Annotated in this window: 56 protein-coding genes and 1 pseudogene (2 of these 57 only partly in view); 18 read left to right on the top strand and 39 right to left on the bottom strand. The window is 68.9% G+C overall.

Features of this window, described 5'->3' with window-relative positions; all coding sequences use genetic code 11:
- The 4 genes from GKO32_RS14055 to GKO32_RS14040 all read right to left on the bottom strand — a co-directional run.
- Nucleotides 1–524, bottom strand: the 5' portion of a protein-coding gene (locus GKO32_RS14055) for a potassium channel family protein (protein ID WP_154757307.1). Its footprint begins 478 nt before the window's first position; 524 of the gene's 1,002 nt are visible here — the first part of the coding sequence; it begins with the start codon at nucleotides 522–524; its stop codon lies beyond the left edge, outside the window.
- Nucleotides 525–649: 125 nt separating this feature from the next.
- Nucleotides 650–1,090, bottom strand: a complete 441-nt coding sequence (locus GKO32_RS14050) for a nitroreductase/quinone reductase family protein (protein ID WP_154757272.1) — start codon at nucleotides 1,088–1,090, stop codon at nucleotides 650–652.
- A 52-nt stretch (nucleotides 1,091–1,142) separates the two neighbouring features.
- The gene (locus GKO32_RS14045; RefSeq protein ID WP_154757271.1) at nucleotides 1,143–4,337 is read right to left on the bottom strand and encodes an ATP-dependent helicase; all 3,195 of its coding nucleotides are present in this window, start codon (nucleotides 4,335–4,337) and stop codon (nucleotides 1,143–1,145) included.
- The gene (locus GKO32_RS14040; RefSeq protein WP_376765957.1) at nucleotides 4,334–7,507 is read right to left on the bottom strand and encodes an ATP-dependent helicase; all 3,174 of its coding nucleotides are present in this window, start codon (nucleotides 7,505–7,507) and stop codon (nucleotides 4,334–4,336) included. Before GKO32_RS14040 ends, GKO32_RS14045 begins: the two co-directional genes overlap by 4 nt.
- 68 nt (nucleotides 7,508–7,575) lie before the next feature.
- Here GKO32_RS14040 and GKO32_RS14035 point away from each other — a divergent pair, with 68 nt between their 5' ends.
- From GKO32_RS14035 to GKO32_RS14025, 3 genes are all read left to right on the top strand, one after another.
- Nucleotides 7,576–7,863, top strand: coding sequence for an MGMT family protein (locus GKO32_RS14035; protein WP_312867900.1), 288 nt, complete (start codon nucleotides 7,576–7,578; stop codon nucleotides 7,861–7,863).
- Between the two features lie 48 nt (nucleotides 7,864–7,911).
- The gene (locus tag GKO32_RS14030) at nucleotides 7,912–8,679 is read left to right on the top strand and encodes a siderophore-interacting protein (protein ID WP_312867898.1); all 768 of its coding nucleotides are present in this window, start codon (nucleotides 7,912–7,914) and stop codon (nucleotides 8,677–8,679) included.
- A gap of 74 nt (nucleotides 8,680–8,753) precedes the next feature.
- On the top strand, nucleotides 8,754–8,966 hold the full coding sequence (locus tag GKO32_RS14025; RefSeq protein ID WP_154757269.1) for a hypothetical protein: 213 nt from the start codon (nucleotides 8,754–8,756) through the stop codon (nucleotides 8,964–8,966).
- A 44-nt stretch (nucleotides 8,967–9,010) separates the two neighbouring features.
- On the opposite strand, the gene GKO32_RS14020 is transcribed toward GKO32_RS14025, so the two are convergent.
- Together GKO32_RS14020 and GKO32_RS14015 are read right to left on the bottom strand one after the other, a co-directional pair.
- Nucleotides 9,011–9,820 (bottom strand): uroporphyrinogen-III synthase, encoded by an 810-nt coding sequence (locus GKO32_RS14020; protein WP_154757268.1) that lies wholly within the window; start codon nucleotides 9,818–9,820, stop codon nucleotides 9,011–9,013.
- Nucleotides 9,813–10,778 carry a helix-turn-helix transcriptional regulator gene (locus GKO32_RS14015; RefSeq protein WP_154757267.1) on the bottom strand — a complete coding sequence of 322 codons (966 nt, stop codon included), beginning with the start codon at nucleotides 10,776–10,778 and terminating at the stop codon, nucleotides 9,813–9,815. The genes GKO32_RS14020 and GKO32_RS14015 overlap by 8 nt, the downstream gene beginning before the upstream one ends.
- Before the next feature lie 63 nt (nucleotides 10,779–10,841).
- On the opposite strand from GKO32_RS14015, the gene GKO32_RS14010 reads away from it, so the two are divergent.
- Both GKO32_RS14010 and GKO32_RS14005 read left to right on the top strand, forming a co-directional pair.
- On the top strand, nucleotides 10,842–11,216 hold the full coding sequence (locus tag GKO32_RS14010) for a DUF3224 domain-containing protein (protein ID WP_154757266.1): 375 nt from the start codon (nucleotides 10,842–10,844) through the stop codon (nucleotides 11,214–11,216).
- A 6-nt stretch (nucleotides 11,217–11,222) separates the two neighbouring features.
- Nucleotides 11,223–12,329 (top strand): DNA glycosylase AlkZ-like family protein, encoded by a 1,107-nt coding sequence (locus GKO32_RS14005; protein WP_154757265.1) that lies wholly within the window; start codon nucleotides 11,223–11,225, stop codon nucleotides 12,327–12,329.
- Between the two features lie 29 nt (nucleotides 12,330–12,358).
- Here GKO32_RS14005 and GKO32_RS14000 read toward each other — a convergent pair whose 3' ends face one another.
- The 11 genes from GKO32_RS14000 to GKO32_RS13950 form a co-directional block, all read right to left on the bottom strand.
- Nucleotides 12,359–13,033, bottom strand: a complete 675-nt coding sequence (locus GKO32_RS14000; RefSeq protein ID WP_154757264.1) for a sirohydrochlorin chelatase — start codon at nucleotides 13,031–13,033, stop codon at nucleotides 12,359–12,361.
- Nucleotides 13,030–14,148: a uroporphyrinogen-III synthase gene (locus tag GKO32_RS13995; protein WP_154757263.1), complete on the bottom strand. Its 1,119-nt coding sequence runs from the start codon at nucleotides 14,146–14,148 to the stop codon at nucleotides 13,030–13,032. Before GKO32_RS13995 ends, GKO32_RS14000 begins: the two co-directional genes overlap by 4 nt.
- Nucleotides 14,145–14,483, bottom strand: coding sequence for a nitrite reductase small subunit NirD (gene nirD, locus GKO32_RS13990; protein ID WP_154757262.1), 339 nt, complete (start codon nucleotides 14,481–14,483; stop codon nucleotides 14,145–14,147). The genes GKO32_RS13995 and nirD overlap by 4 nt, the downstream gene beginning before the upstream one ends.
- A complete protein-coding gene (gene nirB, locus GKO32_RS13985; RefSeq protein WP_154757261.1) occupies nucleotides 14,480–17,002 on the bottom strand; it encodes a nitrite reductase large subunit NirB in 2,523 nt (840 codons plus the stop codon). The genes nirD and nirB overlap by 4 nt, the downstream gene beginning before the upstream one ends.
- A 25-nt stretch (nucleotides 17,003–17,027) precedes the next feature.
- Nucleotides 17,028–18,395 carry a nitrate/nitrite transporter gene (locus GKO32_RS13980; protein ID WP_154757260.1) on the bottom strand — a complete coding sequence of 456 codons (1,368 nt, stop codon included), beginning with the start codon at nucleotides 18,393–18,395 and terminating at the stop codon, nucleotides 17,028–17,030.
- Between the two features lie 14 nt (nucleotides 18,396–18,409).
- The gene (locus GKO32_RS13975) at nucleotides 18,410–19,855 is read right to left on the bottom strand and encodes an FAD-dependent oxidoreductase (RefSeq protein ID WP_154757259.1); all 1,446 of its coding nucleotides are present in this window, start codon (nucleotides 19,853–19,855) and stop codon (nucleotides 18,410–18,412) included.
- Nucleotides 19,852–21,858, bottom strand: a complete 2,007-nt coding sequence (locus GKO32_RS13970) for a molybdopterin oxidoreductase family protein (RefSeq protein ID WP_154757304.1) — start codon at nucleotides 21,856–21,858, stop codon at nucleotides 19,852–19,854. The genes GKO32_RS13975 and GKO32_RS13970 overlap by 4 nt, the downstream gene beginning before the upstream one ends.
- A 193-nt stretch (nucleotides 21,859–22,051) precedes the next feature.
- On the bottom strand, nucleotides 22,052–22,837 hold the full coding sequence (locus tag GKO32_RS13965; protein ID WP_312867897.1) for a TIGR02569 family protein: 786 nt from the start codon (nucleotides 22,835–22,837) through the stop codon (nucleotides 22,052–22,054).
- Nucleotides 22,838–23,097: 260 nt separating this feature from the next.
- Nucleotides 23,098–24,276 (bottom strand): adenylyltransferase/sulfurtransferase MoeZ, encoded by a 1,179-nt coding sequence (moeZ, locus tag GKO32_RS13960; protein ID WP_154757258.1) that lies wholly within the window; start codon nucleotides 24,274–24,276, stop codon nucleotides 23,098–23,100.
- 111 nt (nucleotides 24,277–24,387) lie between these two features.
- Nucleotides 24,388–25,452 carry a DUF3152 domain-containing protein gene (locus tag GKO32_RS13955; protein WP_312867896.1) on the bottom strand — a complete coding sequence of 355 codons (1,065 nt, stop codon included), beginning with the start codon at nucleotides 25,450–25,452 and terminating at the stop codon, nucleotides 24,388–24,390.
- Between the two features lie 81 nt (nucleotides 25,453–25,533).
- Complete coding sequence (locus GKO32_RS13950; protein ID WP_154757257.1) at nucleotides 25,534–26,535, bottom strand: alpha/beta fold hydrolase; 1,002 nt, start codon at nucleotides 26,533–26,535, stop codon at nucleotides 25,534–25,536.
- A gap of 85 nt (nucleotides 26,536–26,620) precedes the next feature.
- Here GKO32_RS13950 and GKO32_RS13945 point away from each other — a divergent pair, with 85 nt between their 5' ends.
- The gene (locus tag GKO32_RS13945; RefSeq protein ID WP_154757256.1) at nucleotides 26,621–27,247 is read left to right on the top strand and encodes a TetR/AcrR family transcriptional regulator; all 627 of its coding nucleotides are present in this window, start codon (nucleotides 26,621–26,623) and stop codon (nucleotides 27,245–27,247) included.
- Here the strand turns inward: GKO32_RS13945 and GKO32_RS13940 are convergent.
- Nucleotides 27,189–28,124 carry an alpha/beta fold hydrolase gene (locus tag GKO32_RS13940; RefSeq protein ID WP_154757255.1) on the bottom strand — a complete coding sequence of 312 codons (936 nt, stop codon included), beginning with the start codon at nucleotides 28,122–28,124 and terminating at the stop codon, nucleotides 27,189–27,191. The two genes, GKO32_RS13945 and GKO32_RS13940, sit on opposite strands and share 59 nt — an antisense overlap.
- Nucleotides 28,121–29,017 carry an AurF N-oxygenase family protein gene (locus tag GKO32_RS13935; RefSeq protein WP_154757301.1) on the bottom strand — a complete coding sequence of 299 codons (897 nt, stop codon included), beginning with the start codon at nucleotides 29,015–29,017 and terminating at the stop codon, nucleotides 28,121–28,123. Before GKO32_RS13935 ends, GKO32_RS13940 begins: the two co-directional genes overlap by 4 nt.
- Before the next feature lie 49 nt (nucleotides 29,018–29,066).
- On the opposite strand from GKO32_RS13935, the gene GKO32_RS13930 reads away from it, so the two are divergent.
- Nucleotides 29,067–29,813: a TetR/AcrR family transcriptional regulator gene (locus GKO32_RS13930; protein WP_376765958.1), complete on the top strand. Its 747-nt coding sequence runs from the start codon at nucleotides 29,067–29,069 to the stop codon at nucleotides 29,811–29,813.
- Nucleotides 29,803–30,117, top strand: a complete 315-nt coding sequence (locus GKO32_RS13925; RefSeq protein WP_154757254.1) for a DUF4873 domain-containing protein — start codon at nucleotides 29,803–29,805, stop codon at nucleotides 30,115–30,117. The genes GKO32_RS13930 and GKO32_RS13925 overlap by 11 nt, the downstream gene beginning before the upstream one ends.
- Nucleotides 30,118–30,165: 48 nt before the next feature.
- Here GKO32_RS13925 and GKO32_RS13920 read toward each other — a convergent pair whose 3' ends face one another.
- Nucleotides 30,166–30,396 carry a DUF3107 domain-containing protein gene (locus GKO32_RS13920; protein ID WP_312867894.1) on the bottom strand — a complete coding sequence of 77 codons (231 nt, stop codon included), beginning with the start codon at nucleotides 30,394–30,396 and terminating at the stop codon, nucleotides 30,166–30,168.
- A 241-nt stretch (nucleotides 30,397–30,637) separates the two neighbouring features.
- Nucleotides 30,638–31,285 carry a ferritin-like fold-containing protein gene (locus tag GKO32_RS13915; protein WP_312867893.1) on the bottom strand — a complete coding sequence of 216 codons (648 nt, stop codon included), beginning with the start codon at nucleotides 31,283–31,285 and terminating at the stop codon, nucleotides 30,638–30,640.
- Between the two features lie 320 nt (nucleotides 31,286–31,605).
- Here GKO32_RS13915 and GKO32_RS13910 point away from each other — a divergent pair, with 320 nt between their 5' ends.
- From GKO32_RS13910 to GKO32_RS13900, 3 genes are read left to right on the top strand one after another with little or no spacing between them, the layout of a single operon-like run.
- On the top strand, nucleotides 31,606–33,195 hold the full coding sequence (locus GKO32_RS13910; RefSeq protein WP_312867891.1) for a DEAD/DEAH box helicase: 1,590 nt from the start codon (nucleotides 31,606–31,608) through the stop codon (nucleotides 33,193–33,195).
- Nucleotides 33,196–33,232: 37 nt separating this feature from the next.
- A complete protein-coding gene (locus tag GKO32_RS13905; RefSeq protein WP_312867890.1) occupies nucleotides 33,233–34,726 on the top strand; it encodes an Rv3212 family protein in 1,494 nt (497 codons plus the stop codon).
- Nucleotides 34,723–35,583: an alpha/beta fold hydrolase gene (locus GKO32_RS13900; protein ID WP_154757252.1), complete on the top strand. Its 861-nt coding sequence runs from the start codon at nucleotides 34,723–34,725 to the stop codon at nucleotides 35,581–35,583. The genes GKO32_RS13905 and GKO32_RS13900 overlap by 4 nt, the downstream gene beginning before the upstream one ends.
- A gap of 3 nt (nucleotides 35,584–35,586) precedes the next feature.
- Here GKO32_RS13900 and GKO32_RS13895 read toward each other — a convergent pair whose 3' ends face one another.
- From GKO32_RS13895 to GKO32_RS13870, 6 genes are read right to left on the bottom strand one after another with little or no spacing between them, the layout of a single operon-like run.
- Nucleotides 35,587–35,904, bottom strand: a complete 318-nt coding sequence (locus GKO32_RS13895) for a hypothetical protein (protein WP_154757251.1) — start codon at nucleotides 35,902–35,904, stop codon at nucleotides 35,587–35,589.
- Complete coding sequence (locus GKO32_RS13890; RefSeq protein WP_312867904.1) at nucleotides 35,901–36,758, bottom strand: RecB family exonuclease; 858 nt, start codon at nucleotides 36,756–36,758, stop codon at nucleotides 35,901–35,903. Before GKO32_RS13890 ends, GKO32_RS13895 begins: the two co-directional genes overlap by 4 nt.
- Nucleotides 36,759–36,774: 16 nt before the next feature.
- A complete protein-coding gene (locus tag GKO32_RS13885; protein ID WP_154757249.1) occupies nucleotides 36,775–37,392 on the bottom strand; it encodes a MarC family protein in 618 nt (205 codons plus the stop codon).
- On the bottom strand, nucleotides 37,393–38,262 hold the full coding sequence (locus GKO32_RS13880) for a PHP domain-containing protein (protein ID WP_166459539.1): 870 nt from the start codon (nucleotides 38,260–38,262) through the stop codon (nucleotides 37,393–37,395).
- Between the two features lie 27 nt (nucleotides 38,263–38,289).
- Entirely contained in the window at nucleotides 38,290–38,850 is a 561-nt protein-coding gene (locus GKO32_RS13875) for a PH domain-containing protein (protein ID WP_312867889.1), read from the bottom strand.
- Nucleotides 38,851–38,854: 4 nt separating this feature from the next.
- Nucleotides 38,855–39,049, bottom strand: a complete 195-nt coding sequence (locus GKO32_RS13870; protein ID WP_166459538.1) for a hypothetical protein — start codon at nucleotides 39,047–39,049, stop codon at nucleotides 38,855–38,857.
- A 153-nt stretch (nucleotides 39,050–39,202) separates the two neighbouring features.
- Here GKO32_RS13870 and GKO32_RS13865 point away from each other — a divergent pair, with 153 nt between their 5' ends.
- Nucleotides 39,203–39,589 (top strand): NUDIX hydrolase, encoded by a 387-nt coding sequence (locus GKO32_RS13865; RefSeq protein WP_154757247.1) that lies wholly within the window; start codon nucleotides 39,203–39,205, stop codon nucleotides 39,587–39,589.
- 49 nt (nucleotides 39,590–39,638) lie between these two features.
- Here GKO32_RS13865 and GKO32_RS13860 read toward each other — a convergent pair whose 3' ends face one another.
- Nucleotides 39,639–40,742 carry a DUF2332 domain-containing protein gene (locus GKO32_RS13860; protein ID WP_312867888.1) on the bottom strand — a complete coding sequence of 368 codons (1,104 nt, stop codon included), beginning with the start codon at nucleotides 40,740–40,742 and terminating at the stop codon, nucleotides 39,639–39,641.
- Between the two features lie 380 nt (nucleotides 40,743–41,122).
- Here GKO32_RS13860 and corA point away from each other — a divergent pair, with 380 nt between their 5' ends.
- Both corA and GKO32_RS38995 read left to right on the top strand, forming a co-directional pair.
- Nucleotides 41,123–42,205, top strand: coding sequence for a magnesium/cobalt transporter CorA (gene corA / locus GKO32_RS13855; RefSeq protein WP_154757245.1), 1,083 nt, complete (start codon nucleotides 41,123–41,125; stop codon nucleotides 42,203–42,205).
- Nucleotides 42,206–42,349: 144 nt separating this feature from the next.
- Nucleotides 42,350–42,454, top strand: a pseudogene (locus GKO32_RS38995) (chromosome partitioning protein ParB); the annotation flags it as partial.
- Between the two features lie 55 nt (nucleotides 42,455–42,509).
- On the opposite strand, the gene GKO32_RS13845 reads toward GKO32_RS38995, so the two are convergent.
- On the bottom strand, nucleotides 42,510–44,009 hold the full coding sequence (locus GKO32_RS13845; protein ID WP_154757244.1) for an MFS transporter: 1,500 nt from the start codon (nucleotides 44,007–44,009) through the stop codon (nucleotides 42,510–42,512).
- A gap of 102 nt (nucleotides 44,010–44,111) precedes the next feature.
- Between GKO32_RS13845 and GKO32_RS13840 the strand changes: the two genes are divergently transcribed.
- A complete protein-coding gene (locus tag GKO32_RS13840; RefSeq protein WP_154757243.1) occupies nucleotides 44,112–44,771 on the top strand; it encodes a TetR/AcrR family transcriptional regulator in 660 nt (219 codons plus the stop codon).
- 3 nt (nucleotides 44,772–44,774) lie between these two features.
- Here the strand turns inward: GKO32_RS13840 and GKO32_RS13835 are convergent, their stop codons facing one another.
- From GKO32_RS13835 to GKO32_RS13800, 8 genes are all read right to left on the bottom strand, one after another.
- A complete protein-coding gene (locus tag GKO32_RS13835; RefSeq protein ID WP_312867887.1) occupies nucleotides 44,775–45,209 on the bottom strand; it encodes a type II toxin-antitoxin system VapC family toxin in 435 nt (144 codons plus the stop codon).
- Entirely contained in the window at nucleotides 45,206–45,502 is a 297-nt protein-coding gene (locus GKO32_RS13830) for a toxin-antitoxin system HicB family antitoxin (RefSeq protein ID WP_154757242.1), read from the bottom strand. The genes GKO32_RS13835 and GKO32_RS13830 overlap by 4 nt, the downstream gene beginning before the upstream one ends.
- 36 nt (nucleotides 45,503–45,538) lie before the next feature.
- Complete coding sequence (locus tag GKO32_RS13825; protein ID WP_154757241.1) at nucleotides 45,539–46,711, bottom strand: ABC transporter ATP-binding protein; 1,173 nt, start codon at nucleotides 46,709–46,711, stop codon at nucleotides 45,539–45,541.
- Between the two features lie 2 nt (nucleotides 46,712–46,713).
- Nucleotides 46,714–47,556, bottom strand: coding sequence for a carbohydrate ABC transporter permease (locus GKO32_RS13820; protein WP_154757240.1), 843 nt, complete (start codon nucleotides 47,554–47,556; stop codon nucleotides 46,714–46,716).
- Nucleotides 47,556–48,506: a carbohydrate ABC transporter permease gene (locus tag GKO32_RS13815; RefSeq protein ID WP_312867886.1), complete on the bottom strand. Its 951-nt coding sequence runs from the start codon at nucleotides 48,504–48,506 to the stop codon at nucleotides 47,556–47,558. The genes GKO32_RS13820 and GKO32_RS13815 overlap by 1 nt, the downstream gene beginning before the upstream one ends.
- Nucleotides 48,503–49,801 carry an ABC transporter substrate-binding protein gene (locus GKO32_RS13810; protein ID WP_154757293.1) on the bottom strand — a complete coding sequence of 433 codons (1,299 nt, stop codon included), beginning with the start codon at nucleotides 49,799–49,801 and terminating at the stop codon, nucleotides 48,503–48,505. Before GKO32_RS13810 ends, GKO32_RS13815 begins: the two co-directional genes overlap by 4 nt.
- A gap of 120 nt (nucleotides 49,802–49,921) precedes the next feature.
- On the bottom strand, nucleotides 49,922–50,458 hold the full coding sequence (locus tag GKO32_RS13805) for a YflT domain-containing protein (RefSeq protein WP_154757239.1): 537 nt from the start codon (nucleotides 50,456–50,458) through the stop codon (nucleotides 49,922–49,924).
- Between the two features lie 306 nt (nucleotides 50,459–50,764).
- Entirely contained in the window at nucleotides 50,765–51,616 is an 852-nt protein-coding gene (locus tag GKO32_RS13800) for an SPFH domain-containing protein (protein WP_154757238.1), read from the bottom strand.
- Nucleotides 51,617–51,805: 189 nt separating this feature from the next.
- On the opposite strand from GKO32_RS13800, the gene GKO32_RS13795 reads away from it, so the two are divergent.
- Genes GKO32_RS13795 through GKO32_RS13785 form a run of 3 tightly spaced genes read left to right on the top strand, consistent with a single transcriptional unit; the run spans nucleotide 51,806 to nucleotide 54,798 of the window.
- Complete coding sequence (locus GKO32_RS13795) at nucleotides 51,806–53,089, top strand: magnesium transporter MgtE N-terminal domain-containing protein (RefSeq protein WP_154757292.1); 1,284 nt, start codon at nucleotides 51,806–51,808, stop codon at nucleotides 53,087–53,089.
- Nucleotides 53,082–53,600: a DUF1003 domain-containing protein gene (locus GKO32_RS13790; protein WP_154757237.1), complete on the top strand. Its 519-nt coding sequence runs from the start codon at nucleotides 53,082–53,084 to the stop codon at nucleotides 53,598–53,600. The genes GKO32_RS13795 and GKO32_RS13790 overlap by 8 nt, the downstream gene beginning before the upstream one ends.
- 52 nt (nucleotides 53,601–53,652) lie before the next feature.
- Nucleotides 53,653–54,798, top strand: a complete 1,146-nt coding sequence (locus tag GKO32_RS13785) for an Mrp/NBP35 family ATP-binding protein (protein ID WP_154757236.1) — start codon at nucleotides 53,653–53,655, stop codon at nucleotides 54,796–54,798.
- A 183-nt stretch (nucleotides 54,799–54,981) separates the two neighbouring features.
- On the opposite strand, the gene tatB is transcribed toward GKO32_RS13785, so the two are convergent.
- Both tatB and GKO32_RS13775 read right to left on the bottom strand, forming a co-directional pair.
- Nucleotides 54,982–55,386: a Sec-independent protein translocase protein TatB gene (gene tatB, locus GKO32_RS13780; RefSeq protein ID WP_312867885.1), complete on the bottom strand. Its 405-nt coding sequence runs from the start codon at nucleotides 55,384–55,386 to the stop codon at nucleotides 54,982–54,984.
- 43 nt (nucleotides 55,387–55,429) lie between these two features.
- On the bottom strand, nucleotides 55,430–56,013 hold the final stretch of the coding sequence (locus GKO32_RS13775; RefSeq protein ID WP_154757234.1) for a S1C family serine protease. It continues 931 nt past the right edge of the window; the window shows 584 of its 1,515 coding nt (coding positions 932–1,515); its start codon lies beyond the right edge, outside the window; it ends in the stop codon at nucleotides 55,430–55,432.

Here is a 56,013-nt window from a genome sequence, read left to right as displayed (position 1 = left end):
CGGGTCGCCGACCCGTGCACGGTGACCAGGCCGAGTGCGGTCGCCGCGTCCAGCGCCTGCTGGTCGGTGTCGACCACGACGATGCGGTTCGGTTCGAGGTTCTCGTCGCCGAGCAGCGTCTTGACCGACGCCCGCCCCTTCGTGCCGAAACCGACGACCACCACGTGGTCTCGCACCTTGGACCTCCACTTCCGGATGCGTAACGCCTGCCGCGATCGTTCCGTCAGTACTTCCAATGTCGTCCCGACCAGCACGATCAAAAACAGCACGCGCAACGGCGTGATGATCAGGACGTTGACCAGCCGCGCGGTCGCGCTGACCGGAGTGATGTCGCCGTACCCCGTGGTCGACAGCGAGACCGTCGAGTAGTAGAAGGCGTCCAACAGCGACAGCCCGTCCCCGTTGACGTCGCGGTAGCCGTCACGGTCGGCGTACACGATCAGCACGGTCGCGACGAGGGCGAGCAACGCGCCGAGTACCCGTTTGCCGATCGACCGCAGCGGGCTGATCGACGGCTCCGGCATCCGGATGACACCGACGAGGTCCGCTGGATCCAGGTCACGCACGCGGCGGATCGTAAACCACGGTGTGGCCGTCCGCGGGGTTCAGCGGCCCGTTTATCTGTGCCGTTGGCCTGAACGTTCCTAGGTCACCAGGTGATCACGACGACCGGGATCTCGCGCTCTGTCTGGTCTTGGTGGGCGACGACCTGCGGGTGGGTCTGGCCGAGCCGGGCGAGGATCTGTTGGCGCTCGGCACCGGTCGCGGTGGTGGCGGTGGCTTCCAACCGCTCGACCTGCCCGTCGGCGCCGACGCGTTCCACCACCACGGCCGGGTTCTTGGCCAGGTTCAGGTACCACGCGGGATGCTTCGGCGCGCCGATCGCCGAGGCCCACAGCACGACCCGGCTGTCGTCGTCGCTGAAATCGCCCAGCGGGACCGTGTGTTCCCGCCCGGTTTTCGCGCCGACGGTCGTCAGCAGGATCAGCTTGCCCCGCTGGAGCCGTTCGTCGCTCAGCACGCCGTTGTGCGCCCGGAACTCCTGGATGACCGCCCGGTTGTAGGCCTTGATGTCATGCGGGATGGACATGCTCCGACCGTACTGCGCGGACGGGGATCGCAGCAGGTTGTCGTGCACCTCCTCAGTTTTCCGGCAGGCTCCGCAACAGGGCCTGCAAGCCGTCGGCGTCCAACAGGTCCACTGGGCGCAGGGTGTGGTCATCGCGGACGTAGTGGAACGCCGCACGTACGTTGGCCAGCGGCGTGCCCGACAGCGAAGCCCAGGCCAGCCGGTACGCCGCGAGCTGCACCGAGAGCGCGCCGAGGCGGGACGGTTCCGGTACCGCGCCCGTCTTCCAGTCGACGACCGTCCAGCCGCCGTCGGGGTCGGCGAACACCGCGTCCATCCGGCCCCGCACCAGCACCCCGTCGATCTCGGTGGAGAACGGGACCTCCACCTCGTGCGGGGTGCGCATCGCCCAACTGCTCGCCTCGAACGCCGCGCGCAGCTCGTCGAGCGCCTCGTCGGGGGCGGCGGCCTCGTCCGCCGCACCAGGCAGATCGTCGATCTCCAGTAGCCGCTCACCCGAGAACCGCCGCTCGAGCCAGCCGTGAAAAGCGGTGCCGCGGCGGGCGAAAGTGTTGGGCGGTAAGGGAACCGGCCTGCGCAATCGCCGGGCCAGCGCCCCAGGGTCGGAGGCGAGCTCGACGAGTTGGCTCACCGACAGGTGCCCCGGCAACGTGACATGCTCGCCGGCCCCGGCGGCAGCCGCGCGCTCGGCGAGCAGGATGTCGGTGTCGGCGATCCAGCCGTCCGGATCGTCTTCCTCCTCGTCCGCGGACTCGCCGGATTCCAGCGCGGCCAGCACCATTTCCGCCCCCTCGGCGACCGCGGACCGTCTGGCGCCGAGCGGGTCCACCGGCCACCGCGCCGTCCGGGTCTGGGTGACCAGCGGGTTCTCGTCGTCTTCCGCGGGCTCATCGGCCCAGGTGGACGAACCGCCGAGCGCCGAGATCTCGACGAGGAAGTCCGACGGGCCCTTCGGGCGTGCGCTCGTCTCGTTCCACCAGTGCCCCGAGGTGATCAAGGCGTGCTCGGATCGGGTGAGCGCGACGTAACACAGCCGCCGCTCCTCCTCGGCCTCACGTTCGGCGAAGCTCTGCTCGTGGATGTCGAAGGCCTCGGCGATCTCCTTGCGGTCCATGCCCATCGACACCCGCAGCTTCGGCAGATCCTGCGCATCACCCCGCAAATGCGCCGGCAGCGACGTCGCCGTGCGCAGCCACGATGAGGACCGCCGCCGGTTCGGGAACACGTCGCGCACCAGATGTGGTACGGCGACGACCTGCCATTCCAGCCCCTTGGCGGAATGCACGGTGAGCACCTGCACCCGGTCCGGCAGGACGTCGACCTCGCCGGGCGTCAACCCGTCCTCGGCGTGCGCCGCGGTCAGCAGATAGTCCACAAAGGACATCAGCGTGGCGTCCGGTGCGGTTTCGGCGAAATCCGAGACGACATCCGCGAACGCGTCGAGATGCGCCCGCCCCGCGCCACCCGGCCGGGCGAGCGACTCGACATCGAGCAACATCGTGCGTTCCACATCGGCCACCAGCTCGGGAAGCGACTGGTCGAGCCGCGCACGCAGCCTCGTCAGCTCGTCGGCCAGCCGCCGGATCCGCTGGTAGCCCTCCTCGGAGTAGCGCGCCGGGCCGCCCGGATCGTCGAGCGCGTCGACAAGCCCGGTCTGCTCGGCACGTTCGGTGAACAATTCGTCCACAGTGGACTCAGGTGCGGCGATCTCGTTGGCACGCCGCCACAACGTCGCGAGATCCGACGCCGCGAGCCGCCAGCGCGCGCCGGTCAGCAGCCGGGCCGCCGCGGTACCGGCGAGCGGATCCGCCAGCACGCGCAGGGTCGCGAACAGGTCGGCGACCTCGGGTTCGTCGAGCAGACCGCCCAGCCCGACGACCTCGACCGGTAGGCCCCGCGCCCGCAGTTCTGCCGCGATCGGCGCCATGTCCGCACGCCGCCGCACCAGCACGGCCGCGGTCGGCGGCGATCCGGTCGCCTCCACGTGCGCGTACCAGCGGCGCGCGAGCGCGTCGGCGATCCACTCGCGTTCCGCGCGGATATCGGGCAGCAGCGCGCATTCCAGGTCCGCCGGTCCGGCGTCTTCCCTGGCGCGCAGCCGTGCCACGCCGAGACCGCGGGCACGCAGCGGTTCGGCGATGCCGTTGGCGAGGACGAGCACCCCCGGCGGGTTGCGGAAGCTGGTGAGCAGACCGTATTCCCGCGCCGGCACGAGCTTTCCGTTGTCGGACCGGGGGAAGTCCGTGGTGAACCGCGGGAGGTTGGCCGCGCTCGCGCCCCGCCAGCCGTAGATGGCCTGCGCCGGGTCACCGACCGCGGTGACCGGCAACGGAGGATGCTCCACCCCGCCGAACAAGGCGCGCAGCAGCACCCGCTGCGCGTGCCCGGTGTCCTGGTACTCGTCCAGCAGCACCGCCCCGTAGCGGTCCCGCTCGCCGCGCGCGACTTCGGGATGGCTGGTGGCCAGCTGCGCGGCCAGCGACATCTGGTCCGCGAAGTCCAGCGCACCCTCGGCCCGTTTGCGCCGGTGGTAGCCCTCGACGAGCGGGATGAGCGCGAGCCGGAACCGTTGTGCCGCAGCGATTTCCGCGAGCGCATTGGGCAGGGCCGCGCGCTGCCCCTTGGCGCGCGGCGCGGTCTCGATCACCTCGCACAGCCAGGTGCTGTACTCGGCGAGCTGCTGTTCGGTCACCAGATGTTCGCCCAGCTCACCGGCGAGCGCGAGCAGCTGCGCCGTGACCGACGCCGGCACCCGGTCGGTGTCGAGATCATCGTCCCATGTGGACACCACGCGGTGCGCGAGCTGCCACGACGAGGTCTCCGACAGCAACCGCACGCCGGGTTGCACGGGCAGCCGCAGCCCGTGCTCGGACAGCAGCCGGCCGGCGTAGGCGTGGTAGGTCAGGACCGTCGGCTCACCGGCGAGCACGGCGGCGCGGCGCGCGCCACCGGGATCGACCCGGTCCAGCAGGCCGGAACCGGCGAGGCGCCGCAGCCGGGCCCGTACCCGTTCGGCGAGCTGACGCGCCGCCTTGCGGGTGAACGTCAGGCCGAGCACGCGTTCCGGGGTGACGACCCCGTTCGCCACCAGCCAGACGACCCGCGCGGCCATCGTCTCGGTCTTTCCCGCGCCCGCGCCCGCGACGACGAGCGCGGGTTCGATGGGCGCGGCGATCACCGCGGCCTGTTCGGGGGTCGGCGGATGCAGGCCGAGCGCGACAGCGACCTCGGCCGGGCTGACGGTCATCCCCCGGTCACCTGCCGTCCCTCCGGCCGCAGCGGGCAGGAACCCTTGGCGGGACAGCGATCGCAGTCGCTGTTCTCGCTGGCCTGGTACCCAGGGCCGGACGCGGACACGGCGAGCTCGCGCACCAGTTCCAGCCAGCGCCTGCCGCCCTCGCCGTCCATCGGAGGCTGTTCTCGTTGCGTGGCACCGGTTTTGGTGTTCGACTTCGCGAGGTACACCAGCTTCGCCCCGCCCGGCTGCTTCCCCTCGCCGAACGCGCCCAGTAGCACGGAAAGCTGATACGCGGCCAGCTGCGGGTGCAGCTCGGCATCCGCCGCGGTGACCGCGTTCTTGCCGGTCTTGAGGTCGACGATGACCGGCCGCCCGTCCTTGTCCGACTCCAGCCTGTCGACCCGGCCACGCAGCCGGACCAGCAGGCCGTCCTCCCCCAGCGGCAGTTCCACCTCGATGTCCTGCTCGATCCCCAGCTGCTCCAGCTCACCACGGCTGGTTTCCAGCCAGGCCAGGAAGTTGCGCACCATCTGCTCGACCCGGCCGCGCTCACGCCGGGAGAACCACGGCGCGCCGGCGTCGATCTTCGCCCACGCCTCGTCGAGCGCTGCACGCAGCTGCTCCTGGTCCATTCCGCTCGCGGCGGCCTGCGCCAGACCGTGCACCAGGGTGCCGGTGACCGCCGCGAGTTGCGCCGGGTCACTGCCGCCATGCCGCTCGACAAGCCAGCGTAACGGGCACTTGTGCAGGGTATCCACTGTGGACGGTGAGATGCGCACGACGTCACCGGTGCCGTACAACGGTTTCTCCGAGGACATCTCGGGCACCCCGTACCAGGAGTCCGGGTGCGCACCCGGCACCCCGGCCTCGGCCAGCCGCGCGAGCTGGCGCGCGGCACGCTTTCGCCGCTCGGGCTCGGTTCGCTTGTCACACACCGCCTTGCGCAGTTCACCGACCAGTTCGGCCAGCACGAGCGACCGCCCCGGCGGCTTCATGCGAGAGTCCACACCGGACTCGTCGGCGCTGTTCGGCTCGATGTCGTCGATGAAGCGGGACGGCTGCTCGTCCTCTCCGGCGACCGCGCTGACCAGCAACGTGTCCCGCGCCCGGCTGGCCGCCAGGTAGAACAGGCGACGCTCCTCGGCCAGGATCGGCGCCGTCGCGGACACCGAGTCACCGTCCACACCGGACAACAGGTCGACGAGCCTTTCCACCCCCAGAAGGGAACCGCGCAACCGCAGATCCGGCCAGCTGCCCTCCTGGACCGCGGCGATGGCGACCACCGTCCACTCGCGACCCGCCGCGCCATGCGCCGTCAGCAGGGACACCCCCTCGCCGCGCGCGGCCACCGGGGCCAGGCTGTCCCCGGCGATGTTCTGCGACGACAGGTAATCCGCGAAGGCCGCGACGCTCGCCTTCGGCAGCCTGTCCACGTAGTGCCCGGCCGCGTGGAACAGCGCGACGATCGCGTCGAGGTCCCGGTCCGCCTGCGAACCGAGCGTGCCGCCGCGCGCGGACTGCCGCACCAGCCGTGGCTGCAGCCCGCTCTCCTTCCACAACTCCCACAGCACCTGCTCGACCGGTGCGCCACGGCGGATCGCCGCCGCCGTCACCTCGATCAGCGCGCCGACCCGCCGAATCGGGGCGGCCTCGGCCGCCGCGAGCGCGCCGAGTTTGTCATTGTCCCACAACACTTCCAGCAGCAGCTCGTCACTGGAGCGCTGGCCGCCGCTCGCCAGCTCGAGGCGGCGCAGACCACGCCGCATCCGCCGCAGCGCCAGCGGATCCGCGCCACCGAGCGACGACGACAGCAGCATCTCGGCGAGATCGACGTCGAGCACTTCGGGATCGTCCGCGACGCGCAGGATCGCCAGCAGGGGGCGCACGGCGGGCTGTTTCGCCAGCGGCAGCTCCTCCGCGGCGGACGCGATCGGCACTCCGGCCGCGCGCAAAGCCCGTTGCAGCACGGGGAAAGACCGGCTCGGCGAGCGCACCAGCACCGCCATTCGCGACCACGGGACGTCGTCGGTGAGATGCGCGCGGCGCAACTGGTCGGCGATCCAGCTCGCCTCGGCGGACGGGGTGGGCAGCAGGCGGACCTTCACCGCGCCGGGCTCGGCGTCCGGCACCGGCCGCGGCCGGCGATGGGCGTTCGCGCCGGGCAGGGTGCGCGCAAACCTGGTCACCGCCGCGTGCACCTCGGCGCTCATCCGGTGCGCACGGGTCAGCGTCACCGTGCGCTCGCCGCTGGGATCCGCATCGGCGAGCAGCGTGGGATCGGCGCCACGGAAGGAAAACACCGCCTGATCCGGATCACCGGCGAGCACGAAATCCGCCGCCGCCGAGCCCAGCAGCCGGATCAGCCGGAACTGCAGCGGGTCGAGATGCTGCGCGTCGTCGACGAACACGTGCCGGATCCGGGCCTGCTCACGGGTCAGCAGGTCTGGATCACCCTCCATCTCGACGAGCGCGCCGGCGACCAGCTCGGCCGCGTCGAGCGCCGGGGCACCACCGGCCCCCTGCAGGATCGTGACCTCCTCGTACTGGCTCCAGAACTCGCCGGCCGCGACCCACGGCGGCCGGTCCGTGCGCCTGCCGAGCTTGACCAGATCCTCCGGGCCGAGCCCGCGTTCGGCCGCGCGCAGGAGCAGATCCCGCAGCTCCTCGGCGAACCCGGGCACGGGCAACGCGGGCCGCAGCTCATCGGACCAGTTCTCCGCGCCGGCTTCGAGATCACCGGCAAGCAGCTCGCGGACCACGACATCCTGCTCCGGACTGGACAGCAACCGGGGTGGTGGCAGGCCACGCGCGCCGGCCTGCAGGCGAAGCAGCGCGAACGCATACGAGTGCACCGTGCGGACGATGGGCTCGCGGATCGTGCGGCCGTGCGCGCCCGACGTGCCGCGACGTGTGATGTCCGCCCGCAGCGCGTCCGCCGCGCGGCGGGACGTGGTGAGGACCAGCACCTGCTCGGGATCCACCCCGGCGTCGATCCGGGCGGCCGCGGCGCTGGCGAGCAGCGACGTCTTGCCCGTGCCCGGCCCGCCGAGGATCCGCGCGAACCCGCCGGGACGTTCGATGAGCGCGCGCGCAGCGGGATCCCAGTGCTGCGGGCGCACCGGTTCGGCGGGGCGGCGGATCAGCCGCGCCCGCCGCGTCACCGTGCCACGCGTGTTCACGGGTCGATGGAATCATGAGGGTCCGACAAAATCGTGACCCGCCCCGCACAGAGCGTAAATTCGTCCACGTGGACGAGCAGTTGCACGAGCGCGTGCGGGAGGTCATCGCGTCCGTGCCGGCGGGAAAGGTTGCGACCTACGGCGACATCGCGACCGTGGCCGGCGCGCCGTCGCCGCGGATGATCGGCCGGATTCTCGCCGAGGACGGGCACGATCTGCCGTGGCACCGGATCCTGCGCGCCAACGGCACTCCCGCGCCGCATCTCGCGCACCGCCAGCTCGAACTGCTGCGCGCCGAGGGAGTCCTGGCCGACGGGCAGAAGATCAACCTGCGCAGGTATCGCTGGCAACAGTGAGGTGAGTCACGAGGCGTCGCGAGCGATGCTTAGGTTAGCCTGCCCTTCGTGGACATCTCGGACGCGCGGGTCAAGCAGGTACGCCGGATCAGCCCGCACATGGCACGGGTCAGCCTCACCGGCGCGCAGCTGCGGCGGATCACCGCCACCTGCCCGGACGCGTACGTGAAGCTGTTCTTCCCGCTGCCCGGCCAGGATCGTCCGCGACTTCCGGACCTGGGCAGCGAATCGTGGTACCGCACGTATCTCGCGATGCCCGAGGAGACCCGGCCACCGATGCGGACCTACACCATCCGCGCGCACCGGGGCACCGAGGTGGACATCGACTTCGTACTCCATGATGACGGCGGCCCGGCCGGCACCTGGGCCGCCGCGGCGCAGCCGGGCGACCAGGTCACCGTCCTCGGCACCGGTGGCCTGCACCTGCCGCCGCCGGACACCGAGTGGCAGCTGCTGATCGGCGACGAGTCCGCGCTGCCCGCGATCGGCGCCATCCTCGAACAGCTCCCGCCCGGCGCGATCGCGCACGCGTTCATCGAGGTGGACGGCCCCGCGGAGGAGCAACGGTTCACGACGCTCGGGAACATCGACGTGCGCTGGGTGCACCGCGGCTCCGCCCCGCACGGCGAATCGGTGCTCAACGCGGTCCGGTTCGCGCGGCTGCCCGAAGGCACGCCGTACAGCTGGATTTCGGGCGAGGCAGGCATGGTCAAGTTCGCCCGGCGGCATCTCGTGCGCGAGCGCGGCTTCGCCAAGAGCGCGATCACCTTCACCGGCTACTGGCGGCGCGGCGCGACCCAGGACCAGCTCGCCTAGGTTCCTGTTCCTCAGCGGCTTCCGCGTAGCCTGGACCCGCACTATTCCGTGCGCCGTAAGCCTGAAGGAGAGTGATGTTCGCGCGCGTGATCACAGCCCAGGCAGGGACCGAAGGGTTCGACGGCGCCGTCCGCCTCGCCGAGCAGCAGTTGCCCGGCGCCCGCCAGATGCCCGGGTTCAAAGGCTATTACCTGCTCACCGACGCCGAGACCGGCAAGGTCGTCATCATCTCGCTCTGTCCGGTATCCGGGAGGAGGGCATTCCGGCGACGGGACTTACGGCACTGAACCTGGAAACCTACGAAGTCACCATGCAGGACTGAGTCACGGGCCTAATCGGTTCCCAGCTCGGCGACCAGCAGCTTCACCAGCGCACCCAGCCGCTGGCGTTCCGGTTGCAGCGTCGGCACTCCCGCCTCCGTCAACGGTGCCGCCGTGACCGGGCCGACGCAGGCGCAGACGACGTCCCCGCGCAGTGCCCGCAGCAGTTCCTCGTAACTGCCCCGTTCCCGTGCCAGGCTCAGCAGGTTCGCAGTCGCCGGGGCGCTGGTGAACGCCAGCGCGTGCACCTTGCCGCCCAGCACGCCGTCCAGCAACCGGTGCGCAGGGTCCACATTGGACGGCCATTCCCACCGGTACGGCTGCACCTCGATCAGGTGCGCGCCTGCCTCGGCCAGCGCGTCCGTGTGCTCCGGCAGCGGGGAACCGTGCAGCTGCACCACGACCCGCTGACCGTCCACACCGGACGCGAGCAGATGCTCGAACAGCTGCCGGTTGCTTTCCTGCGGTGCCGACCACTCCTCGGCCAGCCCGCGTCCCCGCACCGCGCCCTTTCCCTTGGGGCCACGGGTGAAAATGCGGGCCCGGTCGAGCGCCGCGTGCAACCGGCCGGCCACCCCCCAGCCTTCGGCCGCCTCGAACCAGCCGCGGAACCCGGCCCCGGTCGTCACGGCGAGCAGGTCGATGTCCGTGGCCAGCACGTCTTCGGTCGCCGCGCGCAGCTGTCCATCGTCGGGCAACGGGACAATGTGGATGGTCGGCGCATGCCACACCGTGGCACCGTTGCGTTCGAGGGCGCCGATGAACTCCTCCGCGCGCCGCTCGGCCGTCACGCCGATCACGCGCCCGGTGAGATCACCCATAGCCCGCCCCCATCTTCGCGACCGCTTCGGCGACTTCCGCACGTAGCCCGGCCGGCTCGAGAACCTGCAGCTCCGGGCCGAACCGCAGCAGTTCGCCGAGCGCCGGGGCACCCGGCTCCACCGGCAACTCCACTCGCAACCACCCGTCCTCGTCCGGCTCGTCCCGGCATTCCCGCAACGCGCGGGCGCCGACCGCGCCCAGATAGAACGGTACGAGGTCACGTCCCAGCCTCGACAGCCGCACCACGGCGACACGAGGGTACATGCGCCGTTCGAACTGCTCGGACCACTCATGCCAGTACGCCTCGAGGTCGAAATCCGCCGGTCTGGCAAAGGATTCGCCCAGTTCAAGGCTGTCCATCCTGGACACCCGGTAGGTACGGACACCGGTGCGCACCCGCGCGGCCAGATACCAGTTGCCCGCCTTGAGGATCAGGCCGAGCGGTTCGAGCACCCGATCGACCGCACTGCCGTCCCAGCGCCGATACCGGGTGGTGATCCGGCGACTCTCCCATACCGCCCGCGCGACGTCGGCCAGCTGCGGCAGGCTTTCGATGCCGCGGAACCAGCCGGGCACGTCGAGGAAGAAGCGCTGCGCAACCTGGCCCGCGCGGTCCCGCAGCTCCGCGGGCAGTGCCGCGTACAGCTTCAACTGCGCCGCCGCGAGTACCGTGCCCAGCCCGAGTTCGGCGGCGGCGACCGGAAGCCCGGCGAGGGAAAGCGATTGCGCCTCCTCCTCGGTGAGCCCGGTCAGGCGTGTGCGATACCCGTCGACGAGCTGGTATCCACCCGCCCGGCCGCGATCCGCGTACACCGGCACACCCGCGGCCGACAGTGCCTCGATGTCCCGGTACACCGTCCGCACCGACACCTCGAGCTCGGCCGCCAGCTCGTCGGCGGTCATCCGGCCGCGGTTCTGCAACAGCAGCAGTACCGACAGCAACCTGCTCGCACGCATGCCCACCATTGTCGCGCACAAAACCTGACAGGAGATGACAGGTTTGGCCGCGATCCTGAGGGTATGACGAACACATTCACCATGAAGACCTGGGACGAAGCCGTGGTAGACGGGCCGCCGGACGGCCCCCGGTTCGCCCACGCGCACTGCACGTTCGAGTACCAGGGGCTCATCGAAGGCACCTCGGTCTGCGACTACCTGCTGTACTACCCCGGTGAAGGACCGGCGCCGGGTTTCGAGCGGATCACCGGGACGGTCGATGGGCGGAAGGGCAGTTTCGTGATCCGGCACGAAGTCGGGTATTCCGAACACGGCGTTCGGGGCACTTTCACCGTGGTGCCCGGCTCCGCGACCGGTGAACTGGCCGGGCTCGCCGGCGCTGGCACGATCGCCGGTGCGAGCGAGACAATGAACTACACGTTCGACTACAAGCTGTAGGAACCCATGCTGGAAGTTGATCGCGAACAGGTTGTCGCCTACCGGATCGCGGCGCACGGTCTCCATCGGACCGCGCGGGACGCCGCCGAGCTCGCCGTGTTCGACCTCGGCCTGCAGAGCACGCAACGGGACACGGCGGAGGTCTCCGTCGCGGCGCGATTCGACGGGTCCTTTGTGGACGATGGACGGTTCGCGCTGGCGTGGACACATCGCGGAGCACCGCATTTCCATCGCGCGGCCGAACTGGGTGCGGTGACCAGGGCGCTCGTCCCGCTCGACGAGGCGGACGCGATGTCGCGGATGGGCTGGCAGCGCCGGCAGGTCGAAGCGGCCGGGATGAGTGCGACGGACGGATTGTTCACGGCGGCGCGGGCGATCCGGCAGGTCGTCGACAAGCCGATGACCAAGGGCGCGGTCAGCACGGAGATCACGAAGATCGTGCCGCCCGGCTTGTCCTACTGGTGCCGCGGCTGCCAGGCGACGCACATCCTGGAACAGGTCATGCGCCTGGCCGCGATCCACGGCGGCGCCCGGCTGGAAGCGGGTGTCAATCCGGCGACGCTCGCCCCCATCGCCGGCCGTGGCCGGCTGCGGACCACGCCGGATGTCGCGGCGGCCACGGAGGTCGTGGCACGGTACCTGTCGTTGCACGGCCCGGCGACCGCATCCGAAGCGGCCGGGTTCATCGGCACCACGGTCACCACGGTGAAGAAGATGTGGCCATCGAGCCTGGCTGAAGCCCGTTTCGAGGGAAGGAAAACGTTCCTCCCGGTGTCCGATATGGACTTGCTGTCGAATCCTCCGGAGCCGGGCGTCGTGCGCCTGCTGCCGCCGTGGGACCCGTACCTGCAGTCGCGTGACCGGGCCACGATCGTGCCGGACAAGGCGCGGCAGAGGGAAATCTGGAAGATCCTCGGCAACCCGGGCGCGGTTCTGGTGGACGGTGAGGTGGCCGGTGTCTGGCGCACCAAGGCCGGCGGCCGCAAGCGCCTGGATTTCACGGTGACCTTGTTCGACCCGGTGCCGCCTGCCGCCAGGAAAGCCGTGGCCGCGGAGGCCGAACGCGTGGCGGCCACCCGCGGATTCACCGATCTGCGGGTGGCCTGGGGCTGACCGTCAGGTGCCGGACGAGCCGGTGACGCTCAAGCGGCCACCAACTGCACAGCCTGCTCGTACCGCCGCAGGATGAGGTCCACCACCCCGGGATGCGCGCCGAGCGGCTCGGCCACCACGTCGGCGCCCGTGGCGTCCACGCGCCGCTGGAACAGGCCCGGGGCGAGCAGCCAGGACGCCACCGCGACCCGCCGGCCGCGGCCACGGGCGAACGCCACCGCATCCGCCACGGAAGGCCGTGCGGTCGCGGCGTAACCGACCCGAACCGGAACGTCCAAAGTAGACGAAAGTGCCGCGGCCGCAGCGCGGACCTCCGCCAGGGCACGGGGATCACTCGACCCGGCGGCGGCCAGCACGACCGCGTCCGAACGCCGGTACCCCGCCCAGTTCAGCCTGTCGCACATCGCGTCGATCAGCTCCGGTGCGGGGCCGAAAGCATCCGTGAGCACGGTGTTCCGATGCCCGCTCGCCACGATCTGCGCCGGGATGTCGGTGCGCACGTGATAGCCCGACGCGAGAAACGCCGGGATCACGACCGCCGGCCCGCGCACGGAACGCAAGACCGTCGTCACGTTGGGCGCCAGGACATCCGCATACGCGACACGAACCGGCACCCCGGCGTCGGCCTGCACACGGGCGGCGAGATCCGCGATCACCGGTGGCCCGGCGGGATCACGAGTGCCATGTGCGACAAGGACAATCATCGCGCCACCGCCAGCCGGTATCCACGTTTGACCACCGTCTGCACCAGCTTCCCCTCACCGAGCGAGGTCCGTAACCGTCCGATCGCCGTCTCCACCGCGTGCTCCTCACCGCCGCTCGGCAGCGCGGCGGTCAGCTCCCGGCGCGACACCACGCGACCGGGTTCCCTTGCCAGCGCGCGTAATACCGCCATCGGCGCCGGCGCGACCTCACACAGTTGTCCATCCACAATGGCCGCTTGACCACGCAGCTCGATCTGCCGCCCCGCCGCGCACAACCGCGGGGAACGTTCGATCAGTGACTGTGCCACGGTCCTGGCCAGCGCGCCGATCCGCGCGCGGGAAGGCTGCACGGTGGGAATTCCCAGTGCCGCCAAGGGAGCGGCGGTGATCGGCCCAACGCAGGCGGCCACCACCCGGGTGGTGAGCGCGTCGACCAGTGCCGCGTGCCGGCCCGTGCGCTTGGCCATCGCGAGCATGCTCGCCGCCGCCGGCGCGCTGGTGAACGGCATCGCGTCGATCGAACCGTCGAGCACGGCGTCCAGCAACCGGTCCAGCGGCCCCGGGTCGGCAGGCCCGACCCACCGGTACACCGGCACCTCGATTACCTCCGCACCCGCCGCACGCAACGAATCCACGAAGTACGGCAGCGGTTCGCCGTGCAGCTGCACCACCACCCGCTGACCGTCCACACCGGACTCCAGCAGATGCTGCAGGAGCTCGGCGTTGCTCTCCGACGCCGGCGAGTACTGCTCCCGCAGGCCCGCCGCCCTGATCGCACCGCGCGCTTTCGGGCCGCGGGCGAGCAACGTGGCCTTGTCAAGCTGGTTCAACAGTTCCTCGCCCAGTCCCCAGCCCTCCGCCGCCTCGATCCAGCCACGGAACCCGATCCCGGTGGTCGCGACCACCGCATCGACGGGCTCGGCGAGCAGCCCGGTGGTGGCCGCGTGCAGCTCGGTGTCATCGGCCAACGGCACGATCCGGATTGCCGGGCCGTACCGGACCGTGGCGCCCTGACGCACCAGCAGCGCGCCGAGCTCGTCGGCGCGCCGCGCGGCGGTGATGCCCACCGAGAACCCGGCGAGCGGCGGAATGGCTGTGTCACCCGGGGCTCTCATGAGGAAACGTGCACCACCCCGTCCACAATGTGCACCGGGTACGTGCGGATGACGACGGACTCGTCGTCGAGACACACCCCGGTGCGCAGATCGAACCGCTGCTTGAGCAACGGGGACGCGACGAACGGCTGCCCGCCGGACTCCCCCACCAGGCCGCGCGAGAGCACCGCGGCCTTACCGAACGGGTCTATATTGGACAGTGCGTGACATTCCCCGTCCGTGGTCAGGAAAATCGCCACCTGCCTGCCGTCGGGCAGCAACGCCGCGACCCCGCGCCCGGGGATCAGCTGGCTCAGCTCGCAGACCGCGACGGTCCGGGTCTCCATCGTCGTCATCGGGACACCACCTCCGGAACACCCAGCAGCACAGGCACCTTCTGCTCCCGCTCGGTCGTGAACGAGATCGTCGGGTCCGGCGCGCCGGGGGCGTTCACGAACGACGTGAACCGCGCCAGCTTCTCCGGATCCTCCAGCACACCACGCCATTCGTCGGCGTAGTTCTCCACGTGCTTGGCCATCGCCGCGTCGAGCTCCTCGCAGATCCCGAGCTTGTCGTCCACGATGACCTCACGCAGGTGATCCAGACCGCCGTCCAGCTCCTCGATCCACGGCGCGGTGCGCTGAAGCCGGTCAGCGGTCCGCACGTAGAACATCAGGAACCGGTCGATGTAGCGGATCAGCGACTCGGAGTCCACATCGGACACAAGCAGCTGCGCGTGCCTCGGCAGCGTGCCGCCGTTCCCGCCGACGTAGAGGTTCCAGCCCTTCTCCGTCGCGATGACGCCGAAGTCCTTGCTCCGGGCTTCCGCACATTCCCTGGCACAGCCCGAAACCGCGGACTTGAGCTTGTGCGGCGAGCGCAGCCCCCGGTAACGCAGTTCCAGCTCCACGGCCATCCCGACGCTGTCCTGCACCCCGTACCGGCACCACGTCGAGCCTACGCACGACTTCACCGTGCGGAGCGCCTTGCCATAGGCGTGGCCGGATTCGAAACCGGCGTCCACCAACCGTTTCCAGATCAGGGGCAACTGGTCGACGGTGGCGCCGAACAAGTCGAGCCGCTGCCCACCGGTGATCTTGGTGTAGAGCCCGAACTCGTCGGCCACCTCGGCGATGACTTTCAGCTTCGCCGGGGTGATTTCGCCGCCGGGAACTCGCGGCACGACCGAGTATGTGCCGTTGCGCTGCATGTTGGCGAGGAAGTGGTCGTTGGTGTCCTGCAGGCTCGCCTGCTCACCGTCGAGGATGTGCCCGCCGTCGCCCTCGGTGGTGTCGACGGTCGCGAGGATGGACGCGACCGCGGGCTTGCAGATCGCGCACCCCGCACCGGTGCCGTGCTTGGCGATCAGCTCGCCGAACGTGGTGATCCGGGTGGCCTTCACGATCTCGAACAGTTCGCTCCGCGAGTGGGTGAAGTGCTCGCACACGGCCTTCGACTGCTCCACGCCACACGCGTCCAGCAGCTTCGACAGCATCGGCACGCACGAGCCGCACGTGGTGCCCGCTTTGGTGCAGCCCTTGATCGACGCGACGCTGTCACAGCCCTGCGCACGGATCGCGTGGGTGATCGCGCCCTTGGTGACGGAGTTGCACGAGCAGATCTGGGCCTCGTCGGGCAGCGCGTCCACACCCACGGCACCCGAAGCGCCTTCGGGCGCGAGCATCGCCGCCGGGTCCGCCGGCAGTGGGCTGCCGACCATTGGCCGGAGCAGGTTGTAGGCGCCGGCGTCACCGACCAGGATGCCACCCAGCAACGTGCGCGGCTCGTCCCCGGAGACGACAAGTTTCTTGTAATAACCCGAAACCGCGTCGGCGAGCACGACTTCCAGCGCGCCTTCGGTGGTGGCGTGGGCGTCGCCGAAGCTCGCCACGTCCACCCCCATCAGTTTCAGCTTGGTCGACATGTCGGCGCCGGGGAACTCGCCTTCCTTGCCCAGAAGCTGGGCCGCGACGATCTCGGCCATCGTGTAGCCGGGCGCCACAAGCCCGTAGCAGCGGCCCTCGACCGCTGCGCACTCGCCGATCGCCCACACGTCGGGATCGCTGGTACGACAGGAAGTATCGACCAGGACACCGCCACGCTCACCGACGTCGAGCCCGGCGTCGCGAGCCAGTTCGTCACGCGGACGGACCCCGGCGGAGAACACGATGAGATCCAGGTCGAGCTCGGTGCCGTTGGTGAGCTTGGCAGACAACCGGTCGCCGTCCTGTTCGATCCGCTCCGCGGACGTTCCCGTGTGGACGGTCAGGCTCAGCTCCGTGACGAGCTTACGCAGCAGGCTGCCGCCGCCGTCGTCGACCTGCAACGGCATCAGCCTGGGCGCCATCTCCACGACGTGCGGCGAAAGACCCATGTCCCGCAAGGCCTTCGCCGCCTCCAGCCCCAGCAGACCACCGCCGACGACCATGGCCGCGGCACGGCCACGCTTGCGGTGCTTGGCACTGTCCACGGCAGCGCGGATCGCGTCGAGGTCCTCGATGGTCCGGTAGACGAAACAGCCGGGCAGGTCCGCACCGGGCACCGGCGGCACGAACGGCCGGGAGCCGGTCGCGAGCACCAGCGCGTCATAGGACTCGGTGTGGCCGCCGGCGGTCGTCACCGTCCGCCCGGCACGGTCGATCTTCGCCACCGGGTCACCCAGTCGCAGCTCGACCTCCGTGTGCTCACCAAGGTCGAGCGCCGCCGCGTCCCATCCGTCCACATAGGACGTCAGCGCGACCCGGTCGTACGCCGGGCGTGGCTCCTCGGCGAGCACCACCACCCGCCAGGCACCTTCGGCATCCTCGGCACGGACGGCCTCGACCAGCCGATGACCCACCATCCCATGCCCGGCGACGACCAGCGTCCGCGTCATGTTCCGTTCCTCCTGACGGTATTTCTCAAACCTGCGAGCCGGCCAGCGCGAGTCCCTTGGCACTCACCGGAGCCGAGGACTTGCGCAGGTACACAACCCAGGTGACGACGAAGCACACGGCGTAGAAAGCCAGGAATCCGACGAAGGCGGCCACGCCGCTCTTAGTGGCCAAAAAGGACTGGCGGAAGGCCAGGTTGATCAGCAGCCCACCGAACGCGCCGATCGCGCCGGCGAGACCGATCAGCGCACCGGACAGCTTCCGCGCCCGCAGCATTTCCACGGCCTCGTCGGCGCCGGACTCGATCGCCGCCTTCGCCTTGGCCCGGAAGATCGCCGGGATCATCTTGTAGGTCGAGCCGTTGCCGATCCCGGTCAGCACGAACAGCACGATGAACGCGGTGGTGAACAGCGCCAGCGATTTCGAGTTCGAGGCAAGGATCAGCAGCACCGTCATCACCGCCATGCCGACAAAGTTCCAGAACGTAATCCGGCCGCCGCCGATCCGGTCCGAGAGCCAGCCGCCGACCGGCCGCGACAGCGAACCGAGCAGCGGGCCGAGGAAGGTCACCGCAGCCGCCTGCAGCGGCGTCCGGCCGAACTGGTTCTGCAGCACAAGGCCGAAGGCGAAGCTGTAACCGATGAACGAGCCGAACGTGCCGATGTAGAGGAAGGACATCACCCAGCAGTGGGCGTCCTTCATCACCTCGCGCATCCCCTTCCGGTCATTGCGCACCGACGCGATGTTGTCCATGAACAGCGCGGCGCAGACCGCGGCGATGACGATCAGCGGGATGTAGATGGCCAGGATGAGCCGCGGCGCCGAGGTGCCCGCGGTCGCGATGATCAGCAGGCCGACGAGCTGGATCACGGCCACACCGAGATTCCCGCCGCCGGCGTTGAGCCCGAGCGCCATGCCCTTCTTCTTGTCCGGGAAGAAGGCGTTGATGTTCGTCATCGAAGAGGCGAAGTTCCCGCCGCCGAATCCACAAAGGATGGATACGAGGAGGAACACCCCGAGCGGCGTGCCCGGCTTCATCACGATCGCCGCCACCACCGACGGGATCAGCAAAAGCAGTGCGCTGATGACCGTCCAGTTGCGACCGCCGAACTTGGCGACCGCGAAGTTGTAGGGAATCCGCACACACGAACCGACGAGCGTCGCGATCGAGGTCAGCAGGAACTTGTCGGCGGCCGAGAGACCGTAAGGGGTGCCCATGAACAGCACCAGCACCGACATCAGGGTCCAGATGGAGAATCCGATGTGCTCGGTGAGAATCGAGAACCACAGGTTGCGGTTCGCGATCTTCTTCCCGGTCGCCTGCCAGAAACCCTCGTCCTCGGGGTCCCAGTGGTCGAGCCAGCGTTTGCCGCGGTGGGCGGTATCGGTCGTCATTTTTCGGCTCCTGTTCAGGAAGTGGTCGCGAGCCAGTCGGTGATGCCGGAGACCGCGTCCCGGCAGCTGCCGCAGCCCGTGGTCGCCCTGGTGACCGAGGCGAGGCCGGCGACGTCGGTCGCGCCGGCACGGAAGGCTTCGACGAGCCGGCCCTTGGTCACCGAGTTGCACCGGCACACCACGGCGGCGGCTGGCAGATCCGCCGGGCCCGCCGCGACCGGCGCGCCCGAGGGCAACGCGCGGCCGAGCAGGACGGCAAGACGGTCGGCGGGGACGGGTACCCCGCGGTCGTAGAGCTGGGTGATGGTGGCGGCGGCGTCGGGTGCGCCGAGGAGGATCGCTCCGGTGACGCGGTCTTCGCGGATAACGAGTTTGAGGTAACGGCCGCCCGCCGGGTCGGTCAGTGACAGCACCTCGGCGCCGGGATCGTGCACGTCGGTGTGCACGTCGCCGAGCGCGGCGAGGTCTATACCACGTGCCTTGAGTTTCGTGACCACCCGAGTTCCCTGGTAGCGCGAGGAAACCCGGGTGCCGGTGAGCAGGTCGGCGAGCACGCTCGCCTGCTGCCACGCGGGTTCCACCAGCCCGGAAACGGTGCCGGGGTGCTGAGCGCAGTCCCCGAGCGCGCAGATCCGCCCGTCACTGGTGCGCAGGGTGTCGTCCACGACAATGCCGCGGTCGACGGTCAGCCCGGCACGCCGGGCCAGTTCGGTGTCCGCGCGAACTCCCGCGGACACCACGACGAGATCGGCGGCGACCTTGCTGCCGTCGTCGAGCTTGAGCCCACTGCCAGGCAGGTACCGCGCCGCGCTGGCGTTCAGCCGGAACTCGATACCGTGCCCGGCAAGGAGTTTGGCGAGCACCTGGCCGCCGCCCGCGTCGAGCTGACGCTCCATCACATAGCCGGCCGGATGCACCACGGTCACGAGATTTCCTTGCTCGGCAAGGCCTCTGGCCGCTTCGAGGCCGAGCAACCCGCCGCCGAGCACGGCGACCGGCGAACCCGCTCCGGCCGCTTCCAGAATACGATCGCAGTCGTCGAGCGTGCGGAAGGTGACGACACCGGGCGCCGGCTTGCCGTCGTCTCCGGTCAGCCCTTCGACCGGGGGCAGCCACGGTTTGCTGCCGGTGGCCAGCACGAGCGTGTCATAGTCCACTTCGGACCCGTCATCGAGCTCGACGGCCCGGCGGTCCCGGTCGATGTCCGTCACGGTGACACCGGTGCGCAGATCGACATGATGTTCCTGCGCCCAGCCGGGTTCGTGCAGCCGCACCAGTTCCGGCCGCATGGTCCCGGCCACGATTGCCGACAGCAGTACACGGTTGTAGGCGTGGTGCGGTTCCTCGCCGATGATGGTGAGCGCGACCCTGGTGCCGTCCGGGTCCCGCTGGCGGATTTCGTCCGCCAGCCGCGCACCTGCCATCCCGTAGCCGACGATGACCACCTGACGTGGGCTCATGCCGACACCTTCCCCAGTGAAACCGCGCAGACCTTGAACTCGGGCATCCGGCTCGACGGGTCGAGCGCCGGGTTGGTGAGCAGGTTCGCGCGCTGGGCGCCCGCGAAGTGGAAGGGCAGGAAGACCAGGTCCGCGCGCATCGACGAAACACAGCGCACGCGCGCGGTCATCGCACCACGCCGGGATTTCAGTTGCGCCCAGTCCCCGTCGCCGAGGTCGTAACGGGCCGCGGTGTCGGGATGCACTTCGACGTAGGCCTCCGGAACGGCGTCGGTGAGTTCGGTGATCAGCCGGGTCTGCGCCCCGGACTGGTAGTGCTGCAACACCCGGCCCGTGGTGAGCTGCAAGGGAAATTCCTCGTCAGGGGCCTCGGCGGGACCACGGTGATCGACCGGCACGAACCGCGCGCGGCCGTCCGGATGCGCGAACCGGTCGAGAAAAACCCGCGGGGTGCCGTCGTGCTCCTCGCCGGGAACGGGCCAGTACAAGGCTTCGCCGGCGCGCAACCGGTCGTAGGTGATTCCGGAGTAGTCGGCGAGGCCGCCCCTCGAAGCCTCGCGGAGTTCGGTGAACACGGTCTCGGGCTCGACCGGGAACCGGTGCGCGGGCTGACCGAGCCGGACCGCGAGTCTATTGAGGACGTCCAAATCGGACCGTACACCCGACGGCGGCTGGACCGCGCGACGCCGCAACAGGATCCGGCCTTCGAGGTTCGTCATCGTGCCGCTCTCCTCGGCCCACTGCGTGACCGGGAGGACGACATCGGCCAGTGCCGCGGTCTCCGACATGACGAGATCCGCCACCACCAGAAAGTCCAAAGCAGACAGTCGCTCGGCCACGTGTCCCGACCGCGGAGCGGAGACGACTACGTTGCTGCCGAACACCATCAGCGCCTTCGGCCCTGCCGAGGTGCCCAGTGCGTCGAGCAGCTCGTATGCCGAGCGCCCGGGGCCGGGCAGCGACGAAGCCGGTACGCCCCATACGTTCGCGACGTGCTCGCGCGCGGCCGGGTCGTCGATCTTGCGGTACCCGGGCAGCTGATCGGCCTTCTGCCCGTGCTCACGACCGCCCTGGCCGTTGCCCTGACCGGTCAGGCAGCCGTAGCCGGAGCCCGTGCGCCCGGGAAGTCCCAGTGCCAGCGCCAGATTGATCCACGCGTTGACCGTGTCCGACCCGCTGGCATGCTGCTCGGCACCGCGCGCGGTGAGGATGTAGGCGTTGCGTGCCTTCGCCAGCCGCTCGGCGACACGACGCTGATCGGTGGCAGCCACCCCGGTGATCCGCTCGACGCGCTCGGGCCACCAGCGGGCGACGATCCGCCACACCGCGTCGAAACCACGGGTTCGTTCGTCCACATAGGACCAGTCGAAGTAGCCGTCGGCGACCACGGCGTGCAGGATGCCCAGTGCCAGCGCGAGATCCGTGCCCGGAGCCGGGGCGAGATGCAGGTTCGCCTGCTCTGCCGTAGGGGTGCGGCGCGGGTCCACGACCACGAGCCCGCCCAGGTCCGCGACCGGCCGCAGGTGCTGCATGAACGGCGGCATGGTCTCGGCCGGGTTGGACCCGACGAGCAGCACCGCGTCCGCACCGGCCAGATCGGTGAGCGGGAACGGCAGGCCGCGATCGAGCCCGAACGCCTTGTTCCCCGCGGCCGCCGCCGAGGACATGCAGAACCGGCCGTTGTAGTCGATCTGTGAGGTGCCGAGCGCGACCCGCGCGAACTTGCCGAGGAGATAGGACTTCTCGTTCGTCAGGCCACCGCCGCCGAACAGCGCGACCCCGTCCTTGCCGTACCGCGCCTGGATGTCGGTGAGCCGACGGGCGATCAGGTCCAGCGCGTCGTCCCAGCTCGCCGGCACGAGCTCACCGTCGACGCGGATGAGCGGGGTGGTCAAGCGCGCGGGAGAAGTCAGCAGCGCACCAGAGGTCCAGCCCTTCTGGCACAGGCCGCCGCCGTTGGTCGGGAAGTCGCGGGGCGCGATCTTGGTGCCGGACACGGTCATTCCGCATTGCAGCGCGCAGTACGGGCAGTGGGTGGCGGTTTCCACCCGCACCTCGCCGGTCAGCGTCACGCGTACCTCCTCACCTCGACGGTTCTTGACGGTAAGGAGCGCGTGTTACCCGAAAACGCCGGAATGTTTCAGGCGTTTGACATTGCTCGCCTAACGAGCGTGATGTGTGGTGAGGATCCGCTGCTCACAGCAGTTCGCTGACCCAGGCCGCGGCGGTACGCAGGCCGTCGAGTGCGGAAACGGTGGCACGAGGGTCAAGGGAGTTGGCGGCGAGGCGGAACAGCAACGCCCGCAACAACAACTGCGACCACTCCGGCAGATGTGACCAGCGTCGCAGGAATTCCAGATCGGCACCGCCCCAGGAGACCGCGTCCACCGCGGCGACGGCGGCGCCCCATTCCGCGGGACGGTAGTAAGGCTCGAAGTCGACGATCCCGGGTGGGGCCGGTCCGTCGAACAACACGGCACCGAACAGGTCGCCGGGCACGACCTGATCCGGCAGCCGCACGGGTCTTCGCGCCACGACGAGCACCTCGAACCAGCGCCCGCCCTTGCTTTCCTCGACCGGCACGTCGGCTTCGCCCCAGGCCAGCCGGTCGGCGAGCGCATGGTGCCCCTGGCGGCGGGAAAGGAAATCCGGTCGTGGCAGATCCGCGGTGGCCTGCGCAAGTTTCAGCGCGGCGAGCATGGTCTCGTCGTGGCGGTACTCGCGCTGCCCTTCGAGGAACCGGCAGGCGGCCCAGCCACCGATGATCCAGCGGCCGTCGGTGGCGCGGACCGGCCGCGCGATCCGCAGATCCGGCACCTCGATCCGGCTGAGCACGTCGGCCAGCCACACGGCACGGGCCCGGTCAGCGACCGGCTTGAGCACCAGCTCGCCACACCGCCACACGGCGCTGCCCGGCACCCGGTCCAGTTCGCCCTGCGCGCCGAACGCGTTCAGCACGCGTTGCGGGGGACCGGATAACACGCGGCGAGATTACCCTCCCGCGAGTCCCCCGTTCCAGGCGCGCGAGTTGCGCGTTTCCTGCGCGCGAGTTGCGCGTTCCCTGCGCGCGAGTTGCGCGCTCCAGGCGCCCGAGTCACGCGCTCCAGGTGCGCGAGTTGCGCGTCCCGTACGACGGGAACACGCAACTCGCACCACAGGAACGTTCAACTCGCGCGACGGGAACGCGCAACTCGCGCGACGGGAACGCGCAACTCGCGCGACGGGAACGTTCAACTCGCGGGTCAGTATGTCGGCAGGCTCTGGTCGATCTGCTTCGCCCAGGCCAGGACTCCGCCGCCGAGGTGCGTCGCGTCCTTGAAACCGGCGCGGTGCAGGGCGGCGAGCGCCTCCGCGGACCGCGCACCCGACTTGCAGTGCAGCACGATCGGCTTGTCCTGCGGCAGTTCCGCCAGCGCCTCACCGGAGAGGATGCGGTCCTTCGGGATCAGCTTGGCGCCCTTGATGTTCACGATCTCGTACTCGTGCGGCTCGCGAACGTCGATCAGCTCGAAGTTCTCGCCCGCGTCGAACTTGGCCTTCAGCTCCGCCGGGGTGATCGTGTGCCCCGATGCCGCGGTCGCGGCGTCATCGCTCACCACACCGCAGAACGCCTCGTAGTCGATCAGCTCGGTGATCTTCGGGGTCTCCGGGTCCTTCCGGATCTTGACCTCGCGGTACTTCATCTCGAGCGCGTCGTAGCTGATCAGCCGGCCGAGCAGCGGCTCGCCGATACCGGTGATGAGCTTGATCGCCTCGGTCACCATGATCGAACCGATCGACGCACACAGCACACCCAGCACACCACCCTCGGCGCACGAGGGCACCATGCCCGGCGGCGGCGCCTCGGGGTAGAGGTCGCGGTAGTTGAGGCCCTTGCCGTTGGGCGCGTTCTCCCAGAACACGCTGACCTGGCCCTCGAAGCGGAAGATCGAGCCCCAGACGTACGGCTTGTCCAGCAGCACCGCGGCGTCGTTGACCAGGTAGCGGGTGGCGAAGTTGTCCGTGCCGTCCAGAATCAGGTCGTAGCCACGGAACACATCGAGCGCGTTGTCGTTGGTCAGCTGCTCGTTGTGCAGGATGACATTGACGAACGGGTTGATCTCGGCGATCGACTCCTTGGCCGAAACCGCCTTCGGCTTGCCGACATCGGACTGACCGTGGATGACCTGGCGCTGCAGGTTCGACTCATCCACGACGTCGAAGTCGATGACGCCCAGCGTCCCGACCCCGGCCGCGGCCAGGTACAGCAACGCCGGGCTGCCGAGGCCGCCGGCGCCGATGACCAGCACCTTCGCGTTCTTGAGCCGCTTCTGCCCGTCCATCCCGACATCCGGAATGATCAGGTGGCGGCTGTACCGGGCCACCTCTTCCTTGGTGAGCTCGGCGGCCGGCTCCACGAGCGGCGGCAGCGTGCCTGACATCGGTCCTCCAAATCGCGCGGATTCGCGTGGTCGCGTGTCCAGTATCCACAACGTCTCACCGGCGCAACGTCTTCCCGCATGCTGAGCGGTCTCGTGGAACCGGAGTCAGCGTCAACCGGCCGGGGCGGTGTCTCCCAGGTTCAGCACCGGCCAGGCGTTCGGCTTGCAGATCTTGCCGTCGGCGGGCACGGCCTTGGAGTTGTAGATGTCCACCTGGTTCAGCTGCGCCACGTAGTCGTTGCTGACGCCGAAGGTCTGCTGCATCATCACCGGCGCCAGGTCGCTGTTCTGCTGGCAGCCGACGTGGGTCTTGCCGAGCGCGTGCCCCACTTCGTGGTTGATCGCGTACTGCCGGTAGGTCCCCATGTCCGCACCGAACGCGAGTGCCCCGCGCACCCAGCGCGACAGGTTGATGATCACGCTGCGCTGGAAACCACGGATGTAACACGACGTCGGGAACGGGATGCCGAACCCGCACAGGTCCGCACGGGTCGCGGTGTCCGGGGTGGTCAGCCGGACCCGGAAGTCCGGGTTGGGGAAGCTCGCGTCGACCCGCTGCAGGCTCACCTTGCCGGTGCCGATCCAGCTGCGGCTGTCGGACAGGGTGGCCTCGGCGGTCCGTGCGAACGAGTCGTCACCCGCGTAGCTCGCCGGGTCGATACCGTCCTCGACTTCGATCGTGTAGTGGTAAAGCCGCCCGCCGGTCCCGGCGCGTTTGCCGCTCGTGCCGTCCTGCGCCAACGGCACCACATGCCATGTCATCCGGCCGCTCTGGGTGAACGCACCGCCGTCGGGCAGCGCCGCCGTCGGCACATTCAGATTCGCCGGCAGCGCGGGCTTTTCGGTGATGTCACTGCCGGTCGTGCCGTTCGACGCGGCCGAGCTGGGGACCCGTTGCGCAGGCTCGTGCGCGACGTTGAACAGTACGAGCGCGGTGATGACCAGCAGAATCGGCAACGCGTACACGCGCCAGCCGTAGGCCTTCGTCAGCCGGCTGACCCGGCCGTTCGCGCGAGAGTGCTCCCGCTTGCCCGGGTCCGGACGCCACGAAGCGCTCAGCGGTTCGGCGGAGGTGCGCCGGCGACGCGGCTGGTAACGATCCGGGGGAACGTCACGCGGAGTGCGGGACGACGATCTCTTCCCCTCGCTCTGCGCGCCGTTCGTCACCCGGTTCACGCGCTCAGGGTGCCACACCTCATCGCTGCTGCGCACAGCGACCGGCGGTGCACAGAACGGATTTTTCGCGCCGAAACCGGGCTACCAGGCGTTCCCGTCCGCACGTTCCCACATGCCCAGAACCGCTCTCGCGACCGCGGCCGGCCGCTCCATCTGCGCGACGTGACCTGTCCTCGGCAGCACCAGCAACCGCGCCCGCCGCAGCGCCTCCGCCGTGCGTTTGGCGCGCCGTACTGAGATGACGCGGTCCTGCGTTCCCCACACGACCAGCGACGGCACCGAAACCTGGGGGGCGACCGACCACAACGACGCCGGCCCGCGCGCGAACCAGGTCCGGAAGATCCCCAGAGTGCTGGCCGACATCGCCGCGTTGGCCCACTTCTGACCCGCCCGCGCGGTGTGCTCCTCGGCGAGTTCGTCGAGCCGGTGCTCGGGGAACGCGGCCGGATCGGCGAAACACAGCTTGATGACCTGCGCCGCCCGCTCCCGTGGGCTCAGCGCGGCCAGCCGGCGCCGGACACCGCGCCCGAAGAACGGCAGGTAGGCCAAGGCCATCGCCGGATCCGACAGGCGCCGCGGATCCGGCCGGAGGTCGGGCATCGCGGGTGAGATCAGGGTGAGCGTGCGCACCAGTTCCGGGCGCCGCGCCGCGACCAGCAGCGAAACCGCGCCACCCATCGAGTTGCCGAGCAGATGTACCGGGCCGGTCAGCCCACCGAGGAACTTGCCCAGCGTCTCGGCGTGTTCGTCGAGGCTGAACCGGAACCCGGACACCGGCTCGGAAAACCCGAAGCCTGGCAGATCAACCGAAACACCGGCCGCGAACGGCGACAGCAGCGCCGACAGATCGGTCCAGTTGGTCGAGGACCCGCCAAGACCGTGCACGTACACCGCGGTCGCGTCCGCCGCACCCGGGGTACGCCGCACATGCAGCGTCACGCCGCCGGACGTCTCGAGGCCACCCGGCCACGGCGCCAGCTTCGGATCGAGCGCGGGCAGCGGCGTGTTGGACAGCGGCACATGCGTGACTGGCAGGCGTCTGCTTGTACCCGCGTCACCGGCCCGGATTTCTGTCTCGGTCATCAATCCAGCATGCAACCGAAGGCCCGGCCTTGGCGACTCGTCGGTACCCACGAGTAATCTCGGACGGGTTGAACCGGGAGGAACTATGACGGAAATGGCGCCGACGCAGCAGCGGGGAGTCCGGCTGCCGCGGACCGAACGGCGGGCGCAGCTGCTTGCCGCGGCGCAGCGCGTCTTCTCCGCGAACGGCTACCACGCGGCGGCGATGGACGAGATCGCCGAGCAGGCCGGGGTGTCCAAACCGGTGCTGTATCAGCACTTTCCCGGCAAGCTCGACCTCTACATCGCACTGCTGGAAAGCCATGTCGACGAACTCGTCGGCCGGGTGGAGGGCGCGCTGGGTTCCACCACCGACAACAAGCAGCGCGTACACGCCGCGGTCGGTGCGTTCTTCGACTTCGTGAGCAATGACGCCGGCGCGTTCCGGATGGTGTTCGAGTCCGACCTGCGTGGCGAGCCGGCCGTCCAGGAGGCCGTGGACAGGGCTACCTCGGCAAGTGTCGACGCGATCACCGAAACGATCACCTCGGACGCCGGTCTCGACGAGGACAAGGCACGGCTGCTCGCGGTCGGCCTCGTCGGGCTGAGCCAGGTGAGCGCCCGCTTCTGGCTGGCCCACCACAGCACGATGAGTCAGGAAGACGCCGTCGCGCTCACCGCGACGCTGGCGTGGCGCGGGATCGGCGCCGGCTTCCCGCTGCAGGGGAAGTAGCCGCTTCGAGCAACGACCGCAGGCGCGCGGCGACGCCATGCCGCCGCTCGTAGGTCAGCTCGTGCCCGGCGCCGGGGAACAACACGAACTCCGCGCCCGGCAGCTCTTCGGCGAGGACCTTCGCGTGGTTCACCGACGTGATCCGGTCCCGGTCGCCGACGAGGATCACTCCAGGCGTACCGGCGAGTGTCGCGAGCGCGGCACGACGGTCATGCCGGGATATCGAGTCGCGGAAACCGCCGAGGCTGCTGGGATGCGCACGCAGGAACTGCGCCGTCATCGCCCGCACATCAACCCGGTCGACCTTCTTGCCGAACGCGATCCAGCGTGTCGCCGGCCGCGCGAGCACGGCCGGGATCGGCACGAATTCCTTGCGGTAACGGGAAAGTCGTCGTCCCAGCGCCTTGTCCACCCGGATCGCCGCGCGGCCGGCGGCGCCCGGCAGGCCGAGGGTGAGCCGGTCCATGTTCGAGCACGACGTCGCGATGAACGCGACCCCGGCGACGCGGGCCCGCACGAGCTCGGGATGCCGCTCGGCCAGTTCCATGATCGTCATGCCACCGAGGGAATGCCCGGCCAGCACCACGGGTCCGTCCGGGACCCACGCCCGCAGCAATTCGGCGAGGTCGTCGGCGAGCCGGGCGATGGTGGCGGTGCCCGGTTTCGCCGGGGCCGACGCGCCGTGCCCGCGATGGTCGTAGCGGATCACCCGCACATCCGGCGGCAGCAACGGCAGGATCGGGTCCCATTCGGTCTGGTCCTGCGTCCAGGCGTGCACGAGAACGAGCGTCATCCGGGCGTTCCGCGGCCCGGCGGCATCGACGTAGAGCGCCGTGCCGTCCGAGGTGACGAACCGGTGACCGGGTACCGCCGTCATGCCGGCACCAGGAACGACTTGCGCCACATCCGCATACCCGGCGCACCGACGAGCCCGGTTTCGTCGAGGAACGCCATGATGCGCTCACCGGACCAGCGGATGGTCTCCTGGAAATACGGGTTGGCCAGCGCGACCTCCCAGGCGTCCTTCGGCCGGAGCCCGACCGCCGCGTAGACACGGGGGTTGATCAGGCTGCGGGTGATCGCGAAGCTGACCGACGCGATCAGCCAGCGCTGGTAGTACAGCTCCTTTTTGGACAGCCGGGCCATGCCGCGGGTGACCTCTTCCCGCGCGAACGTGACATGGCGCGCCTCTTCCAGCACGTGGATGCGGTTGACCATGCGGACCAGCGGCTGGACACGCTCGTCCGCCATGCTTTCGCGCTGCAGCCGGTCGAGGACCTCCTCCGCGACCAGGATCGAACCGTAGAGTGCGGGGCCGTAGCCGAGGACGGGCAGCAGTTTGCCCAGCTGGTGCACGATCTTGACGGGACCGTACGGCGGCGCGCCGAAGCGCTCGACCATCCTGGCGAACATCGTCGAATGCCGGCACTCGTCGGCGATCTCGGTCAGCGCGTACTGGATGTGGCGCGTCGTCGGGTCGCCGCGGTAGACCTCTTTGAGCAGCATCCGCATGAGCAGGACCTCGAAGAAGATGCCGTTGCCGGCGATGCTGGCGATCTCGTGCTTGCCCAGCTCGACGCGCTGCTCGGGGGTCAGCTCGTCCCACAGGTGAGTGCCGTAGAGCGAGCTGCGGTGTTCGAGCTCGTAGACCTTGCCATCAGGCAGCGGCGCCGACCAGTCGATATCGACGTCGGGGTCGTAGAACTTGCCCGCGGAGGACTTGAGCAGCCGGTCCGCGGTCCTCTCCCGCCCATCGAGCATCCGCGTCATCGCGTCTCCCATTTTCATGTAACTTGAGGTAACAGTTACCTTTGGTAGCATTGCTCTCGTGGCGGAACATGTCAAGCGCGGCAAGGCAGGCGACACGCCGACCGGGGACGCACGGCGCGACCGGTGGCGCAAGCACCGGGTGACCCGGCGGGCACAGTTCGTCGAGGCCGCGCTGAGCGCGCTCGACGAGCACGGTCCTGACCTGGCGATGGAGGATGTCGCGGTTGCCGCCGGGGTCACGAAACCCGTGCTGTACCGGCATTTCGCGGACAAGGCGGACCTGTATGTCGCGCTCGGCCAGCGCGGCACGGAGATGCTGTTCTCGCGGCTGGTGCCGGCGATCAACGCCGAACTGGCCCCGGTGCCGCGGATCCGCACAGCGCTCGACGCGTTCTTCGGCGTGATCGAGGAACATCCGAACCTGTACCGCCTGCTGGCGCGTGGTTCGTTCGCGGAGAAGCCGGTGGACGCCGACGTGGTCGCCGAGGACAAGGAGCTCATCGCCACGGCGCTGACCGCGCTCCTCGGTGACTACATGCGGATGTTCGGCATGGATTCCGGCGCGGCCGAGCCGTGGGCGTACGGGATCGTCGGCATGGTGCAGAACACCGGCGAGTGGTGGCTCGACAGGCGGTCGATGAGCCGGGAATCCGTGGTGGAGTACCTGACGCAGCTCATCTGGGCGGCGATCGACGGCCTGGCGCGGCAGCAGGGCATCACCATCGACCCGAACCAGCCGCTGGAGGCGAACAGGGTCGTACTGCTCCACGCGAAGGAGGAGTCCGATGCCGGCTGACGATGACGGCTACACCGGAGCCGCGACGCTGCTGGTGGCCGGGCACGAGTTCCGCGTCGAGGTCGATCTGCGCGGACATTTCCAGCCCATCGACGGCCATTACCGCTGGTACGGCCGCATCGCACGGGACGACGGCCTGCACGAGCTGGCCGGCGGCCGCAAGCACGAGGCGGAACTCCGCACCCCGGCCGGTTCCGCCCGAGGCGAGCTGTCCGATCCGGACCCGTGGGGCCGCTACCGCATCCTCGGCGTGAGCACCCCGCCGTTCCCGGTGCCGGCCACGCTCGCGGAAGCCGGGGAATAGCAGAAGGGACGCCCCGCACGGAGCGTCCCTTCCTGGCTGGAGCCGAAACTAGGCGCCGACGGCGAAGCCGACCTTGCGCACGTCGCTGGGTGCGATCTCGACGTAGGCGATGCGGTCGGCGGGGACGATGAACTTGCGTCCCTTCTCGTCGGTGAGGCGGAACAGCCCGTCGGCGGCCTTCAGCGCGTCGGCGACCAGCGACTCGACCTCTTCGGCAGCCTGGCCACTGGACACCACCAGCTCGCGCGGCGTGTCCTTGATGCCGATCTTGACCTCCACGTGTGACCTCCGCCTGTCTCTTCCTGACGTACCTGCCGCCAAGGCTAGCCTAGAAATTTTTCTTCCCAGCGGCGGAGCCGCTTTCACCACGCCGTCCGCTTGCACCGCCGCGGGTTCTGAGGTGGTTTCTGGCGAGGACAGCGCCGACGTGGTGAATTGGCATTCATGAGGAGGCGATCCCGGAGTCAGGGGCCGCCTCAGGTTCCGCCACCCGCACCGGCACGCAAGCCCTCATCATGTATCAGCCGAGCCCCAGCTTTTGCATCCGCTTGGTGTGCCCCTGTTGCAACCTCCGGAAGAGCGCGGCGATTCCCGAGAGATCACCGGACCCGGACACGATCAGCTCGGCCAGCCCGTCCCGCTCGGCGACCACGTACTGCGCCTGGGTCAGCGCCTCCCCCAGCAGTCGCCGCCCCCACAGCGCCAGCCGGTCGCGCGTCTTCGGGTCCGCCGCGATCGCCGCCGCGACCTCGCGTTCCGCGAACTCCGAATGCCCGGTGTCGGCGAGCACGGTCGTCACCAGGTCCTTGGTCTGCTCGTCGAGCCAGCTTCCGACTTCGCGGTACAGATCCGCCGCGAGCCCATCCCCCACGTAGGCCTTGACCAGTGACTCCAGCCACGACTTCGGTGCGGTCGAGGCGTGCCAGGCATCGATGTGATCGACGAACGGCGACATCGCGTCCTCGACCGTGAGCCCGTGCTCACGCAGATACTTGGAGAGCAGGTCGTAGTGGCCGATCTCGGCGGCTGCCATCGAGGCCAGCGCCGCCCGGCCGGACAGGGTGGGCGCACGACGGGCGTCCTCGGCCAGCCGGTCGAACGCGGAAAGCTCGCCGTACGCGATGACGCCGAGCAGGTCGACAATGCCTTCGCGGATCTGGGATGTCACAGCGCCAAACTGTAGTCGGAGATCGTCGGGACACAGTCCACACGGACACGCCGGACCGAAACACCGAGGCCAGCGGGCCAACCAGTACAATGACGGTGTATTGACGGCTTCCGCGCCGGAGATGGCGCGGATATCGGGCCCGCTTTTCGCTAGTGGCCTGTAACAACACAGTGTGCGTGCACGCCTTTTGTGCGGCATTCCCGCGACTACCGATCCCGCGGTCGAGTGCCGAGATCCCGACCAGGTGAGTGCGCGCTGGTACGAGAGAGGCGATCACACTGACCGCGAGCACTTCCGACAACCGAACAGCAACCGACCCGGTGGCCCTCGAGCACAGCGAGAGCGGCCTGCCGGACACCGACCCGTCACATCCGCTGCAGGCAGGCGCCGACGTCGAGCCGGAGAACCCCACGTTCGGCGAGTTCGGCGTCCATCCCGAGATCGTCCGCGCGCTGGCCGAGGCCGGCATCGAGCGGACCTTCGCCATCCAGGCGCTCACCCTGCCGCTCGCCCTCCAGGGCGAGGATCTCATCGGCCAGGCCCGCACCGGCATGGGCAAGACCCTGGGCTTCGGCGTCCCGCTGTTGCAGCGGATCGTCACCCCCGGGGACGGCACCCCGCAGGCGCTCGTCGTGGTGCCGACCCGCGAGCTGTGCCTGCAGGTCACCCACGACCTCACCGACGCGGGCAAGCACCTCGGGGTGCGCACGCTGGCCATCTACGGTGGCCGCCCCTACGAGCAGCAGATCGACGCGCTGCGCAAGGGTGTCGACCTGGTGATCGGCACCCCCGGCCGGCTGCTGGACCTGGCCGAACAGCAGCATCTGGTGCTGGGCAAGGTCCGCGCGCTGGTGCTGGACGAGGCCGACGAGATGCTGGACCTCGGCTTCCTGCCGGACATCGAGCGCATCCTGACGATGGTGCCGCAGGAGCGGCAGACGATGCTGTTCTCGGCGACCATGCCGGGCCCGATCATCACGCTGGCGCGCACGTTCCTGAACCGCCCGACGCACATCCGTGCCGAGGAGAACGACGCGGGCGCGGTGCACGAGCGCACCACCCAGTTCGTCTACCGGGCGCACTCGCTCGACAAGCCCGAGCTGATCGCCCGCATCCTGCAAGCCCGCGAGCGTGGCCTGACGATGGTCTTCACCCGCACCAAGCGCACCGCGCAGAAGGTCGCCGACGATCTCGCCGAGCGCGGGTTCGCCGCCGCGGCGGTGCACGGTGACCTCGGCCAGGGCGCTCGTGAGCAGGCACTGCGCGCGTTCCGCTCCGGCAAGATCGACGTGCTGGTCGCCACCGATGTCGCGGCCCGCGGCATCGACGTGGACGACGTCACGCACGTGATCAACTACCAGACGCCCGAGGACGAGAAGACCTACGTGCACCGCATCGGCCGCACGGGGCGCGCCGGCAAGACGGGGGTCGCGATCACGCTGGTCGACTGGGACGAGGAAGCGCGCTGGAAGGTCATCTCCGACACGCTGAAGCTGGAGATTCCGGAGCCGGTGGAGACGTACTCGACGTCGAAGCACCTGTTCACCGACCTGGACATCCCGGAGGACTCGACCGGGCGGCTGCCGCTGGGCAAGCGGACCCGCGCGGGGCTCGCCGCCGAGCCCGAGGAGAAGATGGGCGGCCGTCGCCGCCGGACCACGGAGGCGCCGCGCAAGCGCAGCCGCCGCCGCACCCGTGGCGGTGCCGCCACGGCGGAGGCCATCGAAAAGGCCGACGCCGAAGTGTCCGAAGAGGACCGTCCGCGCCGCCGCACCCGCACCCGTGGCGGGGAAACCGCGCCCCCCGCCGAACGGGAAGGCAGCGAGAGCGCCGAGCGTCCCGCCCGGCGCCGCCGTCGCCGCCGTTCGGAGACGGCAAACACGACCGACACACCCGCTTCGGCAGACTAGGGGCAAGTGCGCCGGACAACGGGGAGAAGCAGAGCAGGTGAGCGAGCCCGTCGAAGGGACCATGGGCACCGGGAAGGTCACGGACGAGCAGGCCGGTGCTTCCCCCGTTGTGGAATCGGCTGAACCTGCCGCGCCGCAAGGGAAAACCATCGGTGCCTGGGCGCCACGTGCCCCCAGGGGCGGTCGTCATCGCCGTCCCGCCGATGATTCCGAGACCACCGTCATCATCGGTGTCGAGGACGTGCTGGCGAGCGCCGAGACCCCACCGGCGGGGCCGCCCCGGCGGCACACGATCGTCCAGCCCGATCGCCCGTCGCCGTGGAACCGGCCGCGGGACAGGGTGATCGCGGCCGCGCTGGCCGTGGTCGCCGTGGCCGCGGCGGTCACGATCTGGGCCACCAGCGAAAGCCGGGCCACGATCTCGCAGACCGCCGGGCCCGCGCCGGCGCTGCCCGAAACTCCGGCCGCCGTCCCGGCGCAGCTCAGCGAACTGTGGCAGGCGCCGAGCGGGGCGACGCCGGTGCCGATCGCCGCGAGCAACGCAGTCGTCACGGCGAACGGCGGCGAGCTCGATGGCCGCGACCCGCTCACCGGCCAGGTGCGCTGGCGCTACTCCCGGGACCTCCCGCTGTGCACCGCCGCTCAAGGCTGGTCCCGGGCGGTGGCGTTGTTCCGCGAGGACGGTGCCAACAACGAAAGCGGCTGCAGTGAGGTCATCGCGCTCGACCCGGCCACCGGCGCCAGGATGGCGCAGCGCACCGGCAGCGCCCCGCTCGGCACGGCGCTGACCACCGACGGTTCGTACGTCACCGCTTTCGGCAGCACCCTGCTCAACACCTGGCGTGACGATCTGGTCGAGACCAACGAGTACGGCAAGGTGCCGGCACTCGTGAATCCGGACAAGCAACCACGCGTGGGCTGCACCTACGGCTCGATCGCGATGTCGTCGAGCCGGCTCGGCGTGGTCGAGCGCTGCCCTGGTGACCCGGGCGACCGGCTCACGGTTTTGCGCGCCGCGCCCAAGGATTCCGACAACCCGCAGGTGTCGTTCAGCCAGATTCTGCCCGGTTATCACGCGCGCATGGTCGCGATGTCCGGGGATTACGTGGCGGTCGCCATGCCCGACCAGAAACAGCTCGTGCTTTACGGCCAGGACGGTGCCGGGATCGCGGCGTACCCGCTGGACCTGCCGGCGACCGATCTCGATCACGACCCGGCCGGCGGCATCCCGGTGACGTCGTCGACATCGTCCACTGTGTACTGGTTCACCGGCTCCAAGCTGATGGCGTTCTCCCGGGACAACCTGACTCCCAAGTGGACACTCACGTCCGCGCTGGGGCCGGGTGTCCAGTTCGACCACCAGCTCGTGGTGCCGATCCAGGGCGGGCTGGCTGTGCTGAACGAGGCGGACGGCTCGACGATCCGCACGATCGGCGTCGACCGGCACGGCTATTCCGGTCCGGTGCGGCTCGCGGTGGCGGGCCCGGTGCTGCTTGAGCAGCGCGGTGCGACCGTGGCCGCGCTCCGATGACCGCTCAGCTCACCGTGCACGGCGCCGATCGCGTCGAGCTGCCCGGTGGTTTCGGCCCGATCGCGGCCCTGCGCACCAAGGACGACGGCAAGGCGGTCGCGCTGCTGGTGCCCGGCTACACCGGGTCCAAAGAGGACTTCGCGCCCGTGTTGGACGGCATCGGGGCGGACGGTTTCCAGGCGGTGGCGATAGACCTGCCCGGCCAGTTCGAGTCGGCGGGCCCGGACGACGAGTCGGCGTACCTGCCCGCCGTACTGGGTCAGATCGTCGCGGGTTTGGTCGAACACCTTGCGGCAGCAGGGAAACCGGTGCTGCTGCTCGGACATTCCTACGGTGGCTTGGTCGCGCGGGCGGCGGTGCTCGCGGGCGCGGACATCGCCGGGCTGACGTTGATGGACTCCGGCCCCGCCGCACTGCCGGACGGTCCGCGCCGGGCGGCGTTGAGCCTCGGGGAACCGTTGCTGCGCAAGGACGGCATCGAGGCGGCGTACCGCGTGCGGGAACAGATGAACGAGCAGTTCACGTCGTGGACGGTGCTGCCCTCGGAGCTCAAAACGTTCCTACGGCACCGTTTCGTGTCATCGAGCCCGGCCGGGCTACTGGGGATGGCCGACGGCCTGCGCTACGAACCGGACCTGGTCGATGCACTGGCGGAAGCACTGCACGCGCGGAATTTGCCGTCGCTCGTGGTCGCGGGCGAAGGTGACGACGCGTGGAGCGTGCCGTCCCAGCAAGACATGGCCGACCGCCTGGGCGCGCCTTTCGTGACCGTCCCGGCCGCCGCGCACTCCCCCAACACCGAAAACCCCAAGGCGCTGCTGGACATCTTGCTTCCCGCGTGGCGTTCCTGGCTCTGACGCCTACAACCACCAGAACAACAGCAGCGCTGCCGCCACAACAACCACCACAACCCCCGCCGCGAGGGCAGCGATCGCGCCCGCACGCCGGTCGACGAAACGCTGTGCCACCAAGGCAATCACGGCCGCCACGGGATGCCCGATCAGCATCACCACGCCCGGCCCCGGCGCGCCACGCAGCAGCGACACCACCGCCGCGCCCAGCACCAGCACCGCAAGCCCGGCCAGGCCCGCGGCGAGCGAACCCGTCAGCCCTCGCCACCACCGGCCTCGCCGGGGTGGCGTCTCGACGGGCGGAACCCGCAGCTCTTCGGTGCTCAAGGCGCCAGCAGCTCCCACGATTTCGCCGCCGGCCCGGCCGTCTGCCCTTCGGCGCAGCTCGGCCGGAAGTCGCACCACGAGCAGCGCGTGCCGACGTTGGCGGGAAACAGGACCTCCCCGTCTCCTCCGGCGCTCAGCGTATCCGTCGCGACGCGCAGATCCTCCGCGGTCTCCTCCGCACGGGCGAGATGGCGGCGCAGGCTCTCCCCCGTGTGCTCGGCGGCCGCGATCGTGCCGGTGGGCAGATGGTGCAATTCGACGCGGTGGCAAGGCTTCCGCAGCGTGCGGGCGGCCGCGACGGCATACATGGCAAGCGCTTGCGAGCTGCGCGCCTCGTACTCGTCCGGCGCCCGCTTGCCGGTCTTGTAGTCGATCACGACCAGCTCGTCGCCGCGTTCGTCGATCCGGTCCGCCCTGCCTTCGATGATCATCGACGGCGGTTTTCCCGGGTCGGGGTTGACCGGCGCGGACACCCAGCGCTCAAGCCCGATCGGAGTGGTGGACACGTCGTTGTGCTCGACGTATTCCATGATCCACGTCTTGGCCCTGTCCCGGTACACGGCGGCCTGCTCGGCGTCGGCGAACCCCGCGTCCTGCCAGTGCTCGCTCAGCAACTGGGCCGCCCGGATCGGCGTGCGGCGCTCGGGCGGCAGCTCGAACAGCGCGCGCAAAGCGTTGTGCACCACCGCGCCCAGCGTGCTGTGCGCCCACGGGCCGGTGCGCACGGGCGTCGGCCGGTCCAGGTAGGTGAGCCGGTAGCGGCGCGGGCAGTCGGCGAAGGTGGCCAGCCGCGCCGGGCTGACCTTGGTCAGGCGTCGCGGCTGCACCGCGAACTCGAACCCCAGTTGTTCCACCACGCCCCCACCGTACTCAGCCCCCGGTGATGAACCCGCGCACGGAGTTCGCAATGAGCTGCACCGCGATCGCGGCGAGCAGCAGACCGGCCACCTTGGCCAGCAGCACGATGCCGCTTTCCCTGATCACCCGGATCAGCAGCCCGGAATACCGCATGCACAGATAGATCACCAGGTGCACGACGAGGATCGCGACCGCGAGCGCCACGTACGAGCCGAGCTGCCCGCCCGCCTGCCGCACGAACACGATCGTCGCGGCGATCGCGCCCGGCCCGGCGAGCAGCGGGGTGCCCAGCGGGACCAGCGCCACGTTGACGTCCTCGACGACCTCCGGGCTGCTACTTCCCTTACCGGTCAACAGATCCAGCGCGATGAGCAGCAGGAGCAGCCCGCCGGCGCCCTGCAGCGCGGGAATGCCGATACCGAGATAAGCCAGAATCGCCTGGCCCGCCACCGCGAACAGTGAGATCACCAGCAGCGACACCAGCACCGCCTGCCGGGCCGCGCGCGCCCTCGCGGCGGGTGACTTGCGGCCGACGAGGCTCAAGAAGACCGGCACCGTGCCCGGGGGATCCATGATCACCACGAGCGTGATCGTCGCCTCGGCGAAGGCGGTGACGTTGAACAGCGACATTCAGCCCACCGTGATCCGCGAGCCGGACGCCTTCCCCACGAGCGCTTCGAACGACTCCGGGTCCGTGGTCTCGGCACCGATCGGGATCGTCTTGTTGGTGCCGTGGTAGTCACTCGACCCGGTCGGCACGAGCCCGAGTTCCCGTGCGAGCCCGCGCAACTGCACGCGGGTTTCCTCGTCGTGATTGGGGTGGTCCACCTCGACCCCGGTCAGCCCGTGCTCGGCGAGCTTCACGAGCGTGTCCACGGACACGATCCGCCCGCGGCTGCGCGCGAACGGGTGCGCGAACACCGTGACCCCACCGGCGGCGGCGATCATGCCGATCGCCTCCTCTACGGGCGTGTCCCGGCGCGGCACGTAGTAGCCGCGGCCGTTGCCGAGGTACTCCGCGAAAGCCTGATCGACCGTCGCGACGAGCCCGGCACGCACGAGCGCCTGCGCGAGATGTGGGCGCCCGGCCGGGGAGTCGGCGGGCAGCAGCCCCATGATCTCGTCGGCATCGACCGGGAGCCCGTCCGCGGCCATGCGCTCGGCCATGGCCCGCAACCGGGTCCGCCGCTCGACGCGCAGGCGTTGCTGCTCGGTCACGATGGCGGGTGCTGTGGGGTCGAACAGGTACGCGAGCAGATGCACGCTGATCCCGTACGGGCCGTCGCGATGGCTTACGCAGGACAGCTCGGCGCCCGGCACGAAGGTCAACCCGGCCGGCAGCGCAGCGATCGCAGCATCCCAGCCGGCGGTGGTGTCATGATCGGTCAACGCGATGGCGTCCAGGCCCGCCTGTGCGGCTACCTGGACCAGTTCGGCCGGGCTGTCCGTGCCATCGGAGACGCGGGAATGGGTGTGCAGGTCGATGCGCATCGCACCCATTCTGTCCTATGGCAGGTGACCGGTTCGCTACCCGACCATCTTCTTGCCACGGGCGAGGCGCTGGGCCTTGATCATCGAGAACCGCTCGCTCTGCTTCTGCTTGTCCCCGAAGACGAGCTCCGAAATGGTGTCGTAGAAGTCTTCGGGCTTCGGCAGGAACTCGATGCGGTTGAGCGCCTGGATCTGCCCTGCCGACTCCACCACCACCGTGCCGTAGCCGAGCATGCGGCCCCACGCCGTGCGCTCATAGGTCAGGTCGGTGACCTTGCTGATCGGCATCATCGCGACCTTCGTCGTGAAGACGCCGCTGGTGAGCACGAATCGCTTGTCCGTGACCACCAGCCGCTCGACCCACCACTCCATGACCTTGTAGGCGTAATAGAGAACGACCAGCAAAGCGGCGTACCACAGCACGTTCTGCACGATGTACAGCGACGGCGGTAGCAGGTAGGACACCATCACGCAGATCGCAAGCAGCGCGACCGCCTCGAAGGTGTCCCACGCCAGGACCGTCCAGTGCCGGCGGATGCGAACGACCCGCCGCTCGGTGTCGAGCAGGTACTCGTCGGGGTCCCGGGGAGCGAACACGGGCCTACCCGTTGAAAACGTTGCTGACGAAGGTGATCACAGCTTCTGCCGAGCTGCGAAGGAAAGCGACGATGTTGCCCACGAGGTTCGCCGCCTGGCCTGGCTGGGCGATCACGAAGAACAAGACCAACGCGATACCCACGAGTCCGGCTATTTTCTTCGCGTTCACAACGATCAATCCCGTCTCTTGCTCCGGCATCGGTCTAGCAAGCTCACCAGTAACGTTGTACCGCACTGCGTTCCATTACGGGAGAAAAGTCCCGCGCTTGGGTCAGTGCCTGAAAAAGATCGTACCGCACGGCTACTCTCCGTGTACACCTCAGAAGTCCAGCATGCGGGATACGCTGCCCCTATGGCTTTGGTGCGCTGCGTCGGCGGCATCGTGCACGACGCGGCGGGGCGGCTGCTGATGATCCGGCGAGGGCACGATCCGGGTCTCGGCCTGTGGTCGCTGCCAGGCGGACGGGTCGAGCCCGGCGAGAGCGACGCGCAGGCCATCGTACGGGAGATGCGCGAGGAAACAGGCCTGGTGGTGCGGCCGGGGAGCCTGGCCGGGACCGTCGTGCGCGGCCGGTACGAGATCCACGACTACGTGTGCGAAGTCCTCGGTGGCCGGCTGCGCGCCGGTGACGACGCGGCGGACGCCCGCTGGGTCGACAGCGTCATGTTCACCACACTCGAGCTGACCGACGGGCTGGCGAACACGCTCCGCGACTGGCAACGGCTCCCGCGCGGGTGAAGCGCCCGAAGGTTTGCCCGTCTGTCCGGGATCGTTGCCCGCGGCGACGTCAGCCGGCGAGCCAGGTCATCCGGTTGCCGTAGCGGGACGTCTGAGCAAGCGCTTTCGCGTCGGGCACGCCATCGTGCCAGGAGACCAGGCCGAGGGTGCACAACTCGGCGCCATCGGAGAAGTTCAGCTCCGGGCGGCCCGGCAGCACGTGGGACAGCGCCGCCTCGTACGGCTCGTCGCTGACCCACCACACCGGCCGTCCGGCGGCGAGTTTCGCGAGGCCCTCGACGAACTCCGCACGCCGCTCCTCGGCCACGTGCGCGAGCACCCGACTGGTCAAGACCACCAGCGGCAGGTCGCCGGTGTGGGTGGCGGCGGCCGCGAGATCGTCCACGGCGTCGCCGGTCACCAGCTCCGGGACATCCTTGCGCTGCGCCGTGGCGGCGGCTCGCAGCAGCCGGATGCGGTCCAGCTGGTCGGCCCACACGCAGGCCTCCAGCCAAGCCAGTTCATCCTCGTCGGACGCGTCCACGGGAGCACGGTCCAGACCAACCTTCGCGCCCGCGGTCACCTTCTTCGGCAGTTTCGGCAGTGTCGCGCCCGGCCCGAGGTCGAGTGCGCAGTGCAGGCCGACCGCCGCCTTCGCGGGCCCGGCGAGCAACTGTTCCCCGCCGTCGCACTGGTAGCGGTAGCCGAACTTGTCCAGACCAAGCAGCAAGCCCGCACTGCATCCGACCTCCAGCAAGGCGACCTTGCCCCCGGCCCGCTTCGCGGCCGTCGCGACCGCCGGGTACAGCGCGGCCGCGCGCCCCACCTCGTTGGTCACGACCTGACGGGTGCCGACGATCGCCCTGACCTTGTCCGCCCGCTCCAGCACGAACTCGCGGAACACCGGCCAGGTCTGACTGTCCACGCCGTCGAAACCGCTCAGCGACGGGTAATACCGGGACAGCGGGTGGATCGGGTCGGCCTGGACGAGGCGGTGCGCGGCGGCCAGGAACAGCTCGGCGCCGCTGGACAGGTCGGAGGCGCCCGCCAGCAGCGCGGCGACGTCGTCGTCCTCGGCGGCTTTGCCGGCCAAGTGCTCATACAGCGGCGAGACCCCGGCAGCCTGCCCCGCCGCGAACTCCCGCAACCGCTGCTTGACTTCGTCCACACTCACCAAAGCCTCCTGGAGTCGAGCACTCGGTTTCACCGTAGCCCGGTCATGGCGAACCCTCGAAAAACCGTCCGAACCGCACCGGGTACCGCCGGAAGCGGGTAACGCCACACCGCCCGAGAACGACGTGCCAGGTGGTCGAGGAGTACCCTCGATCAACGGAGGGCCGGTGTCAAAGCGGCCCTCGGCACAGGTCCCCGGCCAGAGGAGGTGAGGAACGCACGATGAGCAGTGGCGATAGTCCGCTCCCTAGTAAGACCAGCGTTCCCCTCGCGGCCGGGCCGAGCTCCGCTCGCTGACCACTTCACGGGACACGCTGGTAACGGCCGGGCGGACCAACCCGCACGGCCGTCGTAGTACGCCTACGTCAGCCAGGAGATCCCATGCCTGCCATTCCCTCCCTCGGCGGTCTGCGTGGCCGCGGGAACGGTCGTACGCGCGTCGAACCGCCGATTCCGGTCCCACTTTCGGCCTATGTCGTCGACTGCGCGATCTACGTAGACGGTAAGCGGCTGCCTGGTCGCTGGACCCATGGGGAGGCCATCAAGGAGGTCCGCCGCAGGCACGAGGGGTTCGTCTGGATCGGGCTGCACGAGCCGGACGGCCAGCAGATCCAGGGCATCGCGGAGATGTACGGGCTGCATGAACTGGCTGTCGAGGACGCGGTGCAGGCGCACCAGCGGCCCAAGCTCGAACGCTACGACGACACGCTGTTCATGGTGCTGAAAACGCTGCGCTACGTCGAGCACGAGTCGCCGACGACAGCCAACGAGATCGTCGAGACCGGCGAGCTGATGGCGTTTCTCGGGCTGGACTTCATCATCACGGTGCGCCACGGCGCGCATTCCGGGCTGGCCCGGCTACGCCAGGACCTCGACGAAAACCCGGAGACGCTCAAGCCAGGTCCCGCGGCGGTGCTGCATGCCATCACCGACCACGTCGTGGACCACTACCTCGAAGTGACCAGCGCGATCGAGGACGACATCGAGGAGATGGAGACCCGCGTCTTCGCTCCCCGGACGATGGTCAGCGCCGAGCAGATCTACCTGATGAAGCGCGAAGTGCTGGAGCTGCGGCGCGCGGTGCTGCCGCTCGCGACGCCGGTGCGGCGGCTCGCGGAGGGCTTCACCCGGCTGGTACCCGACGAGGTCCGCTCGTACTTCCGCGACGTCGACGACCACCTGATCACCGTGTCCGAACGGGTCGCGAACTTCGACGAGCTGCTCACCACCCTGGTCGACGCGACCGTCGCGAAGATCTCGCTGCAGCAGAACACCGACATGCGCAAGATCACCGCGTGGGCGGCGATCATCACCGTGCCGACGATGATCGCCGGTATTTACGGGATGAACTTCGACTCCATGCCGGAACTGCACTGGCGGTTCGGGTATCCGATGGTCCTGATCGTGATTCTGAGTATCTGCCTTCTCCTCTACCGAATATTCAGGAAGAACAAATGGCTCTGATTCTTCCTGGACTCGCGAAAGGAGTTCCCCTCATGTCACGCATGCTGACCAACCTCAAGTTCTGGGTGCTCGCCGCCTGCCTGCTGTGGATCGCGACCGTGGTCGTGCTCATCGCCGACGCGGGAACGGGCCGGTAAGCGCCACGACTTCGACCGCCGGTTCCGCCCTACGTCCGGGCGGGTGCGGCAACGCTGGGAACGGCTGGTCTCCGTCGGATTCGCATTAGGACTGTCCACAGTAGACGCCAGTGATCGAAACCCTGCGTTCCCACCGACGCTGAGGAGCGCGCCGGTGGGAACCGTTGTCACACGTGGACCGCTGCGGGCGCGTTCTCGTCCTGCGCCGGCACACCCCGTTTGAGCAGCAGGTAGCACACCACCGCGCCGAACACGAAGATCGCGCCTGCCAGGCTGAACGCCGTGGTGTAGCTGTTGATCGCGGCTTCGGTCATCAACTGCGGTGTCATCGCCTTGCCCGCGGTGAACGAGGACAGGGTGTTCGCGGCGATCGAGCTCAGCAGCGCGGTACCGATCGATCCGCCGACCTGCTGCGCGGTGTTCACCGTGGCGGACGCGACACCGGCGTCGTGCCGGTCCACTCCCGCCGTCGCGACGTTCATCGCCGGTGCCATCGCGAGGCCGATCCCGAGGCCAGCGACGATCAGCGGGAACAGCACGCCACTGGCGTAGGTGCTGGTGGTGTCGATTCCGCTCAACCAGAACATCGCGCCACCGGCGATCAGCATGCCCAGCCCGATGAGCGGCTTGGGCCCGAAGCGCGGCAGCAGCACACTGGTCGCCGCGGTGGCGGTGATCATCAGCGCGCCGATCATCGGCAGGAACGCCAGACCCGAAGAAACGGGCGAGAAGCCGAGGTTCTGCTGCAGGTAGTAGGTCAGGAACAGGAAGATCGCGAACATCCCGATACCGAGCAGGAACACGGCGAGGTAGGAACCGCCGCGGTTGCGGTCGAGCACGACACGCAGCGGCAGCAACGGATGCTCGGCGCGGCGCTGCCACAGCACGAAACCGGTCAGCAGCACGGCGCCCGCGGCGAGGAAACCCCACACCAGCGGTGCGGACCAGTCGTGGGTCTCGGCGTTGGAGAAGCCGTATACCAGCGCGAAAAGACCGGCCGACGCGGCGATCGTGCCCGGGATGTCGAGCCGGGGCCGGTGTTCCGAACGGCGGTGGACCAGCAGCGTGAAGCCCCCGACCAGCGCGACGGCGGCGAAGATGATGTTGACGTACATCGACCAGCGCCAGTTCAGGTACTCCGTGAGCACACCACCGAGCAGCAGACCGATACCGGCACCCCCACCGGCGATCGCCCCGAAGATGCCGAACGCGCGGCCACGTTCCTTCAGATCGGTGAACGTCGTGGTCAGCAGCGACAGCGCGGCCGGTGCGAGCAGCGCGCCGAAGACCCCCTGCGCCGCGCGTGCGATCACGAGCATCTCGAAGCCGTTGGCCGCACCGCCGACCGCGGACGCGATGGCGAACCCGGCGAGCCCGATCAGGAGTGCGTACTTACGGCCAAACAGGTCGGCGACGCGGCCACCGAGCAGCAGCAGGCTGCCGAAGGCAAGCGCGTAGGCGGTGACGACCCACTGGCGCGCGTCATTGGAGAAGCCGAGCGCGTGCTGCGCGCTGGGCAGTGCGATGTTCACGACAGTGGCGTCGAGTACCACCATCAGCTGCGCCAGACTGATGATCACCAGGATCAACCAGCGGCGCGCGTGATGTGGATCTTCCGTGGCCGTGCCCGCTCTGGGCTCGGCGATGGCTGTGGACGATGAAGGCATACCGGTCCTCGCAAAGATATGTGGAGTAGGGACCTCCCCTTTTCACCGTCCAACGTAGCGGAAGTGGAGGTTGTTCCTCGATTTTTTGGTAAACTGAGGATCATGACGCGGAACACAGTCGCAACGGAGCGGCCGCTGAGGCGGGACGCGGAACGCAACCGCCAGCGCATCATCGTCGCCGCCCGCGAGGTCTTCCGGGAACGCGGGATGGACACCACGCTCGACGACATCGCACACCGGGCGGGCCTCGGCGTCGGCACGGTCTACCGTCGCTTTCCCAACAAGGAACATCTGGTCGAGGCGATGTTCGCGGACCGGCTCGAGGGAATCGGCGAGCGGATGAGCGCGGCGCTGGACAGGGCGGATCCCTGGCAGGCGCTGCTGGACTTCCTATGGGAGGCGACCGCGCTCATCGCGGACGACCGCGGGCTGCACGACGTGATGCTCAGCACGGCGTTCGGGCAGCACAAGGTCGCGACGGCCCGTGACAAGTTGCTGCCGCTCGCCGAGGAACTGATCCGGCGCGCGAAGCAGTGCGGGAAGCTCCGGCCCGATTTCGAGCCCGAGGACATGCTGATGCTGTTCAAAATGATCGGCGCGGCGGCCGAGTACACCCACCACGTGGCCCCCGACCAATGGCGGCGCTACGCGGCGCTGCTGTTCGACAGCCTCCGCGCGGAAACGGGCCCGCCGACCCCGCTCCCCGTTCCCGCGCTCGGCACCCTCGACATGCGCGACGTGATGAAGAACTGGTGCCGATGACGCTCAGGGCACGAGCATGAAACCCTCGCCCACCGCCGCCGCCCGCAATGACTTGTCCGCCGCGGCGAAGGTGCGGCAATCCCGGTCCGCCGAAGCCGCCAGCTGCGCGCAAGCGAGCTGGGTGGCGTCGTAGGCGCGCAGGCCGTGCGCCCGGGTGAGGCGGGACGCGGTTTCCAGCACCAGGTCCGAGACGGGCACGACGGCGAACCGGCCCGGCTGCTCCAGCGTGCCGTAGAAGTCCGCTTCGAATTCAGCGACCAGCACGCTCACCTGCTGCGGGCTCAGCTCCCCCAGCCGGTACTTCCGCCACAGCGCGGCGGGCACCTCGATCCGGGCGAGCTGGGAGATCACCAGGGCCGGTAGCTCACGAATGTGCTCGTGACCCGGTTCGTCGGCATAGATTTTCACCAGAGCGGACGAATCCGCGAACGTGCTCACTCTCGTTCTTCGGCAACCAGCGACGAGACCGGGACGCCCTGGCCCGCCGCGGCTCTGGCGGCGGCCACGGCTTCGGGATCAGGGCGAGCCCTCGGACTTCCTCCTTGCCAGAGCAAGCCGGCGCGCTGCAGGCGCTCACGCACCTTGGCTGCTTCGTCTCCGGCCAGGTCCGGATTGGTGGCGGCGTCGAGAACTTGGGTCACGTACTCGTTCATGCTTTTGCCTTGCTGTTTGGCGGCGAGCTGAACACGCCGCACCAGCTCCTCGCCTGCACGCCACGTGACCTGGCTCATGAATACAATGCTAGCACGGCAGCAGGCATGCAGGCACTACGCATCTTCGTAGGTGAGGTTCGCGCCCGAGGACGGGTCGAAGAGCTGCAGTTTCGCCGCGTCGAACCAGACGGAAGCCTGGCCGCCCTCGGTGATCCGCGACGACGCGGACAGCCGCGCCACGATCTGCTGCGCGCCGCCGGGCACGTCGTCCGCGCCCGCGTCCGCCGCGAGTTCAGCCAGTTCCGCGGTGCTCGCCAGCGCGCCTTCGATCGTGAAGTACGCGAACTTCTCCGAGCCCATCGACTCCAGCACGTCCACATGCGCTGAGAACGTCACGCCCGCATCGTCGACCAGCGACGCGTCCTCGAAATGCTCCGGGCGCACGCCCGCAATCACCTCGCGGGGCGCGTTCGCGGCCTCGGCGAGGCGCCGCACCTTGTCCGGCAACGCGAACGAGCCGAGCGGGCTTTTCAGCTGCCCCTCTGCCAAGGTCGCGGGCAGGAAGTTCATCGACGGCGAGCCGATGAACCCGGCCACGAACAGGTTGGCCGGATGGTCGTAGAGGAACTGTGGGCTGCCGACCTGCTGCACGTACCCGGCGCGCAGCACCACGACCCGGTCGCCGAGCGTCATGGCCTCGGTCTGGTCGTGGGTGACGTACAGCGTGGTCGTGCCCAGCTGCTTCTGCAGTTTCGACACCGACGTGCGCATCTGACCACGCAGCTTTGCGTCCAGATTGGACAGTGGCTCGTCCATCAGGAACGCCTTGGGGCTGCGCACGATCGCCCGTCCCATCGCGACGCGCTGCCGCTGACCACCGGAGAGGTTCGCGGGCTTGCGGTCCAGATGCTGGGTCAGGTCCAGGATCCTGGCCGCCTCCTCAACCTTCGCACGCACCGTCGCATCGTCCACTTTGGCCAGTCGAAGGGGAAAGGCCATGTTCTCCCGGACGCTCATGTGCGGGTACAGCGCGTAGGACTGGAACACCATCGCGATATCCCGGTCCTTCGGCGCCCGCTCGTTCATCCGCTGCCCGTCGATGCGCAACTCGCCGGCGGAGATGTCCTCCAGGCCGGCCACCATGTTCAGCGTCGTCGACTTCCCGCAGCCGGACGGGCCGACCAGGATGATGAACTCGCCGTCCGCGACGGTGAGGTCCACTTCGGACACCGCGAGCGCCCCGTCGGGATAGCGCTTGCTCACCTTGTCAAGAACGATCTCAGCCATGTCTACCCCTTCACCGCGCCGGAGGTCAGGCCGGCGACGATACGGCGCTGGAAGAACAGCACGAACAGGATGATCGGGATGGTGATCACGACGGCCGCCGCCGCGATCGTGCCGGTCGGGTCCTCGAACTGCGAGGCACCGGTGAAGAACGACAACGCCGCCGGCACGGTGCGGGAGGCGTTCGTCGACGTGAGCGAGATGGCGAACAGGAAGTCGTTCCAGCAGAAGATGAACACCAGGATCGCGGTGGTGAACACCCCCGGTGCCGCGAGCGGCGCGATGACCCGCCGGAACGCCTGCGCCGGCGTCGCCCCGTCCATCTTCGCCGCTTTCTCCAGTTCCCAGGGGATCTCGCGGAAGAACGCCGAAAGCGTGTAGATCGCCAGCGGCAACGCGAAAGTGATGTACGGGATGATCAGACCGGCCCAGGTGTCGAACAACCCCAGTGTCCGCTCGATGTTGAACAGCGGCGTCACCAGCGACACCTGCGGGAACATCGCGATCAGCAACGAGATCCCGATCAGAAAGCGCTTTCCTGGGAAATCGAGCCTGGCGACCGCGTACGCCGCCATCGTGCCGAACACGACCGCGATCGCGGTCGCGATCAGTGCGATGCCGATGGAGTTGATGAGCGCCCGGATGAAGTCGTCGGTCCGGAAGATGTCCGCGTAGTTCTGGAAAGTCCACGCGCGTGGGATGAACTTGCCGTCGTCGAGGGTGTCCTTCGTCTTGAAGGACAAGGAAAGGATCCACAGCACCGGCACCAGCGCGTAGATCACGACGAAGATGTCGATCAGCGTCCAGGTGGTTCTGCGGCCGGTGGTGACCGTGCCCTGCAGCGCCATCAGCGGTTGCCTCCCGTGTCCGAGCCCGGCGCGGCGGTGCCGAACAGCTTGATGAAGATGAACGCGATGATCGCCACGGTGATGAAGATCAGCACCGCCATCGTCGACCCGATCCCGAGGTTCAGACCTTTGATGAGGTTGTTGTAGGTCTGCATGGACACCGAGGACGTGCTGTTGGCACCGCTGGTCAGCACGAAGATGTTGTCGAAGATGCGGAACGCGTCGAGCGTGCGGAACAGCAACGCCACCAAGATCGCCGGCTTCATCACCGGCACCATCACCTTGACGAACCGCTGCCATGCGTTGGCCCCGTCCATCGCCGCCGCCTTCAGCAGGTCGTCCGGGACGAGCGCGAGCCCGGCCATCAGCAGCAGCGCCATGAACGGGGTCGTCTTCCATACCTCGGCGAGCACGATGATCGCCAGCGACGGAAGGTACTGCGTCAACGGCGCCGCGTCAGGCGCGATCAGGTTCGCCAGGTACCCCGTGTCGGGGGTCCACGCGTAGTACCACGAGAACGCCGCCACCACGGTCACGATCCCGTACGGGATCAGGGAAACCGTCCGCACCAGCCCGCGCCCGACGAGCGTGCGATGCATGATCAGCGCCAGCAGCATGCCCAGCACCAGCTCGATCACCACGGACACCACGGTGATCACCATCGTCGTGGCGAACGCGGTCCACCAGTACGGATTGGACAGTACGGCCGCGTAGTTGGCGAAACCGATGAACTGCCGTTCCGCCGGGAACCTCAGGTCGTAACGCTGCAGCGACAACCAGATCGAGTACCCGATCGGATAGGCGGTGACCAGCAGCATCACGATGGCCGCCGGTGCGCACAGCAGCAGACCGAGCCGGCGTTCGGCCTTCTTGCCCTCGCTCAGTACGGGTTTGGCCTGCTTCCCCGGTTTCGCTTGCGGCGCCGCGGTTTCGGTGACGACGGAACTCACGGGATCACCCCTTTCGACTGGAGAGCCTCGGACAGCTGCTTGCGCAATTCGTCCGCTGTGGACGGTGGATCGATCTTCGACGGCGGTGAGAGCACCTTCGACATCACCGTCGACAGGCTCTGGTAGGCCGGGGTGAGCGGCCGGACCGAAGAGGTCTTGAGCGCGGCCAGGATCGTGTCCCGCATCGGGTACGCGGTCTGCATGCTCGGGTTGTTCTTCGCATCGACCGGCTTGCTCGGATCCAGTGGCGTGTTGTCGGTGTAGAGCGACTCGTTGACCGGCGGCACGCCGTCGTTGAGCGCGGCGAACTTCTGACTTTCCGGGGTACGCATGCACAAAACGGCCGCGAACGCCGCGTCCTTGTGCTGGGAGTACGAGCTCACCGCGAGATCGATCCCGCCGATGGTCGTGCGGCCGGGGGTGCCCGGGATGACCTCGGGATAGGTGGCCCACTTGAAGTGCGGCAGGTTCGCCGGATCTTCCTCGGCGAAGGAGGCGTAGACGAACGGCCAGTTCAGCTGGAAAGCGCCGTTGCCGCGCTGGAACGCCTGCCGGACCTCGTCCTCTTTCTGGTTCGTCAGCGACGGGTCGGTGATCCCGGCGGTGGTGAGCTTCTTGAGCACCTCGAGGCCCTTCACCGCACCGGCGTCCATCACCACGGACTTCCCGTCGTCGGACAGGATGCGGCCGCCCGCGGACTCGACGAGCGTGTTGTAGACGACCACCAGACCCTCGTACTGGGCGCCGGTGAACAGGACGTTGTGCGGTTTGCCCTGCGCCTTGAGCGCCTGGGCCTGCGCCATCATGTCGTCCCACGTCTTCGGCGGGTTCGGGGTGATCCGGTCGTCGTACCACAGCAGCTGCACGTTCGTGTGCTTCGGCGCCGCGTACAGTTTTCCGTTCCAGGTGGCGGTTTGGACCGGCCCGGGCAGCACACCTTGTTGTGCCTCGGCCTTGTTGTCACCGGTCCATTCGTCGATCCAGCCCGCCTCGGCGAACTCCGGCACCCAGGTGACGTCGAGGCCGAGGATGTCGAGACTGGAGTCGCCGGCCGCGAGCCTGCGCACGAGTTGCTCGCGCTGGCCGTCCGCGGTGCGCGGCAGCTTGTTGTAGACGATGTGGTAGCGCCCGCCGGCCTGCTGGTTGCACTTGTCGACGGTTTCCTGGAAATGGTCCTCGGGATACATGTAGACGGTGATCGTGTTCCCGCCACCCGAGCCACACGCGGTCAGCAGACCCGCGGTGACCAACCCCGCCGCGGCCACGGCCCGGCGTCGTCTGCTTCCCATGCCCATCCGGACCCCCTCGGCGGTGTGCACGCCGGTTGGCGGACCCGCACAACGACGTGCCAAAGGATCGGTGAGAAATCAACGTATGCCGGGGGATCTTCCGTCGCAACCGAGGCCGGTAACGATTCAGCCGGTTGACCCGGATGGGCGCATGGCGAGTTTCGCCAGCAGATCACGACCCTGTTCCGCGTTGCGCGGCTGGCACAGTACGTCGTATCGCCCGGCGACAAGCTGGCTGGCCGAGGAGAAATCGCGCCTGCCGCGGGTGGAGGCGTAGCTGATACCGGCGAACACGACGCCGAAGAACATGCCGGAAATGAGCCCCACCAGGATCGGCTGGTAGTGGATACCGGGGCCGCCACCGCTGAACAGGCCGAGCAGGATGCCGACGAACAGGCCGAACCATGCGCCGGAAACCGCGCCCGTGCCGAGCACCCGGCCCCACGACAGCCGGCCGGTCACGCGTTCCACCAGCATGAGGTCCACACCGACGATGGTCACGTCTTCGACCGCGAAATCGCTGTCCGCGAGATGCTCGACGGCGCGTTGCGCCTCCGCGTAGGTCGAGTACGAGCCGATCGGCCATCCGCTTGGCGGCGTCGGCATCCGGGGCAGCCCTTGTGCGGGACGTCCTGACGAGGAAAACGGGCTGGTCACGGTCATCACCTGTATTGAGAGTTCGAGCGGAGTTCCATCCTGCCAATGCCTAGGAAACCACGCGAACCCGGCACCCGGGGTACCGTGACAGCCCCTTTTACCAATCCGACGGAAAGTAGGCGGACACGGTCCACAGCCGATCAGCTTGTAGCCACCCGTTTCCGCCGTGGCTGCCGTCGGATTGGTAACGAACGGCACAGTGTGCACACGCCGGCGGATTCAGCCCTTGGAGGGAGGGCATGCGGACGCCCCGGGCACCGGCGCGAAGGTGTCCATAGTGGACGGTCACGAGCCGCACCGGCGCTCCAGCGGTCAAGCCGTGAGCGGCGGTTCGGCATCCTCTCCGGCCTGTCCGCGTGGGGCCGGCGCCACCTGGCCGTTCGGCCGGTCGGGCGCGGCGACTTCCGGATGCTGTTTCGTGTAGGTGTCCACGAAACGCAGCAGCTCCACCGGGAACGGCAGCACGAGCGTCGAGTTCTTCTCCGCCGACACCTGCACGACCGTCTCCAGCAGCCGGAGCTGGAGCGCGGCCGGCGTATCCGCCATCTTCGCGGCGGCCTGCGACAGCTTCTCCGAAGCCTGCAGTTCACCGTCGGCCGAGATGACGCGGGCGCGGCGTTCCCGTTCGGCTTCGGCCTGCCGCGACATGGACCGCTTCATCGTCTCCGGCAACGCGACGTCCTTGATCTCCACCCGGTCGATGTGCACGCCCCAGTCCAGTGCCGGGCTGTCGATCATGAGCTCGAGCCCCTGGTTGAGTCGTTCCCGGTTGGACAGCAGATCGTCGAGGTCGCTCTTGCCGATGATGGAGCGCAGCGAGGTCTGGGCCACCTGGCCCACCGCGAACCGGTAGTCCTGCACGTTCACCGCGGCCACCAAAGGGTCGATGACCTGGAAGTAGACCACCGCGTCCACGCGCACCGTGACGTTGTCACGCGTGATGCCCTCCTGCGCGGGCACCGGCAGGGTCACGATCTGCATGTTGACCTTCTGCAGCCGGTCCGCGACGGGCACGAGCATCGCCAGCCCCGGCTCACGGATGGCCCGCCGCACCCGGCCGAACCGGAACACCAGGCCACGCTCGTACTGTTTGACCACGCGAACACTCGCGCCGAGCCAGGCGACGCCTGCGACGGCGATTATGGAGACAATTTCCACCACCATGGCAGCTCCCCGGAAGTAGGTCCCTGCACCTGTCGATGTTACCCCTGTCACACAGCTTCGGACCCACCATTCTGACCAGCCCCGACGCCCGGAGTCCACTGTCCACTTGAGACACCAAGAGGGTCCACAATGGACAAACCGGCCCTGTTCCGCCGACGCGATGGGCGGCCCGGCAGGCATACGATTAGCCTGACTGGCGTGAACAGGGTTTTCGCTGCCCAGCTTGCCGGATTGCCGGTTTTCGGCCCGGATGGCGAGTCCATCGGCAAGGTCCGCGATGTCGTCGTAGGGCTGCGGCTGGATCTGCAGCCGCCACGGGTACTGGGCGTGGTCGTCGAGCTGTCCACGCGACACCGGGTGTTCGTGCCGATGCTGCGGGTCACCTCCATCGAACCGAACGCCGTCACGCTCGCGACCGGCTCGGTCAACATGCGGCAGTTCCACCAGCGACCCAACGAGGTACTCGTGCTGGGGCAGCTCACCGACGCACACGCGTCCCTGCGGGAGACGGGCGCCAGGGTCACCGTCGTCGACGCGGCGATGGAACCACTGCGCACCCGCGACTGGGTGCTGTCGAAACTCGCCGTCCGAGAACGCACCGGGCGTCTTCGCCGGTCCTCACTGCAAGTGCGCCCGTGGGAAGAGATCAAGGGGCTGGGACTCGCCGACCTGGTCACGCACGGCGCCCAGGGCGCGGGCCAGCTGCTGATGCTGTTCGACACGATGCGCCCGGTCGACATCGCCGCGACGGTGCGGGATCTGCCGACCAAGCGCAAGCACGAGGTCGCCGACTCGATGGACGACGAACGGCTCGCGGACGTCCTCGAGGAGCTGCCCGAGGACGACCAGAAAGAACTGCTGCAGCACCTGAGCGAGGAACGCGCGGCCGACATCCTCGAAGCGATGAACCCCGACGACGCCGCGGACCTGCTCGCCGAGTTCGCCCCCGCCGACCAGAACCGGTTTCTGGACCTGATGGAGCCGGAAGAGTCCGAGCCGGTCAAGCGGCTGCTGGCCTACTCGTCCGACACGGCGGGCGGGCTCATGACACCGGAACCGGTGGTGCTCACCCCGGATGCCACGGTCGCCGAAGCGCTGGCCCATATTCGCAATGCCGATCTGCCCGCGGCGCTCGCGACGATGGTCTTCGTGTGCCGCCCCCCGTCCGCGACACCCACCGGGCGCTACGTCGGGGTCGTGCACTTCCAGCGGTTGCTGCGGGAACCACCGGCGGAGATGATCGCGGCCGCGGTCGACTCCGACCTGCCCGCGCTGCGTCCCGGCGCATCGCTTTCGGAGGTGACACGGTATTTCGCCGCGTACAACCTGGCGTGCGGTCCGGTCGTGGACGCGCAGGACCATCTGCTCGGCGCCGTCACCGTCGACGACGTGCTCGACCATCTGCTGCCCGAGGACTGGCGTGAGACCGGGCTGCGCGACGTGACCGACAAGGAGGAGGTGGAGCATGCCTGAGCTGCTCTCGCGACGGCGACTGGACCAGCCCCGCAGCGGGCGCCCCGTCATCTCGATCGACCCCGACGCGTTCGGGCGGATTTCCGAGCGCCTGGCGCGATTTCTCGGCACCGGCAAGTATCTGTTCTGGCAGACGCTGATCGTGATCGTGTGGGTCGGCGTCAATCTCGGCGCGGCCGCGCTGCGCTGGGACCCGTACCCGTTCATCCTGTTGAACCTGGCCTTCTCGACGCAGGCGGCGTACGCGGCGCCGCTGATCCTGCTGGCGCAGAACCGGCAGGACGACCGCGACCGGATATCCCTTGACGAGGACCGTAACCGCGCCGCGCAGACCAAGGCGGACACCGAGTACCTGGCACGGGAACTGGCCGCGCTGCGGCTGGCGATCGGCGAAGTCGCCACCCGTGACTACCTGCGCGGCGAGCTCGACAAACTGCGGGAAGATCTGAATACCAAGCCCAGGAAGCAGAAAGGCAACCGTCAGGCGCCGGAGCCGGTTACCGGTACGTAGCCGCCGGCCCCTCACCCCACGGACGCGCTCCGGGCGGCAGTAGTCTCGATGCATGACCAGCACGCAACAGCTTCCCAGCGTGGAAGACGTCCGCGCGGCACTCAAGGACGTCTACGACCCCGAGATCAAGAAGCCGATCACCGACCTCGGCATGGTCAAGGACGTCGTGGTGGGCGAAGACGGGGTCGTCACGGTCGCGGTGTACCTGACGGTCGCCGGCTGCCCGTTGAAGGACACCATCACGCGCGACACCACTACGGTCGTCGGCAAGCTCGATGGTGTTCGTGACGTGCGGGTCGAACTGGACGTGATGAGCGACGAGCAGCGCACCGAGCTGCGGAAGTCATTGCGCGGGGATGCCGAGGAGCCGGTGATCCCGTTCGCGCAGCCGGGTTCACTGACGCGGGTCTACTGCGTCGCCTCGGGCAAGGGCGGTGTCGGGAAGTCGAGCGTGACGGTCAACCTGGCGGTCGCGATGGCCGAGCGCGGACTTTCGGTCGGGGTGGTCGACGCGGACATCTACGGGCATTCGGTGCCGCGGATGCTGGGCGCGCGGGAGAAGCCGACGAAGGTCGAGAAGATGATCATGCCGCCGCAGGCGCACGGCGTGAAGGTGATCTCGATCGGCATGTTCACCCCGGGAAACACGCCGGTGGTGTGGCGCGGCCCGATGCTGCACCGGGCGCTGCAACAGTTCCTGGCCGACGTGTTCTGGGGCGATCTGGACATTCTGCTGCTGGACCTGCCACCGGGCACCGGGGACATCGCGATCTCGGTGGCACAGTTGATCCCGAACGCCGAGATCCTGGTGGTGACCACCCCGCAGCAGGCGGCGGCCGAGGTCGCCGAGCGGGCCGGCGCGATCGCGATGCAGACGCGGCAACGGCTCGCCGGGGTCATCGAGAACATGTCGTGGCTCGAGACGCCGTCCGGCGAGCGCATGGAGATCTTCGGCTCCGGCGGTGGCCAGACGGTGGCGGACTCGCTGTCGAAATCGACCGGGGCGCAGGTCCCGCTGCTCGGGCAGGTCCCGCTGGACCCGCGGCTGCGGGAACAGGGTGACGCCGGCACGCCGATCGTCCTTGCCGAGCCACAGGCACCGGCGGCCGAGGTGCTGATGGACGTGGCGCAGAAACTGTCGGTCCGCGCACGAGGCCTAGCCGGAATGATGCTGAACGTCACCCCAACAACCCACTAACCCCCGCGAGTCGCACGGAACGTGCGCGCGAGTCGCACGTTCCGTGTGTGCGAGTTGCGCGTTCCGTGTGTGCGAGTCGCGCGTAGCGTGCGACGGGAAGGCTCAACTCGCGCGACCGGAACACGCAACTCGCGGGACCAGAACACGCAACTCGCGCGACCGGAACGTTCGACTCGCGGCGTCCTAGGTGGCGTCTGGGTCGACTGGGGGTTTTTCGCCTGAGGTGAGGGGCTTGGGTTCGGCTGGTTTGGCGGTTGGCGCCGGGTAGCCGTTCGGCTTCATGCTGCCGCCGCTGGTTCCGTTCAGGCCCAGGGGATCCGGGTCACCGTCGAACAGGTGGTTCGTGATCGCCCGGCGCGGGTCGAAGTTGCGCAGCTGACGCAGGTCCTCGAGCGGCTTGCGGAACTCGTCGAACTCCGGGCCCATCTCGTCACGCAGCTGCTGCCGCGCCCCCGCCGCGAACTCACGCACCTTCCGCACGTTCTTGGCCAGCCACGAAGCCGCCTCGGGCAGCCGTTCCGGGCCGAGGATGAACAAGCCGGCGACGACGAGTACGAGAATCTCGCCCCAGCCCACGCTATCGAACACCAGCGAACCTCCTCGCGACCCCTGCCAGGCCAGCGTACCCCGGTCAGTCCGAACCCAGGGTTACGTCAACGACAAGAGGACGCCCCTGCCGGACCAGCTGAACCGGCACGACCTCGCCGACGTTGTGCGCCCGGACCGCGACCGTCAGCTCGGCCGCATTGCGCACCAGCCGGCCGCCCACCTTCGTGATCACGTCGCCCTCCGCGATGCCGGCCTTCGCCGCCGGGCCGCCGTCGGCGACATTCAGCACCTGCGCGCCCTCGGACGTGTCCGCCGACACCGACGCGGCGTTCACCCCGATGTCGGCATGCTTGACCTGCCCGCTGCTGATCAGCGCCCGCGCGATCGCAATGGCGTCGTCGGCGGGGATCGCGAAGCCGATACCGATGCTGCCGCCCTGGCCTGCCTCGCCGCCGTCGGTCCTGATGGACGAGTTGATGCCGATGAGCGCGCCTGTCGCATCGACGAGCGCACCACCGGAGTTGCCGCGGTTGATGGGCGCGTCGGTCTGGATCGCGTCGTACGTCACCGGCGGCTCACCGTTTTCGCCCTGCGCAGTGATCGGCCGGTGCAGCGCGCTGACGATGCCCGCGGTCACCGTGTTCTGCAGACCGAGCGGCGAACCGA

Origin of the sequence: Amycolatopsis pithecellobii, from assembly GCF_009707865.1 — a bacterium.
GTDB lineage: Bacteria > Actinomycetota > Actinomycetes > Mycobacteriales > Pseudonocardiaceae > Amycolatopsis_E > Amycolatopsis_E pithecellobii.
The sequence above is the reverse complement of the archived record's forward strand: the minus strand, read 5'-3'. Positions and strand labels throughout refer to the sequence as shown.

Coding starts and splice junctions, on each gene's coding strand:
- GKO32_RS14050 (WP_154757272.1), bottom strand. CDS start 1,090: ATGTCCATCCCGCATGACATCAAGGCCTACAACCGGGCGGTCATCCAG.
- GKO32_RS14045 (WP_154757271.1), bottom strand. CDS start 4,337: ATGACCGTCAGCCCGGCCGAGGTCGCTGTCGCGCTCGGCCTGCATCCG.
- GKO32_RS14025 (WP_154757269.1), top strand. CDS start 8,754: ATGTTCGCGCGCGTGATCACAGCCCAGGCAGGGACCGAAGGGTTCGAC.
- GKO32_RS14020 (WP_154757268.1), bottom strand. CDS start 9,820: ATGGGTGATCTCACCGGGCGCGTGATCGGCGTGACGGCCGAGCGGCGC.
- GKO32_RS14015 (WP_154757267.1), bottom strand. CDS start 10,778: ATGCGTGCGAGCAGGTTGCTGTCGGTACTGCTGCTGTTGCAGAACCGC.
- GKO32_RS14010 (WP_154757266.1), top strand. CDS start 10,842: ATGACGAACACATTCACCATGAAGACCTGGGACGAAGCCGTGGTAGAC.
- GKO32_RS14005 (WP_154757265.1), top strand. CDS start 11,223: ATGCTGGAAGTTGATCGCGAACAGGTTGTCGCCTACCGGATCGCGGCG.
- GKO32_RS14000 (WP_154757264.1), bottom strand. CDS start 13,033: ATGATTGTCCTTGTCGCACATGGCACTCGTGATCCCGCCGGGCCACCG.
- GKO32_RS13995 (WP_154757263.1), bottom strand. CDS start 14,148: ATGAGAGCCCCGGGTGACACAGCCATTCCGCCGCTCGCCGGGTTCTCG.
- nirD (WP_154757262.1), bottom strand. CDS start 14,483: ATGACGACGATGGAGACCCGGACCGTCGCGGTCTGCGAGCTGAGCCAG.
- nirB (WP_154757261.1), bottom strand. CDS start 17,002: ATGACGCGGACGCTGGTCGTCGCCGGGCATGGGATGGTGGGTCATCGG.
- GKO32_RS13980 (WP_154757260.1), bottom strand. CDS start 18,395: ATGACGACCGATACCGCCCACCGCGGCAAACGCTGGCTCGACCACTGG.
- GKO32_RS13975 (WP_154757259.1), bottom strand. CDS start 19,855: ATGAGCCCACGTCAGGTGGTCATCGTCGGCTACGGGATGGCAGGTGCG.
- GKO32_RS13970 (WP_154757304.1), bottom strand. CDS start 21,858: ATGACCGTGTCCGGCACCAAGATCGCGCCCCGCGACTTCCCGACCAAC.
- moeZ (WP_154757258.1), bottom strand. CDS start 24,276: ATGTCAGGCACGCTGCCGCCGCTCGTGGAGCCGGCCGCCGAGCTCACC.
- GKO32_RS13950 (WP_154757257.1), bottom strand. CDS start 26,535: ATGACCGAGACAGAAATCCGGGCCGGTGACGCGGGTACAAGCAGACGC.
- GKO32_RS13945 (WP_154757256.1), top strand. CDS start 26,621: ATGACGGAAATGGCGCCGACGCAGCAGCGGGGAGTCCGGCTGCCGCGG.
- GKO32_RS13940 (WP_154757255.1), bottom strand. CDS start 28,124: ATGACGGCGGTACCCGGTCACCGGTTCGTCACCTCGGACGGCACGGCG.
- GKO32_RS13935 (WP_154757301.1), bottom strand. CDS start 29,017: ATGACGCGGATGCTCGATGGGCGGGAGAGGACCGCGGACCGGCTGCTC.
- GKO32_RS13925 (WP_154757254.1), top strand. CDS start 29,803: ATGCCGGCTGACGATGACGGCTACACCGGAGCCGCGACGCTGCTGGTG.
- GKO32_RS13900 (WP_154757252.1), top strand. CDS start 34,723: ATGACCGCTCAGCTCACCGTGCACGGCGCCGATCGCGTCGAGCTGCCC.
- GKO32_RS13885 (WP_154757249.1), bottom strand. CDS start 37,392: ATGTCGCTGTTCAACGTCACCGCCTTCGCCGAGGCGACGATCACGCTC.
- GKO32_RS13880 (WP_166459539.1), bottom strand. CDS start 38,262: ATGGGTGCGATGCGCATCGACCTGCACACCCATTCCCGCGTCTCCGAT.
- GKO32_RS13870 (WP_166459538.1), bottom strand. CDS start 39,049: ATGCCGGAGCAAGAGACGGGATTGATCGTTGTGAACGCGAAGAAAATA.
- GKO32_RS13865 (WP_154757247.1), top strand. CDS start 39,203: ATGGCTTTGGTGCGCTGCGTCGGCGGCATCGTGCACGACGCGGCGGGG.
- corA (WP_154757245.1), top strand. CDS start 41,123: ATGCCTGCCATTCCCTCCCTCGGCGGTCTGCGTGGCCGCGGGAACGGT.
- GKO32_RS13845 (WP_154757244.1), bottom strand. CDS start 44,009: ATGCCTTCATCGTCCACAGCCATCGCCGAGCCCAGAGCGGGCACGGCC.
- GKO32_RS13840 (WP_154757243.1), top strand. CDS start 44,112: ATGACGCGGAACACAGTCGCAACGGAGCGGCCGCTGAGGCGGGACGCG.
- GKO32_RS13830 (WP_154757242.1), bottom strand. CDS start 45,502: ATGAGCCAGGTCACGTGGCGTGCAGGCGAGGAGCTGGTGCGGCGTGTT.
- GKO32_RS13825 (WP_154757241.1), bottom strand. CDS start 46,711: ATGGCTGAGATCGTTCTTGACAAGGTGAGCAAGCGCTATCCCGACGGG.
- GKO32_RS13820 (WP_154757240.1), bottom strand. CDS start 47,556: ATGGCGCTGCAGGGCACGGTCACCACCGGCCGCAGAACCACCTGGACG.
- GKO32_RS13810 (WP_154757293.1), bottom strand. CDS start 49,801: ATGGGCATGGGAAGCAGACGACGCCGGGCCGTGGCCGCGGCGGGGTTG.
- GKO32_RS13805 (WP_154757239.1), bottom strand. CDS start 50,458: ATGACCGTGACCAGCCCGTTTTCCTCGTCAGGACGTCCCGCACAAGGG.
- GKO32_RS13800 (WP_154757238.1), bottom strand. CDS start 51,616: ATGGTGGTGGAAATTGTCTCCATAATCGCCGTCGCAGGCGTCGCCTGG.
- GKO32_RS13790 (WP_154757237.1), top strand. CDS start 53,082: ATGCCTGAGCTGCTCTCGCGACGGCGACTGGACCAGCCCCGCAGCGGG.
- GKO32_RS13785 (WP_154757236.1), top strand. CDS start 53,653: ATGACCAGCACGCAACAGCTTCCCAGCGTGGAAGACGTCCGCGCGGCA.